Here is a 56,409-nt window from a genome sequence, read left to right on the forward strand (position 1 = left end):
CGCGCCGCCAGTCTCCGCAAGAATCTTCGTGATCGCAGCCGTCAGCGACGTCTTGCCATGGTCAACGTGACCAATCGTCCCGATGTTGCAATGCGGTTTGTTACGCTCAAACTTTGCCTTGGCCATCTGCCTTCTCCGCTATCTCTATCTGTCTCTGCCGCTCGTGTCTCAGCCGGCCATCTTGGCGACGACTTCGTCGGACACGTTCTGCGGCACCTGGGCGTAGTGGTCGAACGTCATGGTGTACTGGGCGCGGCCCTGCGTCATCGAGCGCAGGTTGTTGACGTAACCGAACATGTTGGCCAGCGGCACCATCGCATTGATGACCTGGGCATTGCCGCGGGGTTCAGTACCGGTCAGCTGGCCGCGGCGGGACGACAGGTCACCCATCACGTCGCCGACGAAGTCTTCCGGAGTCACCACCTCGACCTTCATGATCGGCTCGAGCAGCTTGGCGCCGGCTTTCGGAGCCACCTCGCGGAAGGCCGCACGGGCGGCGATTTCGAAGGCAAGCGCCGACGAGTCGACGTCATGGTAGGCGCCGTCATACAGGGTCGCCTTGAAGTCGATGACCGGGAAGCCGGCGAGCACGCCGCTCTCGGCAACCGACTTGATGCCCTTTTCGACCGCCGGGATGTATTCCTTCGGCACGTTGCCGCCGACGACCTCGTTGGAGAACGTGAAGCCGGCACCCGGCTCCTGCGGCTCGAACTTGATCTTCACGCGGGCAAACTGGCCCGAGCCACCCGACTGCTTCTTGTGGGTGTAGTCGATATCGGCCGGCTTGGTCAGCGTCTCGCGATAGGCAACCTGGGGAGCGCCGACGTTGGCTTCGACCTTGAATTCACGCTTCATGCGGTCGACGAGGATTTCGAGATGCAGCTCGCCCATGCCCTTGATCACGGTCTGGCCGCTTTCATGGTCGACCGAAACGCGGAAGGACGGATCCTCGGCCGCCAGGCGATTGAGCGCGAGGCCCATCTTCTCCTGGTCATTCTTGGTCTTCGGCTCGACCGCAACCTCGATAACCGGCTCGGGGAATTCCATGCGCTCCAGAACGATCGGGTTGTTCGGATCGCACAGGGTATCGCCCGTGGTGGTATTCTTCAGGCCCGCCAGCGCAACGATGTCACCGGCGCGGGCTTCCTTGATTTCCTCGCGGCTGTTCGCATGCATCTGCAGCATGCGGCCGATACGCTCGCGGCCTTCCTTCACCGTGTTCATCACGCCGGCGCCGGTTTCCAGCACGCCGGAATAGATGCGCACGAAGGTCAGCGAGCCGACGAAGGGATCGTTCATGATCTTGAACGCCAGGCCCGAGAAGGGCTCGTCGTCCGAAGTCTTGCGGATCATCTCCTCATCGGTACCGGGCTTCACACCACGAACGGCATCGACATCCACCGGCGACGGCAGGTAATCGATCACGGCATCCAGCAGCGGCTGCACGCCCTTGTTCTTGAAGGCCGAACCACACAGCACCGGCACGAACTTGCCGGCAATGGTGCCCTTGCGGATGCAGGCAGTCAGGGTCTTGTCGTCCGGCTCGTTGCCTTCCAGATAGGCTTCCAGCGCGGCATCATCCATTTCGAGCGCGGCATCGATCATCTTCTGACGCCACTCGGCGGCCTGTTCCTTCAGGTCGGCCGGAATCTCGTCGAAGAAGAACTCAGCGCCGAGGCTCTCGTCCTTCCAGATGATGGCGCGGTTGCGCACCAGGTCGACCACGCCCTTGAAGTCGGCTTCCGAGCCGATCGGCAGAGTGGTGACCAGCGGAGTGGCGCCCAGTCGGTCGACGATCATGTCGACGCAGCGATAGAAATTGGCACCCATGCGATCAAGCTTGTTGACGAAGCACATGCGCGGCACGCCGTACTTGTCAGCCTGGCGCCACACTGTCTCCGACTGCGGCTCGACACCAGCAACGCCGTCAAACAGGCAGACCGCACCGTCAAGCACGCGCAGCGAACGCTCGACTTCAATGGTGAAGTCGACGTGACCGGGGGTGTCGATGATGTTGATGCGATGGTTGTTCCAGAAGCACGTGGTCGCGGCAGACGTGATCGTGATGCCGCGCTCCTGCTCCTGCTCCATCCAGTCCATGGTGGCAGCGCCGTCGTGCACTTCGCCGATCTTGTGCGACCGGCCGGTGTAATACAGCACGCGCTCCGTGGTCGTGGTCTTGCCGGCATCGATATGGGCCATGATGCCGATATTGCGGTAGCGCTCGTAGGGGGTCGTGCGAGGCATGACGATCTCCTGGGGACTCTCTAATGGCCGCCGGTTACCAGCGGTAATGCGAGAAGGCCTTATTGGCCTCTGCCATACGATGGGTGTCTTCGCGCTTCTTGACCGAACCGCCACGGCCGCTCGCGGCATCCAGCAGTTCGCCGGAGAGGCGGTCGATCATGGTGTTCTCGCCGCGGCCGCGGGCGGCGGAGATCAGCCAGCGGATCGCCAGCGCCTGGCCGCGGTCATGGCGCACTTCGACCGGCACCTGATAGGTGGCACCGCCAACGCGACGCGAACGCACTTCGATCTGCGGGCGCACGTTATTGAGGGCATCATGGAACATCTTGACCGGGTCATTGCCGGTCTTCGCCTTGATGCGGTCGAGGGCGCCGTAGATGATCGCCTCGGCGACCGACTTCTTGCCTTCGTACATCAGCATGTTCATGAACTTGGTCAGCACGATATCACCGAACTTCGGGTCCGGCAGGATTTCGCGCTTCTCGGCAGCATGGCGACGCGACATCGCTTTTTCTCCTGAGCCTTACTTCGGACGCTTGGCGCCGTACTTCGAACGGCGCTGCTTGCGGTCCTTGACGCCCTGCGTGTCGAGCACGCCACGGACGATGTGATAACGCACACCCGGCAGATCCTTGACGCGGCCACCGCGGATCAGCACCACCGAGTGCTCCTGCAGGTTATGGCCTTCGCCCGGGATGTAGCTGGTCACTTCGAAACCGTTGGTCAGGCGCACGCGGGCGACCTTGCGGAGCGCCGAGTTCGGCTTCTTCGGGGTCGTCGTGTAGACGCGCGTGCAAACGCCGCGACGCTGCGGGCATTCCTGCAGCGCAGGCACCTTGTCACGGACCGGCTTCGGGTGACGCGGCTTGCGGATCAGCTGATTGATCGTCGGCATACGAGTGGAAACTCCGCCAGTTGGTCCAACACAAAAAAATCCGAGGCGAACCACCGACAGCCTCCCGGCCCGGCAATCCGCCCTACTCTCGCTCCGACCCATCCTTGCGGCCCATCGGCCGCGGAGAGGGGTCATTATGTCTCTTGCGTAAGCCCGGTCTCGACGTGAGCGCTACGGAGACCCTGACCGTTCATCGGGCTGTGTCTAGGTTGAACCCCTACCACCAGCTCGAATCGCGGGGCGGACAATACTGTCGGCCCCCACCCCGGTCAAGCGCGATTTGGGGCCCTGTCGCGAAGTTTTTTGAGGCCGCGAAAAGCCTCGGATTCGCGGCTGCAGCAGGCCGCGGATCGTCTCATGTCCACCTGCCGCGAAGCCTGTATATTGGGAACATTCAAAGAACTTTGCAGGCTTCGGCGAAATCCAGACGGGGACTCCGGGGATGCAGTCGTGCCGGGTCGCCGAATCCAAGATTGCAGAGGAAATTTGATTTCACACTTGAATTATGGAAAAATTCGTTGTCGACCTTGGCATTGTCAAAACCGGACATCGGTCCGCAATCCAGGCCCACCGCCCTCGCTGCCAGGATGAAATAGGCCCCCTGCAGGCTGCCATTCCTGAAAGCCGCCACTTCGGCCGCCTGCGGATCATCGGCAAACCAGCCCCGCGCATCCGGATTATGCGGCAGCAATTTCGGCATGAGGTCATAGAACTTGAGATCATAGGCAAGGATTGCCGTCACCGGCGCGGTCATGGTCTGCTCGACATTGCCCTCCGACAGGGCCGGTTTCAGCCGGGCCTTGGCTTCCGGCGAGCGCACGAAGGCAATCCTGGCCGGAGAACAATTGCCGCTGGTGGGGGCCATCTTCATCAGGTCGAAAACCTGCTGCAGATGCGCATCGGTCACCGCCCGGTCCTGCCATCGCCTGTGCGTCCGCGCCTTGCGAAACAAAATATCCAGGGCGGTGTCATCGAGCATGGCTGCATCCTTGCTGTGTGTCCGGCCGGGCCGGCCCAGGGTCTCCCCTCCTAGCATGTCCGCCCGGTCGGAAAAACCGGGGTTACCCCTGTGAAACGCGGCATGGCGGCCGTCCAATGAGAAATATGCAGCCTTGGTCGAATATATTTTGCGGACACGGCACTTTCCTCGGCGCCGCGGCGCGCCCTATAATTGTTTGCACTACAACCAGATACACAGTCACCAACCCTGGGGGTACTCCTTATGACCGCCGGCAAAAAGCCTGTTACGCTCAACGATCCGAATACCGGCAAGACCGTCACCCTTCCCGTTCTCGACGGCAGTGTCGGCCCGTCGGTGATCGACATCCGCAAGCTCTATGCCGAATCCGGCTATTTCACTTACGACCCGGGCTTCACCTCCACGGCCAGCACCGAAAGCAAGATCACCTACATCGATGGCGATGAAGGCGTGCTGCTGTATCGCGGCTATGACATTGCCGACCTGGCCGAGAAATCGACTTTCCTGGAAACCTGCTATCTGCTGCTGAACGGCGACCTGCCGAATGCCAAGCAGCGCAGTGCTTTCGAGCACTCGATCACCAACCACACCATGCTGCATGAACAGATCCACTTCCTGTTCCGCGGTTTCCGTCGCGACGCCCATCCGATGGCCGTGATGTGCGGTGTGGTTGGCGCATTGTCGGCCTTCTATCACGACCAGACCGACTATGATGACCCCCATCAGCGCATGATCGCCCAGCACCGGCTGATCGCGAAGATGCCGACCATCGCAGCGATGGCCTACAAGTATTCCGTCGGCCAGCCCTTTATGTATCCGCGCAACGACCTGGGTTATGCCGAGAATTTCCTGCAGATGACCTTCGGCGTGCCGGCCGAGCCCTACAAGGTCAGCCCGGTTCTGGCCCGCGCGATGGATCGCATCTTCATCCTGCATGCCGATCACGAGCAGAATGCCTCGACCTCGACCGTGCGCCTTGCCGGTTCGTCGGGTGCCAATCCGTTTGCCTGCATCGCGGCCGGCATTGCCTGCCTCTGGGGCCCCGCCCATGGTGGTGCCAACGAAGCGGTGCTGAAGATGCTGGAAGAAATCGGCTCGATCGACAAGGTCGGCGAAGCCGTGAAGAAGGCGAAGGACAAGAATTCGGGCTTCCGCCTGATGGGCTTCGGCCACCGCGTCTATAAGAACTACGACCCGCGCGCCAAGGTGATGCGCGAGACCTGCTACGAGGTTCTCGAGGAACTGGGCGTCAAGGACGAGCCGCTGCTGAAGATGGCGATGGAACTGGAGCGCATCGCGCTGGAGGACGATTACTTCGTCAGCAAGAAGCTGTATCCGAATGTCGACTTCTATTCGGGCATCATCCTTCGGGCCATGGGCTTCCCGACCGCGATGTTCACCGCCCTGTTCGCCCTCGCGCGCACGGTCGGCTGGATCGCCCAGTGGAACGAAATGATCGAGGATCCGGCCCAGAAGATCGGCAGGCCCCGGCAGCTGTTCACCGGCTCGCCGAAGCGCACGTTTATTCCGCTCGACAAGCGGAAGTAACCGCGCTTCAATCGGACAGAGGCGGCACCGATGGGAGGCGGGCCGATGCGCAAGGGAGCAGAAAAACAGGGCGGGCAACCGCCCTCCGGTCCCCGGGCCACCGGTTTCGGCTGGCTGCGGCCTGGTTTTCTGACCATGCCGCTGCCGGCCAACGACAACCGTCTGGCGCCGCGTTCCCTGCTGCGCCGGCCACAGTTCTGGATCTGGTTCATGCTGATGGTTCTGGGCCTTGCCTGGATCATCTCCCGCTTCTGAACCTGCCCTCAACGGACCCAAACAGAAAAAGGCCCGGCGATGCCGGGCCTTTTTTGTATGTCCGTTTGTTTGTATGTCCGGACGTCCTGCGCCGTCAGGTTGCCTTGCGCTCGATGAGCTCGACCTTGTAGCCATCGGGATCCTCGACAAAGGCGATGACGCTGCCACCATGCTTCATCGGCCCCGGCGGGCGTGGAATCTTGACTCCTGCTGTCCCCAGGCGCTCGCACAGTCCATAGATATCCGGCACGCCAATGGCGATATGGCCGTAGCCGCTGCCGATTGAATACGGCTCTTTCTGACCCCAGTTATGGGTCAGTTCGATCACCGCCTGGTCCCGTTCATCGCCATAGCCGACAAAAGCCAGCGTGAATTCGCCAGTCGGATAATCCTGCCGCCGCAGCAGCGTCATACCCATCTGGTTGACATAGAAATCGAGGGACTTCTCGAGATCGAGTACACGCAGCATCGTATGCAGCATGCGGAAATTGGCCGGGGCTTCACTCATCAAGGTCTCCTATCGGTACGCAGATCGCATCAGACGACATTTAGGGCGCGGCAGCCGCAGATGCCAGCCGTTTCGCTGCCACCGCCAGCACAGCCCGCGCTGCACGGATGGACGGGCCCGGCTCGCCGTCGCCTCCCAGCTGGGCCGAGACCGCCGCACAGGCATCGATCTGTACCTGCCGCGCGGCCGGATCTGTCAGTAACCGCAGCAGGGCTGGCGCAATAGTCTCCGGACGGCAGTTCTCCTGCAGGAATTCCGGCATCACTTCGCGGTCGCAGAGAATGTTGACCAGACCGGCAAACCGGGTGTGCAGCAGGCGCCGCACGATCGCCGCCGTCAGCGGGTTCACCCGATAGGCCAGCACCGTGGGCGTCCCGGCCAGCCCCAGTTCAAGGGTCGCCGTACCCGATGCCGCCAGGGCCGCATCTGCAGCCAGCATTGCCGCATAACGCTCTTCCGCAACATCGACCACGGTAGCCGGAAACGGCAGGCTGCGGACCGCCTGCCGGACCATGTCAGCCACCGTCTCAACGGTGGGGATCACCAGATGTACGTCCAGGCCATTCTGCCGCAGCCGGTCCAGGACACCGGCGAAGACCGGCAGCAGCCGGCGGACCTCGCCCTGCCGGCTGCCCGGCAGCAGGGCCAGCAGAGGCCGTCCATCCGGAATGGCGTGGCGGGTACGGAACGGGGGGCGGCCGGCTTCGCTGGCTTCCGCCTCGCTGCGGCGGGCTGCGGCAAGAGTCTCGACGGCCGGGTGACCGACAAAGGTTGTCGGCAGCCCGACGGCCTCGAAATACGGAGGCTCGAAAGGCAGTACGACCATCAGATGGTCATACAGTCCCGCAAGCCGGCGCGCCCGTCCCGGCCGCCATGCCCAGACGGTCGGGGCCACGTAATGCATCAGCGGAAAGCTGCGCCCGGTCAGCAGTCGGGCCACCCGCCGCGTAAAGCCCGGACTGTCGATGGTCACGACTATGTCCGGCTGGTCTGTCAGCAGGGCCCGTGCCGTCTCGCGGATGCGCCGGCGCAGCAGCCGGATCCGCGGCAACACCTCCACCAGCCCCATGACGGCCAGATCGCCGATCGGAAACAGGCTTTTCAGCCCCTGCCTGGCCATCTCTGCCCCGCCGACGCCACTGAAGACGACGGCATCGCCGGTTTCCTGCCGCAGGGCACGCATGAGGCCGGCGCCGAGCGCATCGCCGGAGGGCTCACCGGCAATCAGCGCCACCCGCAATGGTCGGTTTTCACCCGTCATCACGGAACCCGACAACGAAAAGGCCATGCCGGTCTGCCGCGGCACCGGTCGCCGCAGCATCCACCAGCAGGGCGGCGCCCGCCTCGACGGCAATACCGGCAAGTCCGGCTGCAGCGGCTTTCCCGACCGTGACGGCCCCGATGGTCGGCAGGTCCACCCGGCGGTCCTGTTGCGGCTTGGCACATTTCACCAGCACTCCGCCACGGGCAGCCGGAGTCTGCGCCATCCGGGTCAATAACGCATCGGTGCCCGCATCGTCTTCCAGCCCCACCACGGCTCCGCCCGCCGCAACCGCTGCCTGCCCCCTGTCCGCCGCGCCGAGTGCGCGCGCTGCGGCAAGGGCGATCCGGATATCCGCCTGCATGGCCGCGTCCGGCGGACGCCCGGCATATTGCCGTTCGGCCACCAGCAGGTCCTGTATCAGACTGTCGACCCCGATCACCGAGAAGCCATCCTGCTCAATGGTTTCAACCACCACACGCAGGATCGCATCGTCACCGCTGAGTGCCGCACGCACCAGCCGTGGCAGCAGCAGAGCGCCCTTCCAGTCGGGGCGAAGCCTGGAGAAATCCGGTTTCGCAACGCTGCCACACAAGCAGACATCCACCACACCGGCGCCATGCAGGGCTTTCAGCAGCCCACCCACCTGCGGCAAATCGAACCAGCCATGCTCGCTGCCTGTCACCGTGTGCGCGGCACAGAATCCATTCAGGGCGGCGATATAGAGCGGGCGCCCACGGGCAAGGCAGGCATCGCGGACGAGCGCCGGAATCTCGCCGCCGCCGGCAATCAAACCGAGCTTAGGCAGCGCTGCCGGCATCCGCTTGCGGCTGGCAGATACCGCGTTTCGAGGCATTGCGGATGAAATCCGTCACCTCGCGTACCAGTGCGCTGCCAGCATAACTCTGACTGACATCGTCAAGACGCTGGGTGAACGTGCCTTTGCCGCTGAACAGCTGGTCATAGGCCGCCCGCAATCTGGCAATGTCTTCACGGTCGAAGCCACGACGCTTGAGGCCAACCAGATTGAGGCCTGAGAGATGCGCCCGGTTGCCGATCACCATGCCGTATGGGATCACATCCTGCTCGACGCCGGACATGCCACCGATCATTGCATGGGGACCGATTTTGCAGAACTGGTGCACAGCGGCCAGACCGCCGACGAAAGCGAAATCCCCAACCTCGATATGGCCGGCCAGGGTTGCATTGTTGGCCATGATCACGTTGTTGCCGAGCAGGCAGTCATGGGCGACATGGGCGCCGGCCATGAACAGGCCGCCATCGCCGACCCGGGTCAGCATGCCGCCACCCTCGGTGCCGGGATTCATGGTGACGCCTTCGCGGATCTGGTTGTTGCGCCCGATTTCCAGCCGCGACGGCTCACCATGGAATTTCAGATCCTGCGGCTGGTGACCGATCGAAGCAAACGGGAAAATGCGGGTTCCGTCACCGACAGATGTTATTCCGGCAACGGTAACATGGCTGACCAGTTCGACATGATCGCCCAGCACGACCTGGCTGCCCACATGGCAGTACGGGCCGATATGGACGCCCTCGCCCAGGCGTGCACCGGACTCGATAATCGCGGTGGGGTGAATCTGCGGCATTGCCTTACTTCTTGTCGAGGATCATGGCCGAGAAGATCGCTTCGGCCGCCAGCTTGTCATCGACCTTGACCTCGCCCTTGAATTTCCAGATCGAGCCACGCTGCTTGATGGCAGTAACGTGGATATACATGCGGTCGCCCGGGGTCACCGGCCGGCGGAAGCGCGCCTCGTCGATGGTCATGAAATAGACCAGCTTGCCCTCGGCTTCCGGTCCCAGTGTATGCACCACCAGAACGGCCGCCGTCTGCGCCATACTTTCCACAATCATCACGCCGGGCATCACCGGCTGGGTCGGGAAATGACCGGTGAACTGCGGCTCGTTCATCGTCACATTCTTGATGCCGATGGCGCTTTCGCCAGCCTTCATCTCGATGACACGGTCGATCAGCAGCATCGGATAGCGATGCGGGATCATCTCCATGATCCGGAGGATATCAACAGACTCCACGCTGCCCACGGCCTGGGTTTCAGTCATGCGGCCCACCCTTCTTCTGCGCCAGTCGCCGCAAGGTCGCGATCTGGCGGAAATAATCCTTCACCCTGGTCGCCGGAATGCCAAAATGGCTCTCGCCGGCCGGAATGTCGGTCATGATCCCCGACTTCGCCCCGACCCGCGCACCGGCACCGATCTTGAGATGCCCGGCAACTCCGCTCTGCGCAGCCAGCACCACGAAGTCCCCGAGCTGCGTCGAGCCGGCGACGCCTGCCTGGGCGACAATGATGCACCCCCGACCAAGGGTGACGTTGTGCCCGATCTGGACCAGATTATCAATCCAACAGCCCGGCCCGATCACCGTGTCGGGGCCGGCGCCCCGGTCGATGGTGGTATTGGCGCCGATCTCGCAGTCATCCCCGACCAGGACGCGCCCCAGCTGGGGGACTTTCACATGGCCGGCCGCATCCGGGGCGAAGCCGAAGCCGTCCTGCCCGATCCGCACGCCGGTATGCAGGGTCACCCGGGCACCGATGAGACAATGGCTGAGGGTGACCGAGGGCCCGATGCGGCTGTCTGCGCCGACGACCACACCCATCCCGATCACAGAACCGGCACCGACTGAAACACGGTCGCCAATCTCGGCGCCGGCCCCGATCACGACATGCGGACCGATTGCCACATCGGCACCAATTCTGGCCGCAGGGTCGACCACGGCAGATGCATGCCGCCCAGGCACTGCTGGCGGAGCGGGATAGAAGAGCTGTGCCGCCCGCGCATAGCTCAGATACGGATTGGGCGACAACAGCAGCGCCAGACCGGCCGGGGCCGCTGCCGCATGCTTTTCATGCAGGATGCAGGCGCCGGCCCGGGTGGAGGGCAGAGCGGCAACATATTTCGGGTTGTCCAGGAAAGACAGCTGCTCCGGCCCGGCCTGATCCAGGGATGCAACATCGGAAACCATGCGGGCGGCCAGACCGGCATCTGCCAGGCTGGCGCCACAGCGCATGGCCAGTTCTCCCAGGCTGAAGGGGCCGGCCCGGCTGAAAAAGCGCGGATCAGCCATTATGCTATTTCCTTGCTGGCAATGCGGCTTTCACGGTCGGCAGGCGCTGGTCCAGTGCTTTCAGCACATCCTGAGTGATCTCCACCGGCTCGATCATGACCTGCACATGCGCCCTGTCGAGCACCATGTTGAAGCCGCGCGCCTTGGACATGTCCTTCAGGATTTCGACCACCTCGCGCGACACCTGCTCGCGCGCCGCGTTAAAGGCCTTCTCGATATTGGTCTGGTGATCCTGAATCTGCTTCTGCAGTGTGACAACCTTGCCCTGGAAGGCCTGGCGCTTCTGCTCGAAAGCCTCCGGGGTCAGGATGCTGCGCTGCTTGGCCAGCTCCTGATCCTCTTTGCGCAGGCTGTCCTCCTGCTTCTCGATCTCCGGCTTCAGGCTGGCGCGGTATTGGTCGATCTGCTGACGCACGCTCTTGAGCGCAGCGGCTTCGCGGAAGATGCGCTGGCTGTCGACCACGACGATGATGGCAGGAGGTGTTTTTCCGGCCTGCTGCGCCTGGGCAGCCGCCGGAACCGCCATAGCAAACAGGGCGAAAAGGGCGAGACCGCCCCGGAGAAAAGCATGCATTGGCTCTGAACCTTACTAGCTAGAAGCGTGAACCGAAATTGATCCGGACGATCTCCCGCTTGTCCAGATCCTCCTTGATGACCGGGATGCCGAAATCTACCCGGATCAGGCCCAGCGGCGACTTCCACTGCAGGCCCGTGCCGACGGAGACACGCAGGCTGGCTTCGTCGAAAACCTCAGGCCCCGTATCGCTGAGGCCCCAGAGACTGCCGGCCTCGGTGAACAGGATGCCCTTGATGCCGAATTCGCTCGGCAGGCCGATCGGGAAAGAGACATCCGCCGAGCCCTTATAATACTGCTCACCGCCCAGCGCGTCGCCCGTTGTGGTATCGCGCGGACCGATACCGCCGGTCCGGAAGCCGCGGAAGCTGTCGCCGCCAATAAAGTAGCGGTTCGGCAGCCGCACATCCTCACCGACTCCGATGATCGAGCCTGCTTCCGCCCCCAGGGTCAGCACCACATCGTCAGACAGCGAATAATATTTGTAGGCGTTGCCGATATTCTTGATGAACCGCTCTGAACCGCCAAGGCCGGCGACCTCCTGCGACAGGCGAAGCAGATAGCCGGTCGTCGGTTCGATCCTGTCGTCACGCCTGTCATAGGTCAGCACATGGCCAACCGATGATGTGACATAGCCGCCCTCCTGCGCCCGGATAAAGCGGGAGGCATTGCCGCTGACGCTGTTAATCTCGTCGTGCCGGAACCGGTAGTAAACCTGCTCCGACAGGTTTTCCGTAATCGGGAACGAAACACGCGGCGAGGCAATCGATGAGGTCTGGTCCAGACTGCTGCGCCGCTGATAGTCGGTCCGGCGCCGCGAAAGGTCAAAACCGGCAGCCAATTCCCGATCGAGGAAATAGGGCTCGGTAAAGGACAGATCCGCCTGCTGGCGCCGGGTGGAGAGGCTGAAGCCGAGCTTCAGGTCCTGCCCGCGCCCAAGCAGGTTGCGTTCGCGGATCGAAACGTCACCCAGCACGCTTTCGGTCGTCGAGTAACCGACACCAAAGGAAAGTTCGCCGGTCGACTTTTCCGTCACCTCGGCCGTCAGCACCACCTTGTCTGGCGCACTGCCCTTGCTTTCATTGATCTCGACCTTGTCGAAAAAGTTCAGGCCGCGCAGCCGGGTACGGGTCCGGCGCAGCTTTGCCGCATTGAAGGCATCGCCTTCGGCCAGACGGAATTCGCGGCGGATGACCTTGTCTAGGGTGCGGACATTGCCAACGATATCGATACGCTCGACAAAGACCCGCGGGCTTTCGCCGATCATGTAATTGATGTCGATGATCCGCCGCTGCAGGTCCTTCTTCACTTCCGGACGGACATCCACAAAGGCATAGCCCAGCCGCCCAAGATCATTGGTGATAGCCTGGACCGTATCTTCAACCTGGTCGGCATTGTAGATATCGCCACTCTTGGTGGTTACCAGCGGCTTGAGCTGGGCGCCGTCCACGCCCTTGATCTCGCTGATCACGTCCATGACGCCGAACTTGTATTGCGGGCCCTCGTCCACCGTGAAGGTGATGATGAAATTCTCGCGATTGGGCAGCAACTCGGCAACGGCATTGACGACGCGGAAGTCGGCATAGCCCTTGCTGAGATAGAATTTGCGCAGCTTCTCCCGGTCGAATGTCAGGCGGTCCGGATCATAGCTGTCATCGGAACTGAGAAACCGGTACCAGGCAGATTCCTTGGTCTGGATTTCCTCGCGCAGGCGGGAATCGCTGAAGCGCTTGTTGCCGATGAAGCGGATGCTGCTGACCCCGGTCAGCGGACCCTCATTGATTTCGAACACCAGATCGACCCGGTTCTGCTCAAGCTGGATCACCTTCGGCTCGATGGTCGCAGCGAAACGGCCGGAACGCCGGTATATCTGCTGGATACGCTGGGTATCCGCCTGCACCTTGGCACGGGTGTATATCTGGCGCGGCTTGAGCTGCAATTCACTGCGCAGCTGGTCCGCCTGGATGCGGCGGTTCCCTTCGAATACCAGGCGATTGATCACCGGATTCTCGGTAACCCGCACCAGCAGGGTGCTGCCCTGCAGGCGCAGATTGACATCCGAGAACAGGCCCGTGGCGAACAGCGCCTTCAGCGACTTGTCGGCTTCAGCGGGACTGTAGGCCGCTCCGGGCTGCAGGGTCAGGTAATTCTGGATGGTCGAGATTTCGATGCGCTGGTTACCCTCAACCACGATGTCGCGGATCGCCGGGCCACTCTGCGCGGCAGCCGGCATGGCTGACAGCGTCAGCAGCAGCATGACCGCAATCACGCCAAGACGGTGAATACGGGCCATCATTCCCCCGACCATGACAGACACGCTCTCTCCCGTCGCCCCTCGCCCCGTGCGCACAATACCCACCTCACGAAAACAGGTTGGTGAGGAAGCCGAATACCGGCAGGCGGTTCAGGTCGTTCCAGGTTGCAAACAGAAACAGCGACATCACCAATGCGAAGCCAATGCGGAAACCATACTCCTGCGCCCGCTCGCCCAGCGGACGACCGCGCAGTCCCTCGATACCGTAGAAAAGCAGATGGCCGCCATCGAGCATCGGCACCGGGAACAGATTGATCAGGCCGATCGCCACCGACAGTGTGGCCATCAGCTGCACCAGGCCGAGCCAGCTGGCCTTCGCCACATCGCCGGATATCTTGGCAATACCGAGCGGTCCGCTCAACTGGTCGCCGGATTCCCGTCCCTGCACGATGCGGCCCAGATACGTGAAGGTGTTGGCAACCACCAGCCAGGTCTCGCGGCCGGCCTGCACCACGGCCGTAGCCGGATCATGCCGGACGAATTCGATACCGGTGGTCCGAATACCAATCTGGCCAACCCGCTGAGTGCCCCCCACCCCGTCAGAAACATCGACCCGCTGCGGCACCACGGTCAGATGCAGTTCCGCACCATCGCGGCGGACGGTCAGGTCGATCGGAGTCTCCGCCCGCAGTGCCACATATGTCTTGAGTTCCTCGAACCGCTCGATACTGGTGCCGTCTGCACCGGTAATGCGATCACCGGCCTGCAGGCCGGCAGCGGCAGCGGCACTGTTTGGCACCACATCCCCGACCACCGGCGGCGTGAAAGGCTGCCCGACCAGGCTGAAGAGCATGGCATAGATGAAGATCGCGAAAATGAAGTTCGCCATCGGGCCGGCGGCAACAATGGCTGAGCGCGCGGCTAGTCCCTGATGGTGGAACGACACCTTGCGGTCGGCGTCGGTCATCGCTGCAGCCGCTGCAGTGTCGGCCCCGGAAGCCGCATCCGCGTCGCCGAAAAACTTGACGAACCCGCCGAGGGGTATGGCGCTGATTTTCCAGCGGGTGCCATTGCGGTCGTTCCAGCCGAACAGTTCCGGGCCGAATCCGATCGAAAAGACCTCGACCCGCACGCCACAACGGCGGGCCACCCAGTAATGCCCCAGCTCGTGCACAAAGACGATGATGGTCAGAACGACAACGAAGGGGACGATGTAGCTGGCAAGATTGGTTACGAATTCCATGATACCTCGACGGCCAGCCTAGTGCCGGCCCTGTCCCCTTGTTGGCACCCGAACAACCCGCCCGTCCTCCGTCGGCTCGACCAGATACCGGGCATAGCGCCGGGCGGCCTGGTCGGCGTCGTGCACCGCATCGAGATCCGTCAATGCCACATGCTCGACCCTGGCCAGTGTCTGTTCGACGATCCGCGTGATATCGAGAAAGCCGATCCGGCCCTTCAGAAAAGCGTCGACAGCCACCTCATTGGCAGCGTTCAGGATAGTAGGTGCCGCGCCCCCGCTTTGCAAGGCCTGCCGGGCCAGATTGAGGGCAGGAAATCTAGCGGAATCAGGGACTTCAAAGGTCAGACGGGCGATTGCGGCAAGGTCAAGCCGGGCCGCCGGCGTCGCCATCCGGCCCGGCCAGGCCAGGGTCACGGCAATGGGGGTCCGCATGTCGGGAGTTCCCAGCTGGGCAAGGACTGACCCGTCCACATATGAAACCATGCTGTGGATCACCGACTGCGGGTGTATCAGGATCTCGATCCGCTCTTCCGGTACCGGGAACAGGAAGCTCGCCTCGATCAGTTCCAGACCCTTGTTCATCAAGGTCGCGGAATCGACGGATATTTTGGCACCCATGCTCCAGACCGGATGCGCGATGGCCTGGGCCGGCGTGACCTCGCGCATCTCGCCCAGGCTGAGCGTCCGGAACGGCCCGCCCGAGGCCGTAAGGATCACCCGGTCGATACTGTCCGGGGCATCAAAGTCAAAAACCTGAAAAATCGCGTTATGCTCGGAATCCACCGGCAGGATGGTGGCGCCATGCAGAGCAGCCTCCCGCATCACCAGGGCGCCGGCACAGACCAGGCTTTCCTTGTTGGCCAGCGCCACGATCCGCCCCTGACGCACGGCGGCAAGGGTCGGTTCCAGCCCGGCCGCGCCGACAATCGCGGCCATCACCCAGTCCGCCGGCCGGGATGCCGCCTCGGTAATCGCCGCAGCGCCACCAGCCGCCTCGATACCGCTGCCCGCCAGCCGCTGGCGCAGTTCCGGCAGCAGGCTTCCGTCGCCGATCACGGCGCATTCCGCCCGCAGCCTGCGGGCCTGGTCCGCCAGCAGCGCGACATTGGTCTGTGCCGTCAGCGCAACCACCTGGCAGCGGTCGCCCTCCCGCTGCAGCAGATCAATGGTCGAACCGCCGATCGAACCGGTGGAACCAAGGATGGTCACCCGGCGCGGCTTTCCCTCCTTCGGCCCGTTCACAGCCATATCAGATCACCCCACAGGATGTAGATCAGGGTGACGAAGGGTACCGCGAACAACAGCCCGTCAAGGCGATCCAGCGCGCCGCCGTGACCGGGGATCAGGGTGCCGGTGTCCTTGACGCCGAAATGCCGCTTCACGCCGGATTCAAAGAAATCGCCGGCCTGCGAAACCACGGCAACTAAAGCCGCCAGCAGCGCCAGGGCCGGCGCCGGCCATCCCGGATCGATACGCGCCACCAGCCAGCCGACCAGCGCAGCACAGGCCATGCCGCCACCCAGCCCCGCCCAGGTCTTGTTCGGACTGATACTGGGGATCAGCTTCGGACCGCCGATTGCCCGGCCGGCGAAATAGGCACCGGTATCGGTCGCCCAGATCACGCAGAGCAACCAGAAGACCAGGTGCTGCCCCTGCTCGGAATCCTCGCGCAGCCACAGCAGCAGCAGGCATGGCAGACCGATATAGAGCAGACCGACGGTATGCCACAGGAAGCGGTGGCGCATGTACAGCCCGAGCGCGACCGCAACCAGCAGCAGGAAACCCATGGCGAAGTTGTGATGCTTGAACATCACCAGCAGCAGACTGCCCGCAAGCCCGAGCAGACTGCCAGCCAGCAGGCTGCGGGCATAAGGCCCCGGCATGCGCAGCCATTCATGCAGCATCATCGACCCGGCCAGGAATGCCAGCGCCGCAAACGGCCATTCTCCCAGCCATGTTGCCAGTATGGCCAGCGGCAGCATGATCGCCGCCGAGATCACGCGCAGAAGCAGGCTGCTGGCCCCGGTCTTCGGCATGGCCGCGGGTGTTTCAGGCGCACTGCGCTCAGTCACCGCTTCCGCCATAGCGGCGGTCACGCCGCTGGAATTCGCCGACTGCGGCGGCGAGATCCGACTGGCCGAAATCCGGCCAGAGCTTGTCGACAAAGATCAGTTCACTGTAAGCCGACTGCCAGAGCAGGAAGTTCGACAGCCTCTGCTCGCCGCTGGTGCGGATCACGAGGTCCGGGTCGGGAATCCCCGTGGTGTGCAGATTGGCCGCCACGATATCCGCATCAATCCGGTCGGGATCGAGCGTGCCGGCGGCAACCCTCTCGGCAATCCGGCGGCAGGCAGAAACGATCTCGTCCTGGCCGCCATAACTGAGCGCGATAACCAGCGTCAGGATGCGGTTCTCGGCCGTGCGGTTTTCAGCTTCGGCGATCAGCTCGATGATATCCGCAGCAAGCCGGCTGCGGTCCCCGATCACCCGGATACGCACCCCGGCCGACGCCAGTTCGTTCAGTTCGCGGCGGATATACAGCCGCAGCAGGTCCATCAGGCCGGCAACCTCGGTCTGCGGCCGCTTCCAGTTTTCCGACGAGAAGGCATAGAGGGTCAGGTACTGGATGCCGAGGCCACGGCAGGCGCGCACCACCTCGCGCACGGCGTCGACCCCCTGCCGGTGGCCGAGGTTACGCGGCAAGCCGCGGGCCTTGGCCCAGCGCCCGTTGCCATCCATGATGATGGCGACGTGGCGCGGCGGAGCCGGCTCAAGCGCGGGCGATGCAACCGGCTGCGACATGGTCAGACCTGCAGGATCTCCTTGGTCTTCTGCGCCAGCAACTCGTCGATCTTCTTGGTCGACGCATCGGTCAGGGCCTGGATTTCGTCATGCCACATCTTGGCATCGTCCTCACCCAGGTCGCCGTCCTTTTCCATTTTCTTCAGGCTGTCCATACCGTCGCGCCGCACCCCGCGCACCGCCACCCGGGCCTGCTCGGCATACTGGCCGGCAACCTTGGTCAGTTCTTTGCGACGCTGCTCGTTCAGTTCCGGAATCGGGATCCGGATCAGCTGTCCATCCGCCTGCGGATTAAGCCCGAGGCCACTGGCCGTGATCGCCTTCTCAACCGCTTTGACATTCGACTTGTCCCAGACCTGGACGCTGATCATGCGCGGTTCCGGCACGCTGACCGTCCCAACCTGGTTGATCGGCATCATGCTGCCGTAGACCTCGACGCGAACCGGGTCGAGCATGCTGGTGGATGCGCGGCCGGTGCGCAGACCGGAGAATTCGTGCTTCAGCACATCCACCGCCTTGTTCATCCGGCGCTCGATATCGTCGATATCCGGTTCTGCCACTGCCGTCTCCTCACGCGATTCAGAAATCAAACAAAAACAATATGTTACGGAAAACTACCCGCGTCAGCCACCCGCGATGACCGTACAGCGCCCGGCGCCGGTCAGCACTTTGGCGAAGCCGCCCGGCTCGTGCAAGGAAAACACCAGAATCGGGATCTTGTTCTCGCGCGCCAGACTGATGGCCGAAGCATCCATCACCTTCAGATCGCGCTGCAGCACGTCCATGTAGGTCAGGTGGTCATACCGGGTGGCGGCCGGATCGAGCTTGGGGTCGGCGCTGTACACACCGTCGACCTGGGTCCCCTTGAGCAGGGCATCGCAGCCCATCTCGGCAGCCCGCAGGGCTGCCGCCGTGTCCGTGGTGAAGAAGGGGTTGCCGGTGCCCGCGGCAAAGATCACCACCCGGCCCTTCTCCATATGCCGCATGGCCCGGCGCCGGATATACGGTTCGCAGACGGTGTCCATGCGGATCGCCGACATCACCCGGGTCGGCACCCCATGGGATTCCAGCGCATGCTGCACTGCCAGTGCATTGATCACGGTGGCCAGCATGCCCATATAGTCGGCCGAAGCCCGCTGCATGCCACGGGTAGCACCCGCCACCCCGCGGAAGATGTTGCCCCCGCCGATCACCAGGCAGACTTCGGCGCCAAGGGTATGAACTGCCTTCACCTCGGCGGTGATCCGGTCGACAGTCTCGAAATCAATGCCGTAGGGGGTCGGCCCCATCAGGGCCTCGCCAGAGCATTTCAGCAGCACACGGCGGTATTTGACGATCATGAACATCCTCGGCGGCGACGGCGCCCAGGGTGGCCCAGGGGCGCGGCGATTCTGTGGCGTACCTTATAGCACGCCTCGACCCGGTAAAAATCCCCGCGGATCGGAGCGCGCAACCCCGCGCCGATACAGAAAGGGGGGCCGAAGCCCCCCTGTCCAGATCGCCGTCAGCCGGCCATCTTCGCCACTTCCGCGGCGAAGTCGTCGGCTTTCTTTTCGACACCCTCGCCCAGCTGGAAACGGACAAAGGCGGTCAGCTCGATCGGTGCGCCGGCATCCTTGGCGGCCTTCTCGATGGCCTTGCCAACCTGGGTTTCGCCATCGATCACGAAGGTCTGCTCCAGCAGCACGACCTCCTGGTAGAACTTGCGGATGCGGCCTTCCACCATCTTGGCGATAATGTCGGCCGGCTTGCCCGAACCGGCAGCCTGCTCGGTCAGGACGGTCCGCTCGCGCTCGACCAGGGTCTGGTCCAGGTCCTTGGTGCTGACCGACTGCGGGTTGGTCGCCGCAATATGCATGGCCAGCTGCTTGCCGATCTGCTCCAGCACCTCGCGCTTGCCGGCCGACTTCAGGGCAACCAGCACGCCGAGCTTGCCGACGCCTTCCGCCAGCGCACTGTGCACATAGGCAACCACAGCGCCCTGGTCGACGCTGAGGGTGCGGGCACGACGCAGGGTCATGTTCTCGCCGATAGTGGCGATCGCCTGGGTCACTTCATCCTTGACGTTGCGGCCGGTGCCCGGAAAGGCCGCAGCCTCCAGCTTGGCGAGATCCTCGCCGGCTTCCAGCGCCACGGTGGCAATGCCGCTGGCCAGTGCCTGGAACTGCGGATTACGGGCGACAAAGTCTGTCTCGGCATTCACCTCGACAATGGCGCCCTTGCCGTCCTTGATCGCCACGGCGACCAGGCCTTCGGCAGCAACACGGCCCGCCTTCTTGGCGGCAGCCGACAGGCCCTTCTTGCGCAGCCAGTCGATGGCCGCATCAAGGTCGCCGGCGGTCTCGCCCAGCGCCTTCTTGCAATCCATCATTCCGGCGCCGGTCTTCTCGCGCAGGTCCTTCACCAGGGCCGCAGTGATCTCAGCCATGTCAGTCCTCTCAATGCTTCTCGGTTGCCCGGACATTGCCCGGTAATCGTATGGTCATCAAAACGGCTGCGGCGCCCCGTCGGAATCCGACCGGGGCGCCGCGACCGTGCATCAGGCTCAGGCCTGGGCCGCGGCTTCGCCGCCTGCGGCCGGTTCGGCAATGGCCTCGACCGGCAGCTCCTCGGCGGCGCCGATATCGGCACCGCTGGCCGACAGCTGCTCTTCGATGCCGCTCAGGACGGCCAGCGAGAACAGGTCGCAGTACAGGTTGATGGCGCGCAGTGCGTCATCATTGCCCGGCACCGGGTAGGTGATGCCCTGCGGATCCGAGTTCGAATCGAGCACCGCGACAACCGGGATGCCCAGCGTGCGGGCTTCGGCGATGGCGATGTCTTCCTTGACCGTGTCGATCACGATCATGATATCCGGAAGTCCGCCCATGTCCTTGATGCCGCCCAGCGCCCGGTCGAGCTTTTCGCGCTCGCGGGTGAGATTCAGCACTTCCTTCTTGGTAAGGCCGGCAGTGTTCTGCTCGGAACCGAGCAGCTCTTCCAGCTCCTTCAGGCGCTTGATCGACTGGGAGATGGTCTTCCAGTTGGTCAGCATGCCGCCAAGCCAGCGATGGTTCACGAAGAACTGACCGCACTTGGCCGCCGCCTCGGCGATCGCCTCGGAAGCCTGCCGCTTGGTGCCGACGAACAGCACACGGCCACCGCCGGCAGTGACATCGCGCACGGCCTGCAGGGCCCGATGCAGCATCGGCACCGACTGCTGCAGGTCGATGATGTGAACGTTGTTGCGCTCCCCGAACAGGAACGGCTTCATTTTCGGATTCCAGCGGTGGGTCTGGTGTCCGAAATGCACGCCAGCTTCGATCAGCTGACGCATGGTAAAGGTCGGCAGGGTCATCCTCTATCCTTCTCCGGTTGGGCCGCCGCAGGCACGTCCTGCCCCTGGAACCGAAATTCCGCCGGGACCGGACACCGGAACGCTGCCATGGGATGTCTCCCCAGGGCCGCGCAAGCCTGCGTGTGGGTTTGAACGCCGCGGCTTTTACCCCCTTGCCCGGCTTCTGGCAAGCCCCCGTTTCATCCCAGGCAAGTTTTCCCGCCTCGCTACAACCACAGGCTTCCTGCCACTGGCGTCTGGCAGGCGGCCATGGTGTTATGATCGCATGTCGTCGGCGGTCCTCACTCAGAAAGAGCTGGATGCCCTGCTGGTTTCCCAGGAACGCTTCGCGCGGGGTGCCAGGGGGGGTAACCGCTTGAATTTACAGTTCCAGGATGCCTCCGGTCTGAATTTCGCCAATCGCGACCTGCGGGAATGCGCCATGGTCGGCGGCAATTTCCGGAACGGGGTTTTCAAGTTTGCCCGCCTTGCCGGCGCCAATTTCTACGGTGCCGTGCTTGAGGGTGCCGACCTGACTTCCGCCGACCTCACCCGGGCCGACCTGCGCGGGGCCCTGATGCGGGCGGCCAACCTGGAATTTGCCGATCTGTCCGGCGCCGATCTGCGCGATGGCCGGCTGCTGAAGCCCGATGAGACCGGAAACCTGGTGCCCATCGCGGTCGGCGGCGCCGTGACCGAGCGGGCGCAGATGACCCATTCCCGGCTGGTCGGCGCCAAGCTGGGCCGGATCATGAGCCAGCAGGCCGACCTCAGCCATGCCAACCTGGCGAACGCCCGGCTGGTCGATGCCGATCTGTCCAATTCCGACCTGCGCGGGGCCATATTCGTCGGGGCCGATCTGACCAACACCAACATGAGCGGATGCAGCCTGTCCGGCGCAGTCCTTGCCGGTGCCCTGCTGCATGGCACGAAGTTCGAAGGCGCCGACCTCGCCGGCGCCTTCTTCCGGTCCTCCGAAATGCGCGACGCCCGCCTCAATGGCGCCCTGATGGCGAAAAACCTCGCCGAACTCGACAAGCCGCTGCAGATCGTGCTGCGTGAGCATCTGCTGTGGGCGGAATCGCTGGGCATCAAGGGGCGCCGCGCCGATTTCAGCCGCATCGACATGTCCGGCGTCAAGCTGCAGCAGATCGACCTCTCGGCCGCCTTGTTCGTACAGGCCACCCTGGTTGAAGCCGATTTCGGCGGTTCGGTCCTGTCCATGGCCGATTTTTCCGATGGCATGCTGCTGAATGCCAACTTCGTCGGCGCTGATCTGCGTGGAGCGAAATTCGCCGCTGCCAACCTGATCGGCTGTAATTTCAGCGGCGCCCGCCTCGGGCCAATGCCGATTTCCTCCCTCGAAGGCCGCCGCTGGCATACCAGTTTCGAGGATGCCAATCTGGGCCAGGCCAATCTGGCCGGCTGCCAGCTGGATGGCGCCCGCTTCGACCGGGCGATCCTGATGCAGGCCGACCTGCGTGGCGCCAATTTGCGCGGGGCCAGTTTCCGCCATGCCGACCTCAAGGGCACCGATCTGCGGGAAGCCGACGTGACCGGAGCGGATTTCACCGATGCCAGCGGCGTTAACCTGTCTTAACGCCTGTCCGGTATGCTACCGTGCCCGGACGGAGCGCCTGAATGAATAACCCGGTCAAAGTCATCGCCCAGTACGAGATCGACGAATTCTTCGAAGATCACGCCAATTATGTCCGTGGTGTCCGCGGCGGCAAACGCATGGTGCTGCATTTCCGCGATGCCTCGCGGCTCGATTTCAGCGGCAAGGAACTGAGCTCCGCGGATTTTGTCGGCAGCAAGATGAATTATGCCGATTTCAGCCACGCCTTGCTGGCCGGCTCATCGTTTTTCGCCACCGACCTGCAGGGTGCCGACTTCCGCCGCGCCGACCTCACCAAAGCCGACCTGCGTGGAGTCAACCTGCGCAATGCCAATCTGGAATCGGCCAATCTCACCAATGCCGATATCCGCGACGGCGTGCTGCTGCGACCGGACGAGGATGGCAACCTGATCGCCGTGCTCAAGCGCGCCACCTCGATCGACAACGCAAAAATGGCCGGCGCCAACCTGACCTCGGCCAAGCTGGGCAAGGTCGTCGGCCGCAACACCGATCTCAGCAACTGCAACTTCTCCAATGCCAAGCTGAACGGCGCCGACCTGTCCGGCTCCAACCTGTCCGGCTGCCTGTTCACCGGCGCCGACCTTACCGGCTCGAACATGTCGCATTGCGTGCTGCATGGCTCGGTTCTGGCCGGCGCCGTGATCAACGAGACAAATTTCGACGGCGCCGATCTGACCGCCGCGTATTTCCGGCCGATGGATCTGCGCGATACGGATATGACCAAGGCGATACTGCCGCGCAGTCTGGATAATCTGGACCGCTCGCTGCAGTTCATCGTGCGCGAGCACCTGACCTGGATCGAGACGCTGGGCAAACAGGGGATGAGGGTGGATTTCAGCCGCTATGATCTCTCCGACCTGAAGCTGAACAACATCAACTTCTCGGCCGGTGACTTCTCATACGCGATCCTGCGCAACACCGACTTCTCCGGCGCCCGCTTCGTGCTGGCAGACCTGCGTGGCGCAATGATGCTGAATGCCAATTTTGCCACCAGCAACCTGCAGGGTGCGAAATTCGATCGCGCCATCATGACAAACGCCGATTTCCGTGGCGCCCGGCTGTCACCGGTCAGCATCTCGGGGGCCCGCAACCGTCACCAGCCGGCCTCGCTGCAGGAATGCAACCTGACCCAGGCGAAATTCCAGGGCGCCGACCTTGAGGGGGCAATCTTCAACCGCTCGATCCTGACGATGACCGACCTGCGCAGTGCTAACCTGCGCGGCTGCTCGTTCCTTGATGCCGATCTGACCAATGCCGACCTGCGCGGCGCCGACCTCGAAGGAGCCGATCTGCGCGGGGTTATTGGCTACAAGTCCGACTAGTCTGCCAGTGATTTCGAGGCAATCTCGTAGACATCCGTGGACAGCTTCGGCGCCGTCAGGATGCGCTGCAATTCGGCTTTCATCCTAGCCTGTCGCCCTGCATCGAAACGTTTCCAGCGGCCGAGCGGGGCCAGCAGCCGCGCCGCCACCTGCGGGTTGACTGGATCAAGCTGCAGAATCCGGTCGGCATGGAAGGCATAGCCGGAACCGTCCGCCGCATGGTAGCGCAGCGCGTTGGCCGTGAAGCTGCCGATCAGGGCACGCACCTTGTTCGGCTTCTGCATTGAAAACCCCGGATGCGCCAGCAGGGCCTGCACCCGCTGCAGCGTGTCGGGGCGAGACGAGACCGCCTGCAGCGCAAACCACTTGTCCATCACCAGGGCATCGTCGCGGAAGCGTGCCTCGAAATCATCGAATGCGGCCTGCCTTTCCGGTCCGTCGAGATCAGCCAGCAAACGCAGGGCGGCCATACGGTCGGTCATATTGTCGGCCGCCTTGTACTGCCCGGCGATCCGCTCCAGCAGGGCGACGTCGCTTTCGGCCAGTGCCGAGAGGTAAGACAAGGCCGCATTCTTCAGGGCGCGGCGCCCTGCCGGCGCCGCATCCGGCGAGTATGGGCCGCTTTCACGGCTGGCTTCATACAACGTCTCGAATGTGACGCGATGCGCGGCAGCAACCTGCCGGCGCAGCGCCCTGCGGGCGGCATGGATCGCGTCCACATCCACCACTGCCATACGGTCGGCAATATAATCCTCATCGGGCAGAGCGACAGCCTCCGCTGCGAAGGCCGGCTCCAGGCCGTCATCATGCAGTATCTGCCCGATCGCATCGATGAAGGCCGGGTCGTAGGCCGCATCGGCGGGTTTACCGGCCTGAATCTCGGTGACCCGCTGCAGCAGCAGGTCGGTGGCGAATTGCTGGCCGGCTTCCCAGCGTGCGAAGGGGTCGCTGTCATGAGCCATCAGGAAGGCCCTCTCGGCGCCATCCTGCCGCACATGCACCAGCACCGGCGCCGAGAAGCCGCGGTTCAGCGACAATGCCTTCGGCTGCGGCAGGTTGACAAAACGGAAGGTCTGATTGGGGGTCGTCAATTGCAGCAGACGACCTGGCTTTGCTGTATCCGCCTCACCTTCCAGCCGCAGCGGAATGTCGCGGCCCTGCCCGTCCAGCAGGCCGATAGCAAACGGGATATGCATCGGCGCCTTGTCGGGTTGCCCCGGAGTCGGGGGGCAGCTCTGCCGCACTGTCAGATGATAACTGCCCTCGCCGGCATCATAACGGCCCTCGATCTCCAGCTCGGGCGTACCGGCCTGACTGTACCACAGCCTGAACTGTGACAGGTCCGCGCCATTGGCATCGGCCATGGCGGCGGCGAAATCATCGCAGGTGGCCGCGGTGCCGTCATGGCGCTCGACATAGAACCGCATGCCCTTCTGGAAGCCATCCTCTCCCAACAGGGTATGCATCATGCGGATCACCTCGGCGCCTTTCTCGTAGACCGTCGCCGTATAGAAATTGTCGATGGCGATATACGAATCCGGCCGCACCGGATGGGCCAGCGGGCCGGCATCCTCGCGGAACTGCCGTGCCCGCAGCGCCCGCACGTCACGGATGCGGGTGACCGGCCGCGAGCGCATGTCTGCCGAGAATTCCTGATCGCGGAAAACCGTCAGGCCCTCCTTCAGACTGAGCTGGAACCAGTCTCGGCAGGTGATCCGGTCGCCAGTCCAGTTATGGAAATACTCATGCGCGACCACGGATTCGATTCCGGCAAAATCCGCATCCGTTGCCGTCTCCTGATCCGCGAGGATGTACTTGTCATTGAAGATGTTCAGGCTCTTGTTTTCCATCGCGCCCATATTGAAATCACTGACGGCGACGATGTTGAAAAGATCGAGGTCGTATTCGAGACCGAAACGGGTCTCATCCCAGCGCATCGAGCGCTTGAGTGCGTCCATGGCATAGGTGGTACGGCCTTCCTTGCCATGCTCGACGAAAATACGCAGGCGCACGTTACGGCCGCTCCGTGTCACGAAGCTGTCTTCGTTGCAGCCGAGGTCGCCGGCGACCAGGGCGAAGAGATAGCTCGGCTTCGGGAACGGATCCTCCCAGACGGCATAATGCCGGCCATCGGGCAATGCGCCCTCTTCCGCCAGATTGCCATTCGACAGCAGTACCGGGCAGGCCTTGCGGTCGGCCCGGATGGTGACCCGGTAGACCGCCATCACATCCGGCCGGTCAGCAAAATAGGTGATGCGGCGGAAACCCTCTGCCTCGCATTGCGTGCAGTAGACTCCGCTCGACTGGTACAGCCCCGAAAGCTGCGTGTTGCCGGCCGGGTCGATGCGTACTTCGGTTTGCAGCACGAAGAAGCCCGCCGGTGGCTTTGTAATGGTCAGCCCCCTGTCCGTCAGGCTGTACTCGCCATCGGCAAGCGGCCGGCCATCGAGATGGACCGCCAGCAGGACCAGATTCTCGCCATCCAGATGCAGCGGCGCGTCCGCCGCGGTGCCGGCATTCGGCTCGATCTCCAGCCGTGCCTTCACCCGCGTGACATGAGGTTCCAGATCGAATTCCAGCGCGACCCTGCGGATCCAGTAATCCGGCTGGCGATAATCCCTGCGATGAATGGCCGGGGGCAGCGGCTGGGTCATGGTTTGCTCTAGATGTCGTAGACCTCGATCACGCCCGGCAGCACGCGGATCTGGTGACGGATGGTCGGATTGATGGCATAGCCTGATGGCAACCGGATATCGGCCTCCAGGCCACCGGGCACGCCCTGCTCTTCGATCTTGAGGCCGAGCAGAACCTGCCCGCGGCCCCTGCCGGCTTTGTCGAGCAGCCCCCTGATCTGACCAAAGGACCTGTCATCCTCCACCATGATCCTGATGCCGGCAGCGGCGCGGGCGGCCACGTCATCTAGCCGCTCCACCTTCTGGGCGCTGAGGCGCGGCTGCTCACCATCGGCACGGCCAGACAATGTCCAGACCACGTTGGTGCCGGCATCCAGCAGTTCGCGATACTGCGCCAGGACTTCCGAAAACAGCATCACTTCATACATGCCGGAAGCATCGGAACACTGGACGAAGGCAAAGCGGTTTCCGGTCTTCTGCGAGGTGCGCTCCTGTTTCGAGATCACCGTGCCGCCGATCTTGACAATCTGCTCGCTGGAATGAAGCTGCCTGAGCACATCGGCGTAACGCTTCACGCCAACCCGGTTCAGCGTCGCCTGATAGGCATCCAGCGGATGCGCCGACAGATAGAAGCCAATCGCCTCGAACTCTTTGGCCAGCTGGTCCATCGGCGTCCAGATATCGCCTTCCGGCAGCTTGGGCAGCGGGGCATCCGTGCCGCCACCGCCGAACAGCGATACCTGGTTGGAGCTGCGTTCCTCGGCCTTGCTCTGGGCATAACGGATCAGGGTCTCCAGCCCGGCAATCACTTTCGACCGGTTCTTTTCCAGTCCGTCAAAGGCGCCGGCCTTGGCGACGTTTTCCAGCATGCGTTTGTTCAACGCCGTCGGGTCGACCCGGCCGGCAAAATCGAACAGTGACCGGAAAGTCCCGCCCTTCTCACGCTCTGCCACGATCTGCCCCATAGGCGCCGCACCGACATTGCGCACCGCGGCCAAAGCGTAACGGATCGCACCCTTCTCCGCCTTGCCCTTGTCGTATTCCACCGAGAATTCGACCTCGGACCGGTTGATGTCCGGCGGCAGCAGGCTGATGCCCTGCCGGGCACATTCCTGCCGGAACACGTTCAGCTTGTCGGTATTGGAAATGTCGAGTGTCATCGACGCGGCGATGAACTCGACAGGGTAGTTCGCCTTCAGATAGGCCGTCTGCCAGGCCACCAGCGCATAGGCGGCGGCATGGCTCTTGTTGAAGCCGTATCCGGCGAATTTCTCGACCAGTTCGAAGATAAAGGCGGCCTGTTTGGGATCGACACCCTTTTCCTTGGCGCCGGTAACGAAACGCTCCTTCTGCGCATCCATCTCAGCCTTGATCTTCTTGCCCATGGCGCGGCGCAGCAGGTCGGCTTCGCCCAGCGAATACCCGGCCAGAACCTTGGCGATTTCCATCACCTGTTCCTGGTAGATGATGACGCCGTAGGTTTCCTCAAGTACCGGCTTCAGCCAGTCATGCAGATAGTCCGGGGTCTCCCGCCCCTGTTTGCGGGCGATATAGCTCGGGATATTTTCCATCGGGCCCGGGCGATACAGGGCCACCAGCGCAATCAGGTCCTCGAAGGCATCCGGCTTCATCTGCCGCAGCATGTCGCGCATGCCACTGCCTTCAAACTGGAACACGCCGACCGCATCGCCGCGCCCGAGCAGTTCGAAAGTGGGCTGGTCGCTGAGCGGAATGGATGCCAGGTCGATCTTCACGCCGCGCTTGCGGATCAGCTCGACCGCCTTCTCGAGTACATCCAGCGTTTTCAGGCCGAGAAAGTCGAATTTCACCAGGCCGGCAGCCTCGGCGTATTTCATCGAGAACTGGGTTGCCGGCATGCTGGCATGCGGGTCGCGGTAGAGCGGCACCAGTTCGACCAGCGGCCGATCGCCGATCACCACGCCGGCCGCATGGGTCGAGGCGTTGCGGTACAGTCCTTCCAGTTTCAGTGCCACGTCCATCATGCGGGCGACATTCTCGTCGCGGTCGCGTTCTTCGCGCAGGCGCACCTCTTCCTTGATCGCCTGCGCCAGGGTCACCGGATTGGCCGGATTGTTCGGTACCAGCTTGCAGATACGGTCCACCTGCCCCAATGGCAGCTGCAATACGCGGCCGACATCGCGGAGCGCGGCACGGGCCTGCAGCTTGCCGAAGGTGATGATCTGGGCAACGTTTGCGGCGCCGTACTTTTCCTGCACATAGTGGATCACCTCTTCGCGGCGTTCCTGGCAGAAGTCGATATCGAAGTCGGGCATCGACACGCGTTCCGGGTTGAGGAAGCGCTCGAACAGCAGGCCGAAACGCAGCGGATCGAGGTCGGTGATGGTCAGCGCCCAGGCGACCACCGAGCCGGCACCGGAGCCGCGGCCCGGTCCGACGGCAATGCCATTGCGCTTCGACCACTGGATGAAATCGGCCACGATCAGGAAGTAGCCGGGGAATTTCATGTTGATGATCGTCTCGCATTCGAAATCGAGACGATCCCGGTAGGGTTTGGCGTCATCGCCCGACACGCCGATCTGCTGCAACCGCCGCTCCAGTCCCTCGCGGGCCATACGGCGGAGCATGTCGGCCTCGCTCTCGCCGCTGCCATCACCGAAACCAGGCAGGATCGGCTTGCGTTCCTCGGCCTTGATGGCGCAGCGCCGGGCGATCACCAGCGTGTTCTCGATCGCCTCGGGCAGATCGGCGAACAGCACCCGCATCTCCTCGGCCGACTTGAAGCGGTGATCGGGAGTAACGCGCCGGCGATCCTGCTCGCCCACATAGGTCCCCTCGGCGATGCAGAGCAGGGCGTCATGGGCCTCGTACATGCTCTCGTCGGAGAAATAGCAGTCGTTGGTGGCCACCAGCGGCAGGTCCAGCGCGTAGGCCAGGTCGATCTGGGCTTCCTCGGTCTTGCTTTCGATGGCCCAGCCATGGCGCTGCAGCTCGACATAGAGGCGCCCGGGAAAGATGCCCTTCAGCCGCTCGATCTGTCTGCGGGCCTCGTCAGCCTGCCCCTCGGCCAGCAGACGGGCGACAGGTCCGCTTGGGCCGCCGGTCAGGCAGATCACCCCCTCGCTGGCCGCCGCGAGGGCGTCCCAGCCGATATGGGCCGCCTCGCCCGGCGGGGTGTCGAGGAAGGCCATGGTGCTCAGCCGCATCAGATTGGCATAACCGGCCTCGTTCTGCGCCAGCAGCACAAGGCGGTCCGGATCGGGCTTGCGCAGGGTCTTGCCGAAGGCGGTCTGCTGGTCCAGCCGCGCCAGGCTGATCTGGCAGCCGATGACCGGCTGGACCCCCTTGCCGGCCAGCGCCTTCGAGGCCTCCAGTGCACCGAACAGGTTGTTGGTGTCGGTGACGGCCACTGCCGGCATCCGGTGCTTCACGCAGAGCCCCGCCAGCTGGTCGACGCGGATTGCGCCCTCGGTCAGCGAATAGGCGGTGTGGACCCGGAGATGGACAAAATCGGCATGGCTCATCGAGGACTGACCGGCGGCTGGATTTTCGATTCCCGTTCTGGGGTTACGATACGCGACCTAGGGGCGCCAAACCAGAACGCAAGGAATCCGAATCGGCTATGCGGTATGACCGATTCGTGTTGATTCCCAATATCTTGTGGATAAGTGCGCAAGTCCCTGCAGTACCAGCGGAACGGCTGTGGACGAATCCCAGATGCTGGCGAACGAAGCGGAAATCCGGTCCAGATATTGCGCGATGCCACCCCGCTCCGGCCCTGTCACGCCCCGAATACCGACCAGCCCATCCGCCGCGACAGCCGTTCCAGCGCGATCTTGCCCAGCCGCGAATTGCCGTTGTCATCGAGGCCGGGGGACCAGACGCAGACGGATGCCCGTCCCGGCACGACCGCGAGGATTCCGCCGCCAACCCCGCTTTTGCCGGGAATGCCCACCCGGAAGGCGAAATCCCCCGATCCGTCGTAATGGCCGCAGGTCAGCATGATGGCATTGATGCGCCGTGCCCGTTCCGGCGAGATGACCGTGCGGCCATCAGGGCCGTGCCTGCCGGAAAAGGCCAGGTAGCGTGCCGCCATGGCCAGCTGCCGGCAGGACATGGCAATGGCGCAGTGGTGGAAGTAGACGCCGAGAACGAATTCGACCGGGTTGTCGAGCATGGCGTAGGAGCGCATGTAATTGGCCAGAGCGGCATTGCGGAACCCGGTTTCCTGTTCCGAGATTGCCACGCCCTGGTCGATCGAAATGCCATCGTCATCGGCGACATGCCGGATGAACCGCAGGATTTCGCCCAGTGCCTCGCGCGGCCGGTGCCCGGACAGGATGACATCGGCCAGTGCCAGGGCGCCCGCATTGATGAACGGGTTGCGCGGTTTGCCATGCTCGTATTCCAGCTGGACAATCGAGTTGAACGGATTCCCGGATGGCTCGCGCCCCACCCGCCGCCACAATGAATCGCCGATCTTCCCCAGGGCCAGCGTCAGGGTAAAAACCTTGGAAATGCTCTGGATCGAAAATGCCGTATCCGCATCGCCGCCGCAGATTGCGCGCCCGTCGGCCAGCACCACCGCCAGCCCGAACTGGTCGGGATTCACACCGCCAAGCTGCGGGATATAGTCGGCAACCTTGCCACGATCCGTCTGTCCGGACATTTCGGCGGAAATCTCGGCAACCGCCTGCTCAAGCCCATCCAAAGCCGCCATCTCCGGTGTCTGAACCCTGCTGTCATGGACTGTAGCGGATTATCCCGGAGGCAGCGACCGCCGCCGACCGTCACAGCTCCCCGATCGCCGCAAGATCGCCCCGCAGCCGCGCCGTCGCAAAGTCGATGAAGGCCCGTACCCGGGCGGAGACATGCCGGCCGCCCAGTTGCACCAGATGCACCGGCACCGGCGGTGGCTCATAATCGCGCAGCACCAGTTGCAGGCGTCCGGCCCGCACATCGTCGGCTGCCTGGTAAGCCAGAACCCGGGTCACGCCGCGCCCGGCCCTTGCCGCAGCCAGCGCGACATCGGCGGAGTTGACCGTCAGCCGCGCCCGGGGCGCCACCCACACGCCGCCACCGCCGCCGTCCAGCAGCCATTCCCGCCAGTTGCCCAGCGGCGAAGTCAGGATCGCCGGATGATCGGCCAGATCTTCGGGCCGGCCAGGGATGCCATGTCTGGCCAGATAATCGGGAGAGGCGCAAACCACCGAGCGCATGGTCCCCAGTCGCGTCGCCACCAGACCGGAATCCGGCAGTTCGGCAATGCGGACGGCGATATCAACGCCTTCATCCATCATGTCGACCACCCGGTCCAGCAGGACCAGCCGGGCACTCACCTGCGGATGGGCATCGAGAAAATCCATCAGCACCGGCGCGACATGAAGCCGCCCGAACATCACCGAAGCGGTGATGGTCAGGTGCCCGCGCGGTGCCGCCTGGTCGCTGGCCGCAGCCGCCTCCGCCTCCTCGACTTCGGCGAGAATGCGCCGGCAATCGCCGAGGTAGCGCTGCCCGGCATCGGTCAGGCGCACATGCCGTGTGGTCCGGTGCAGCAGACGGGTGCCGGTCCGCTCCTCCACCGCCGCCACCGCCCGGGTCACGGCCGGCGGCGACAGCCCCAGCCGGCGGGCGGCGCCGGCGAAGCTTTCAGCCTCGGCAACCGCAACGAATATCTGCATGGCATCCAGGCGGTCCATGGATTATTCCGGAAAATGAAACAGTCCCTTGCAGAATGACCCCATTCTGTTTTTCCTGGCAACAGGCATTCTCTCCGGCAGGTTCCACTCCAGCCGTAGGATAGCATATGCCGCCGACCCAGCCGATCCGCCTCTACCGCTTCAACCTTTCCGGTCATGCCCACCGGGCCCAGCTGATGCTGTCCCTGCTCGGTCTGCCCTTTGAGATGGTGGACGTCGATCTGCCGGGCGGCGCCCACAAGGCACCGGACTTTCTCGCCCGCAACCCGTTCGGCCAGGTGCCGGTGATCGAGGATGGCGACCTCACCGTCGCCGACAGCAATGCCATCCTCGTCTACCTCGCCGGCCGCTACGACGAGACCGCCCGCTGGCTGCCACGCGACCCCGTGGCGGCCGCCCGTATCCAACAATGGCTGTCGGCCGCGGCGGGTCCGCTTGCCTTCGGCCCGGCCCGTGCCCGCATCAGCCACCTGTTCCGGCGCCAGATGGACCTGGCCGAACCGCGGGCACTGGCCGGCCAGCTCTTCGCCGTCATGGAAAGCCAGCTGTCGCAGCAGGACTGGCTGGCCGGCACGGCGGCGCCGACCATCGCGGACGTCGCCCTCTACAGCTACACGGCCCATGCTCCCGAGGGCGGCCTGCCGCTCGACGCCTATCCGGCGATCCGGGCATGGCTTGCTCGGACCGAGGCCCTGCCCGGCTTTGTCGGCATGGCCCGCTCGCCGGTTCCCGCAGCGGCCTGATCATGGCTACCGGGCTGGTTCCCGATGCCTTCCACGCCGGCGAGCAGGCAATGCAGCTGCTGGCCGGCGTGCGCGGCCGCATGGCACAGGTTGGCCGGCAGGTGATCCGCGACCACATGCCGGACCAGCACCGGGAGCTGTTCACCAAGCTGCCGATGCTGCTGGCCGGCAGTCAAGATGACACCGGCCGGCCCTGGGCTTCCTTGCTGGTCGGCGCGCCGGGCTTTGTCGCCTCGCCCGACGACCGGACGCTGGTGATCGATGCCCGGCCGGCCGCGGCCGACCCGCTGGCCGGGCACCTGAAGCAGGGGGCACCGCTCGGCCTGCTGGGCATCGAACTGCCGACCCGGCGGCGCAACCGGATGAACGGCCAGGTCGCCGCCCTGCAGGATGGCCGGATCACCGTGACCGTCGACCAGAGTTTCGGGAACTGCCCGAAATACATCCAGGCCCGGCAGCCGCGCTTCACCGCTCCGCCGGCCAGCCTGTCGGCTCCCGGCCATCCGGTTCAGCAGGAAGGCCCCCGGCTGTCTGCGGCCGCCCGCGCCGTGATTGCGGCAGCGGACACCTTTTTTATTGCCACAGCCTCGCGCCAGGCCGGCAACGGCGAGGCGCGGGAAGGCGTCGACGTTTCCCATCGCGGCGGCCGGCCGGGCTTCGTGCGGATCACCGCGGAGACCGCCGGCGATGTGCTGACAGTTCCCGACTTTGCCGGCAACCTCTACTTCAACACGCTGGGAAATATTGCCGAGAACCCGCTGGCAGGACTTCTTTTTATCGACTTCGACAGTGGCGATCTGCTGACCCTCACCGGCTCGGCGGCGGTGGTGCTGGACGATCCCGCTATTGCCGCCTTCCCGGGTGCCCAGCGGCTGTTGCGGTTCGAGCCGCAGGATGGCCGGCTGATCCGGGCCGCCGTGCCGCTGCGCTGGTCGGCGCCGGATTATTCTCCGGCCCTGGCCCGGACCGGCACATGGAATGCAGGCGGGAGTCCCGAGATTGTACCGGCGCAATCCTGACCTTGCGCCGATGCGGCCAATCCCATAGGCAGGGCGGCACGACCCGACACGAGGCCATGCCATGTCCCCCTCCCTGCCGCAGCTGGAAACCGAGCGCCTGATCCTGCGCCCGCCGCAACGGGAGGATCTCGATGCCTGGACGGCATTCCTGCTGGACGCCGAGGTACAGCGCTTTCTCGGCGGGGTGCAGCAGCGGCCGATTGCCTGGCGCCAGCTCTGCATCATGGCCGGATCGTGGACCGTCGAAGGTTTCTCGATGTTTTCGGTGATCGAGAAGGACACCGGCCGCTGGATCGGCCGGCTGGGCCCCTGGCGGCCCGAAGGCTGGCCCGGTACCGAGGTCGGCTGGGGCCTGACCCGCGATGCCTGGGGCAAGGGCTATGCCACCGAGGGTGCCGCTGCCGCCATCGACTGGGCCTTCGATACGCTCGGCTGGACCGAGGTGATCCACACCATCGTGCCCGAGAATGTAAACTCGCAGGCCGTGGCCAAGCGGCTGGGCTCAACCCTGCTGCGCAAGGGGTGGCTGCCGGAGCCGATCAATCTCGAAACCGATGTCTGGGGCCAGACCCGCGAACAGTGGCTGGCACGGCGACGCTAGCCGGGCGAAGTGCTGGCGACCTGCCGCCGCCACTCCGCCGGGCTGGCGCCGAGGATGCGGCGGAATTCGCGTGTGAAATGCGCCTGGTCGGCAAAACCGGCCGCATAGCCGATCTCGGCCAGGCTGGCGGGCGCATCGAGCATGGCACGCGCCGCACGCCGCACGCGGGCATCGCGCAGGATGCCGGAATAGGAAACACCGAGAATGTTCAGCCGCCTCTGCAGGCCGCGGGTCGACATACCCACCTTGCAGGCGGCCATGGCAATCGGCCAATGCCGCACCGGATCGTCATCGAACAGTTGATAGAGCCGTTCGATCAGGTCGGCCGCGACCGGCAGCGGCTGAATTCGGTTTTCCGCCCGCAGGGCGGCCCATCGGATCACCCATTCATCGGCCTCGCCGGGCAATGCCGGCAACTGCGCCCTGCCATCGCGCATGGCGGGAATATCAGGGCCGCCGCCGGCCAGGTCAACATCCACCCCCACGCAGCCAATCGCCTGCAGCAGGGCGACCAGCAGGCCCAGAACCGCCAGGCTCTCCAGCGGATGGGGCGGCGCTCCCCGCAGCGACCGGTGGCGCAGCCGGGCACAGCCTTTGCCGATCTGCACAAGCTGAACGCGATGGTGCGAATGGTGATACTTCTCCAGGCGGGACCAGCGGTCGAGCAGAGCCGCCGGGTCCGTGGCGCGGCGCAGAACGTCCAGGGTCGGGTCGCTGGGTACCGCATGAATACCCTGCCCGACCTGCAGCACGAAGCCGGGCCCGGCAATGCGGCAGGCATGGTCAAGCAGGCGCCGCTTGACATCGGGTGACACGGTTACAGGCCCGCCCGGCCCGATACGATCCCGGAGATCAGCGGGCGGCCCGATACCGGCCACAGCCATTTGCCGGGCGATCAGGGTAACAAATGCCGCGCTCGAATAATCGGTCACGGCATCACGTCGGAGACAGCGGACTGTAAGGCAGGGTCGATACACGGCGGCCGGTTGCCGCCGCGATGGCATTCGTCACGGCCGCCACCGCGACCATCCCGGTCTCGCCGGCACCGGCCGGCGCAGCACCGGGCGGCGCAATCAGTTCGATATCGATGGCCGGCATGGCATCTATGGTCGGGATCGGATAATCGGCAAAAGTATAGGCAGCGACCCGGCCATCCTCAATTGGCAGCCGCTCGGTCAGCACCATGCCGGCCCCCCACAGCAGGTTTCCCTCTATCTGGGCACGCACCTGATCCGGGTTGATCACCAGCCCGCTGTCCTGCACGCAGTACATGCGCCGCAGGTTCACGGCGCCGTCGGCAGCAATGCCGATATCGGCAATCACTGCGGCAAAGCTGCTCTCCTTGTAAATGCCGCAGGCAACACCCCGGCCGAAACCGCCCCCCATGCGCGGCTGCCGGATCCAGCCGGCCAGATCGGCTACACGCCGCAGACAGGCTTTCAGTCGTTCATGCTGCGGATCGAGATTGGCCAGCCGGTATTGCAGTGGGTCCTGACCTGCCAGGGCCGCAAGCTCGTCAATGGCGGATTCAATGGCAAAGCCGTTCGGGCCGGCCCCGAGGCCGCGCCACGGGCCGGTATCGACCGGCAGACGAATATCAGAGAATTCCACGCGCATGCGTGCGGCCGCATAGGGCGGCAGGGCGCCACGCGCCACCCCCGGATCTTTCACCAGGCTGGTCACCATCTGCATCCACGGCGGCATGGCCGCCGAGGTGAAGATCACATGGCCGGAACAGAAGCCGTGCCACCAGTCAGTGATCCGCCCATCCCCGTCCAGGCGGGCACGGATGCGGTGGGACGAGGGCGGGCGGTGAAAGCCATTGACGAATTCGGCGGCACGGCTCCATTGCACCTTGACCGGCCTGCCGGCCACTTCAGCCAGCAGCGCGGCTTCCAGTTCCTGCCGCACGATGGTGCGTGCCCCGAAACCGCCGCCGATGCGGCAGGGATGCACCAGCACACGGTCCGCCGACAGGCCAAATTGCCGCGCCAGCGTTTCGCGCACGAAAAAGGCATCCTGCGTGCCGGTCCAGACTTCCAGTTGCACATCCGCCCCACGTTGATGCCATTGCGCCACCGCGCTGCGCGGCTCGATCTGGGCATGGGCCGCGAAAGGCGTGTCGTACCGCCGGTCGAGCGTCCAGCCGGCCTCCGTATCGACGGCATCGCCACGCAGCCGGTGTTCCAACCTGCCCCGGCGCATCGCCGCATCGATATCGAGGTCGGGCATGGCCCGTGCCGCCTCCGGCCGTTCCAGCGAGATGGCATGCAGCGGTCCGGGATGATCGGACAGCAGGCCGCGCCGCCCATCCGACAGTTCGACCCGCCGCAGGCCGGGCACCGGTTCGGGCGGCTCTGCGCCGGCCGGCAGCACCAGACCGAACAGCATGCCGGGCAGTTGTGTATCTCCGGCATAAAGCGGTTTGCCGGTTACGATATCTGCAATCCTTTCGGTCGGCCGGCTCTTGCCGACATGGCGGCACGCCTCTCCGCCATGCAGGCTGCGCAGGATCACCGGCTGGCCCTGGTCGTGGATTTCCGTATCCGCGCCGCCGCGTTTCAGATGTTCGCGAAGCAGGGCCGCGGCGCGCGCCACCGGCTCGGCGAAATCCTTCATGCTGTCGCTGCCGACCGTCGACTTGACCGGCACAATGCTGGCCGTATCGGGCAGTACGACCTCGATCCGCTCCAGTTCGCAATCGAGCTCTTCGGCCACGATCTGGCGCAGGCCGATGCTGATGCCCTGCCCCATCTCCTGACGCGGCAGCAGAAGCTGCAACCGCCCGTCCGGCAGCAGCCGCAGCCAGGCGATCCGCGCCTCGGCCGGGGGCATGCCACGGGTGGGCAGGGCCGGCAACGGATTGAAGGCGCAGGCCGGGGCCGCAGCAAAAACGGTGATGCCTGCGGCGATGCGGGCGGCATGCGCCAGCAGGCGGCGGCGCGACATGGCCGAGGCAGTCATGGCTGCTGTCCCGCTGCGCGATGAATGGCTTTGCGGATCCGCTGATAGGTGCCGCAACGGCACAGGTTGCCCGCCATGGCCGCATCGATGGCGGCATCGTCCGGTTGGGGGGTGTGCCGCAGCAGCGCCGCGGCGGCCATGATCTGCCCGGCCTGGCAGTAACCGCATTGCGGTACGCTTTCGGCAATCCAGGCCTGCTGCAGCGGGTGCAGGGCATCTCCGGCAGCGAGACCTTCGATTGTGGCAATCTCGTGCCCGGCCGCATCGGCCGTACGGACCTGACAGCTGCGAACCGCGACCCCGTCCATATGCACCGTGCAGGCACCGCACAAACCCTGGCCGCATCCGAATTTTGTGCCGGTCAGGCCCAGCGTTTCCCGCAGAATCCACAGCAGTGGGTCGTCGGCAAGCGGGTCGGGAATCTCAGCCGGACGGCCATTGACGGTGATCTGCATGGCAGGCTCCCTGTTTCTGAGCCTGCAGTATTGGGCGGAATGGGACTGCCGTATTGAACGATCGCGCCAGACTGCTGCCTAGGCTGCCTGCAGCAATCCCTCGTGCAGGGAAACGATCCGGTCCATCCGTCGGGCCAGATCGAGATTGTGGGTGGCGATCAGGGCACCGATCCGCGCCCCGCGCACCAGCCCGGTCAGCTCGCCGAACACGATATCGGCGGTCTTCTCATCGAGATTGCCGGTCGGCTCGTCGGCCAGCAGCAGGTCGGGCCGGCCGACCACGGCGCGGGCGATGGCGACGCGCTGCTGCTCGCCACCCGACAGACGGGCCGGCCGGTGCTTCAGCCGGTGCGACAGGCCGAGCTGGTCGAGCAGTTTGCCGGCCGTGGCGACCGCCTCGGTCCGGCCCTGCCCGCGTACCCGCAGCGGCATGGCGGCATTCTCCAGGGCCGAGAATTCCGGCAGGAGATGGTGATACTGGTAGACGAAGCCGATGCGGTTGCGGCGGACCAGGGTCCGCTGGTGATCGCCCATGCGGCTGCAATCCTCGCCGCCGATGACGATGCGGCCGTCGCTGGGCCGTTCCAGCAGGCCGGCGATATGCAGCAGGGTCGACTTGCCCGAACCCGACGGTCCCAGCAGGGCAACGATCTCGCCCGGCCGCACCGTGAGGTCGACACCGCGCAGCACGGCAATCTCTTCCCCACCCTGGCGGAAGGTGCGACGGATGCCCGCTAGGGTGAGGACGGCCTTCCTCATGGCATCGTTACTCATACCGGAGGGCCTCCACCGGATCGAGACGGGCGGCGCGCCAGCTGGGATACAGCGTCGCCAGCAGCGACAGGGCCAGCCCCATGCCCACCACGGCCATGACCTGGGTATTGTCGACCTGGGCCGGCAGCTTGGACAGGAAATAGATCTCGGCCGAAAACAGCTCGGTGCCGGTCAGGCCCTGCAGCCACTGGCGGATGCTTTCGATATTCAGCGCGAAGCTGATCCCGAGCACGAAGCCGGCCGCCGTACCCAGCACGCCGATGCTGGCACCGGCGATCACGAAAACCCGGAGGATGCTGGCGCGCGAGGTGCCCATGGTGCGCAGGATGGCGATATCCCGTCCCTTGTCCTTCACCAGCATGATCATGCTGGAAATGATGTTGAAGGCGGCCACCACGATGATCAGGGTCAGGATCAGGAACATCACGTTGCGCTCGACCTCCAGCGCATTCACGAAATGGGCATTGGCCTGCTGCCAGTCATACAGGCGGTAGCCGGGTCCGAGAGCCTGGCCGATCTCGCGGGCGGCACGGCGTGCGGCCTGGGGATCGACCAGCCGCACTTCCACGGCGGAAGCCTGCCCGGGCATGCGGAAATAGGTCTGGGCCACTGCAAAGGGCATGTAGACGAAGTTCGAATCATACTCGAACATGCCGACATCGAAGATCGCCGCAACCGGATAGCGGGCCAGCCGCGGTACCGTGCCGAAGGGGGTCGCCGTGCTCTGCGGCGAAATCAGGGTGATCTGGTCGCCGAGCCGCAGCCCCAGCTTGCGGGCCAGCCGGTGGCCGATGGCAACCCCGTCCGCCCCGTCGAAATCTGCCAGGCTGCCCGCCCGGATGCCGTTGGCAATGGCGCTTTCCCGGCTCAGGTCGCTGCCGCGCACACCACGCACCACCACGCCGGCGGCAACGTTGTTGGCGGTTGCCATCACCTGCCCCTCGATCATCGGGTTGGCCAGCGTCACGCCCGGCAGCCGGCCGACCGTGCCGGCGATCTGGTCGTAATCCCGGATCGTCAGGGCATTCTCGGCATTGATGGTCAGATGCCCGTTCAGGCCAAGGATGCGCCCGACCAGTTCGGCCCGGAAACCGTTCATCACGCTCATGACGATGATCAGGGTTGCCACCCCCAGCATGATGCCGAGGAAGCTGAACACCGCGATCACCGAGATGAAGCCCTCCTGCCGTCGCGCCCGCAGATAGCGCAGGGCCAGCATCCATTCGAAACGCGAGAAGAAAGGCATGCGGGATCCGGTCCGGTTACGTCCTGGCGGCCGCCAGCTTGTTCAGCACGGCATCGAAAGAAAGCTCTTCCTTCGCGCCGGTGGCACGGTTCTTCACTTCCGCCACGCCGGCCTTCAGGCCGCGCGGACCGACCGTCACCTGCCAGGGCAGGCCGATCAGGTCCATGGTGGCGAATTTGGCGCCGGCGCGCTCGTCACGATCGTCATACAGAACATCAAGGCCGGCCGCTTTCAGCTTGCCGTACAGGTCCTCGCAGGTGGCGTCGCAATCGGCATCGCCGACCTTCAGGTTGATCAGGCCGACATGGAAAGGCGCTACGCTCATCGGCCAGATGATGCCGGCCTCGTCATGACTGGCCTCGATGATGCCGCCGACCAGGCGCGATACGCCGACGCCGTAGGAACCCATCTCCAGTGTGATCTGCTCGCCATTCGGACCGGGAACCACCGCCCCCATGGGTTTGGAGTATTTGGTGCCGAAATAGAAGATATGGCCGACCTCGATGCCGCGGGCGGCCACCTGGCGGTCTTTCGGCAGCGCCTCGAACCGGGCGGCATCATGCTTCTCTTCCGTGGCCGCATAGGGCGCGGTCCATGAATCGACCAGCGGCTGCAGGTCGGCACTGTAATCGACACCCTCGCCCAGCACGTCGCGCTCGATCAGGGCCCTGTCGCAGAACACGCCGCTTTCGCCGGTTTCGGCCAGCACGATGAATTCGTGGCTGAGGTCGCCGCCGATCGGCCCGGTATCGGCCTGCATCGGGATCGCCTTCAGGCCCAGCCGCGCGAAGGTACGCAGGTAGGCGACGAACATGCGGTTGTACGAACGCCGGGCGCCGGCCTGGTCGAGATCGAAGGAATAGGCATCCTTCATCAGGAATTCGCGGCCGCGCATGACGCCGAAGCGCGGGCGCACCTCGTCGCGGAATTTCCACTGGATGTGGTAGAGGATTTTCGGCAGATCGCGGTAGCTCTTGAACTCCGCGGCGACGATGTCGGTCAGCATTTCCTCGTTGGTGGGGCCGTACAGCATCGGCCGCTCGTGGCGGTCGGTGATGCGCAGCATCTCCTTGCCGTAATCCTCGTAGCGGCCGCTCTTCTGCCACAGCTCGGCCGACTGGATGGTCGGCATCAGCAGTTCCTGCGCACCGGCATTGTCCTGCTCCTCGCGCACGATCTGCTCGATCTTCTTCAGCACCCGGTGGCCGAGCGGCAGCCAGGCATAGATGCCGGCAGCGGTCTGCCGGACCATGCCGGCCCGCAACATCAGCCGGTGGCTGACGATCTGGGCTTCACTGGGATTTTCCTTGAGAACGGGCAGGAAGTAGCTGCTGAGCCGCATGATTTGTCGCTGTCCTGTCGGGCTACGGATGTGGCAGGGGTATTGGGGCGTTTTTAAGGCGCCCCCTGCCCGGCAGCAACGGTCGGGCCCCGCCGGGCCGGCTGTTTATCGCGGCTTTGCCGGCTGTTTCAGCTGTTCGGCACAGGCGGCGGCGATTGCCGTCTCGGCGGATCCGTCCACCGGCCGGCCATCGAAGGCGAGCCTGCCGGTGGCGGGGTCGATGGTCACCCTGCTGACCGACAGCTCCGAATCCCCCACCCTGGCCGGCGCCCTGCTGCCCATCAGGGTGCTGAGCGGGATGGTCACATCGAGGGTCAGCAGGCCATCCAGCGGCAGCGGATTGCTGCCAGGCAGCTCTGCCGGGGCCACCGGGCGGCCATGGACGTCCTGCCCGGGCTGGTAGCTGACGCCGGCATCGGGCCGGTGCGCCACGGCGCCGCCGCGCCGGGCCAGCAGGCGCCGGCAATCCTCCGCCGACATCTGCAGCGCCCCCGGCAAATCTCCGCCGCCCCCCCGAATCCGGGGTGATTCGGCAGCCCGGGGCATTTCCGGCCCGGTCAGCATCAGCGTGAAAATTGCAAAAACGGTAAAGACCCTCATTTTTCCACCGTAGCGGGTCGCGATTAAGATTCTGTGAGGGGACTGTAACTTTTCGGATGACACCGCTTTCATCAATCGGTATATAAAATACGCAACCGCTTGGTAACAGGCGGCCCAAGTCTGGGGAGGCTTAAACTTACCCGTGCGAGACGGGGTCCGGAGCGAGGCATGTCCTTGCTCCTTTCTTTTTTCTGGCTCCCCGATTGGTCGGCATCTGCCTATGGTGCCATCGAAAATCCTGAAGAAACCGCCCGCCGGATCGGCATGATCCTGCCGATATCCGGATTGCACCACCACAGGTGGTGAGTTCTGCTGCCTGCTCCAGGTTTCACGACCTGGCTGCCCGCCTGCGAGTCGCCGGCCCGGCCCGGCATCGCCTCAGCCGCGGCCGAACAGCTCGTTCAACTCCAGCAGGTCATAATATCCGGCCGCGAAATACATCCCGAACAGCACAAGGCTGATCAGCAGGGTCACCCCGGCCTTGAACCAGAGCCGGGGATTCACCGGTGCCGAATCCGCCTGACCCGGCAGCTTTTCCTCGCCGGCCTCATCTGCCGTCTTCACCCCCACCGGCAGCATGCAGAAGAACACCACCATGTAGATGATGATGAAGGCGATGCTGTTGTTGAACCAGGTCATCGGTGAACAACCGGATCAGATCTGCTCGATCTCGACCAGGGTGCCACAGAAATCCTTCGGATGCAGGAACAGCACCGGCTTGCCGTGGGCGCCGATCTTCGGCTCGCCATCGCCCAGCACCCGGGCCCCCTCGGCCTTCAGCCTGTCGCGGGCTGCGATGATATCGTCGACCTCATAGCAGACATGGTGCATGCCGCCCGACGGGTTGTTGGCGAGGAACTTGGCGATGGGGGAATTGTCGCCCAGCGGATGCAGCAGCTCGATCTTGGTGTTCGGCAGCTCGACAAACACCACCGTCACGCCGTGATCCGGCTCGTCCACCGGCTGCGACACCTTTGCCCCCAGGGTGTTGGCATAGGTGGCCGCGGCGGCGGCAAGGTTGGGAACGGCAATGGCGACATGGTTGAGGCGGCCGATCATGATGGTCGTTTCCTGCTGGTCTCTGGAGTTTCTTACCGCATTGCAATATGAGGCCGGCAGGCCGGTCCGGCAAGATGCGGAATGTCGCAGAGCCCCGCCGCCTGCCCCTACGGCAGCCGGGTCACCAGAACCTGGGTGATCGGCTTGCGGCCGGTCTCGCCGCGCAGGCCGGCCCGCACCGCCCGGATCGCCGCCTGCTCCAGCGCCGCGTCGTCGCGCTGGGCGCCGGGCCGCAGCCTGTCGATTGCCGCGGCAACGGCCTCGCCAAGTTCCCCGGCCACCTCGTCAGGCTCGAAATTCACCACGCCGGACAGCCGCACCTGCGGCGGCGCCTGCAGCCGGCCGTTGCCATCCACCACCAGACTGACCGAGGCGGCACCGTTGAAGGCCAGTTTGCGGCGGACCTGCAGCGCGCCGCCCTGGGCGGGCACCAGGTCCTCGCCATCGACCGCCAGCCGGCCGGCCGGCACCTGCTCGATCACCTCCGGCGCGCCGGGGCCCAGCCGGATCAGGTCGCCGTTGCGCGGCACGATGCCATGGGGCACCTGCAGGCTGCGGGCAAATCGGGCATGCTCGACCAGATGGCGCGGCTCACCATGCACCGGAATGGCAATCTGCGGCCGCGCCAGCGCATACATCTCGGCCAGCTCGTCGCGCGACGGATGGCCGGAGACATGGATGAAGGCATCCTTCTCGGTGATCACTTCGATACCGCGGCGGACCAGTTCGTTATGCAGGCCATAGAGCGTCCGCTCGTTGCCGGGGATGATCTTCGAGGAAAAGGCCACGGTATCGCCCGGCGACAGCACCACATGAGGATGGCTGTCAAAGGCGATCCGGGCCATGGCGCCCCGCGGCTCGCCCTGACAGCCGGTGCAGACATACAGGATCTTCTCGCGCGGCAGGAAGCCGGCCTCGCGCTCATCCACCAGGTTCGGGATATGGTGCAGGTAACCATTCTCGCGTGCCGCCGCCATGAAACGGTGCAGCGACCGGCCGATCAGGCAGACATGGCGCCCCAGATGATCGGCCACCGAGAAAATCGCCTCCAGCCGCGCCAGGTTTGACGAGAAGGTCGTCACTGCGATGCGGCCGGGCTTGTCGGCCAGCACCTTCATCAGGCTGTCGCGCACATCGCCTTCCGACCCCGAGGTGCCGCGGTTGAACACATTGGTGCTGTCGCAGACCAGTGCCAGTACTCCGCGATCGCCATAGCCACGCAGGGTGTCGGTCTCGGTCTGCGGGCCCAGCACCGGGCGCGGATCGAGCTTCCAGTCGCCGGTATGCAGCACCACGCCACGCGGCGTCTCGATGGCCAGCGCCTGGCTCTCCGGCGTCGAATGGGTGATGTTCATCGAGCGGATCTTGAATGGCCCCAGTTCGATCAGGTCGCCCGGCTCGTAGATATGGACGGGAACCTCATCCTCCATACCCTTCTCGGCCAGCTTGCGCCGCAGCACGCTGGCGGCAAAGCCGGTGGCCCAGACGGGGCATTGCAGGTCGTCCCACAGATGGCTGATGGCGCCGAGATGATCCTCATGGGCGTGGGTCAGGACGATGCCGAGCAGCCTCTCGCGTCGCCCGGCAATCCAGCTGATATCCGGCACCACGAGGTCGACGCCCGGCATGCCCTCGTCGGCAAAGCTGGTGCCGAGGTCGACCATCAGCCACTGGCCGCCATAGCCATAGAGATTGAGATTCATCCCGATCTCGTTCACCCCGCCAAGCGGCAGGAAATACAGACTGTTCCTGTCGAGGCGTTCCGACATCGTGCCTACTTCACCGTGCTGCGGCGATAGATTTCGATCAGGCCGCGCACGGTGATGTCCGGCACGATCCGCTCGATCACCTGGGTCGAGCCCTCGAAGACCGGCGCCAGGCCACCGGTGGAAATCACCTTCATCGGCCGGCCGAATTCCTCGCGGATGCGGGCGACGATCCCCTCGATCAGGCCGACATAGCCCCAGAACACGCCGGAATGCATGCAGGCCACGGTGGTGGTGCCGATCACCTGCTTCGGCTTCTCGACCACGATACGCGGCAGCAGGGCCGTGGCATTGACCAGCGCCTCGATGGACAGGTTGATGCCCGGTGCGATCACGCCGCCGCAATAGGCCCCGGCCTCGTCGACCACGTCGAAGGTGGTGGCGGTGCCGAAATCGACGATGATCATCGGCGTTTCCGGAAACAGGATCGCGGCACCCACGGTGTTGCAGATGCGGTCGGCGCCGGCCCCCTGCCCCTTGACCTCGATGCCGTATCGGACATTCGGCTCGCCCAGCACCAGCGGCTCGACATCGAAATAGCGGGTGCAGAGCCGGCGCAGGTTGAAGGTGGCCTGCGGCACCACGCTGCCGATGATCGCCGCCGTGATGCTTTTCGGGTCGATCCCCTCGATCTGCATCAGTTGCAGCAGCCAGACGGCATGCTCATCGCCGGTGCGCATCGCCGAGGTATGCTGGCGCCACTCGCCGACGATGCGGTCGCCGTCGATCACCCCGAACTTGACGTTGGTGTTGTTGGCGTTGATGGCGAGCAGCATTGGGTCTCTCCCTCAGGCGGCCGGAAACACGTCGCCGGCGGTGACGGCCTGCCGGCTGCCGTCCGGCAATTCCAGCAGCAATGCCCCGCTTTCGTCCAGTGCCGCGAAACGGCCGCGCAATTCGCTGTCCGGCAGGCGCACAACAACCTCGCGACCGATTCCCTGCGCACGGGCCAGCCAGGCCTCCCGCACCGGCGCGAATCCCTCGCTGCGCCAGCGGCCGAGCCAGTAACCCAGCCGGGCCAGCAGCCAGCCGGCAAAATCCTCGGGCAGCACGGCCACACCATGGGCCGACAGCGCCGTGGCCGCATAGGGCGTGTCGGGCGGGAAATGGGCCAGATTGACGCCGATCCCGACGATCACCCAGTCGAGACCGCCATCCGGCGCCGTACGCGATTCCAGCAGGATTCCCGCGATCTTGGCGCCAGCAACCAGCACATCATTCGGCCATTTGCAGGTCACCTGCCCGCGCAGCGCGGGCGCAGCGAGATCCAGAGCCTCGGTCACCGCCACCGCCACCAGGAAGGACAGCCGTGCAGCCTCTGCCGGCGTCACCCGCGGCCGCAGCAGCAGCGACAGGAACAGGTTGCCTTCGGGGGAGTCCCAGCTGCGCCCCCGGCGCCCGCGGCCGGCCGTCTGCCGCCGGGCCAGCACCGCCAGCCCTTCCGGCGCACCGGCTTCGGCCCGGCGCCGGACTTCCTCGCTGGTACTGTCGAGGCTGTCGAAAGCCTGCAGGCTCCAGGCTGTCATGCCGTGCCGGCGGCCGCCCCGGTCAGCCGCTTCCCCGTCAGGGGAACAGCGCCCTGGCGGCGGTTTCAGCGGCGGCCAGCAGCGGCCCCGGCAGCACGAAGAACAGAATGGTGAACAGGCCGGTCACCGTCATCACCGCCCCCAGCTCGCCGCGCACCGGCTTGGCCAGCGGTTCGGCCGCATCGTCGAAATACATGATCTTGATGATGCGCAGGTAGTAATAGGCACCGACCACCGAGCTGAGCACGCCGATCACCGCCAGCGTATAGAGATGGGCATTGATCGCGGCCATGAAGATGTAGAACTTGCCGAAGAAGCCGGCCAGCGGCGGCACGCCTGCCAGCGAAAACATGAAGGCCGCCAGCAGCAGCGCCATGCCCGGATGGGTCTTCGACAGGCCGGCCAGATCCTGGACGCCCTCGACCATCTGGTCCTTCTGGCGCATGGCGAGGATGCAGGCGAAGGTGCCGACATTCATGGCCAGATAGATCGCCAGATAAATCAGGATGCCGCGCACCCCTTCTTCCGTGCCCGCAGCCAGACCGACCAAGGCATAGCCGACATGGCCGATGGAGGAATACGCCATCAGGCGTTTGATGTTGGTCTGCGCGATGGCAGCAAAGGCGCCGAGGATCATGCTCAGTGCGCTGATCACGATGACGATCTGCTGCCACTCGCCAACGATCTCGCCGAACGGGCTGAGCAGCGCGCGGACAAACAGGGTCATCGCCGCCACTTTCGGCGCCACGGCGAAGAAGGCCGTTACCGGGGTTGGCGCACCCTCGTAGACATCCGGGGTCCACATGTGGAACGGCACCGCCGAGACCTTGAAGGCGAGGCCGGCACTGAGGAAGACGATACCGATGACCAGGCCGATCGAGGCCTGGCCGCCGCCGGTCAGGGCCGCGGACAGGCTCTGGGCGATCAGCGGGAAACTGGTGCTGCCGGTGAAACCGTAGATCATCGAGCAGCCGTAAAGCAGCATGCCGGACGACAGGGCACCAAGCACGAAATATTTCAGGCCGGCCTCGGTGGCACGGCTGGAATCGCGCTTGAAGGCCGCCATCACATAGAGGGACAGCGACTGCAGCTCGATACCGAGATACAGTGCGATCAGGTCGTTGGCCGAAACCATCATCAGCATGCCAATGCTGGCCAGCAGGATCAGCACCGGATATTCGAACCGTTCCATCCGCTCGTAACGGATGAATCCGAGCGACAGGATCACGGCAAAGGCCGAGCCCAGCAGGATCAGGATCTTGGCGAAGCGGGCAAAGCCGTCGACCACGAACAGGCCCTCGAAGGTCGTCTGCTGTGCCGTTGGCAGGCAGGTCACCAGCGCCATGGTCACAGCGAGGATGGCCACCGCCAGCCAGGAAACCAGCCGGGTGGAACCGTCGCCGCGGAAGACGCCGAACATCAGCAGCGCCATGGTCGCGATGGCGAGCCAGATCTCCGGATAGGCAGGCGCGAGGGCCGGGAGCGAAATTGCGGTCACGGGACTACTCCTGTCTTCCGCCTTAGCGGGCCGCGGTGGCAACCGCCTTCGCGGCCGCCAGTGCGGTCTGATGCTGATCGAGCAGGTTCTGGACCGAGACGGCCAGAACGTCGAGGAACGGTGCCGGATAGATACCCATCCACAGGGCAAGGATCACCAGGGGCGCAAAGGTGGCGATCTCGCGCGGATTCATGTCCAGCATCGCCTTGACATCATCCTTGTTCAGCTCGCCGAACACCACGCGGCGATACAGCCACAGGGCATAGGCGGCCGACAGGATCACGCCGGTGGTGGCGATCAGGGCGACCCAGGTATTGGCCTGGAAGGCGCCGACCAGGGTCAGCAGCTCGCCGACGAAGCCGCCGGTGCCCGGCAGGCCGACATTGGCCATGGTGAACAGCATGAACACCAGGGCGTATTTCGGCATGTTGCTGGCAAGGCCGCCATAGCGGGCGATCTCGCGGGTATGCAGGCGGTCGTAGACCACGCCGACGCAGAGGAACAATGCACCCGAGACGATGCCATGGCTGAGCATCTGGAAGATGGCGCCCTCGATGCCCTGGGTGTTGAGCGCAAAGATGCCCATGGTGACGAATCCCATATGCGCCACCGAGGAATAGGCAATCAGCTTTTTCATGTCTTCCTGCATCAGCGCCACCAGCGAGGTGTAGACGATGGCGATGACGCTGAGCGCGAAGACAAAAGGTGCGAAATACTCCGAGGCCAGCGGGAACATCGGCAGCGAGAAGCGCAGGAAGCCGTAGCCACCCATCTTCAGCAGCACGCCGGCAAGGATCACTGAGCCTGCGGTCGGCGCCTCGACATGGGCATCCGGCAGCCAGGTATGCACCGGCCACATCGGCATCTTCACTGCGAAGGATGCGAAGAAGGCCAGCCACAGCCAGATCTGCGCCGTGCCCGAAAACAGCCCGGTCTTCATCAGGCTCGGAATGTCGGTGGTGCCGGCGGTGAAGTACATATACAGGATCGCCAGCAGCATCAGCACCGAGCCGAGCAGCGTGTAGAGGAAGAACTTGAAGCTGGCATAGATGCGGCGCTTGCCGCCCCAGATGCCGATGATCAGGAACATCGGGATCAGGCCGGCCTCGAAGAACAGGTAGAACAGCACCAGGTCCAGCGCGCAAAAGACGCCGATCATCAGGGTTTCCATGACCAGGAAGGCGATCATGTATTCCTTGACGCGGGTGCCGATGGCGTCCCACGAGGCCAGGATGCACAGCGGCATCAGGAAGGTGGTCAGGATGACGAACAGCATCGAGATGCCGTCGACACCCATATGGTAATTGATGCCGGCGCCGATCCAGTCGGTCTTCTCGACGAACTGGAAGGATGCCGTGGTGTTGTCGAAATTCAGCCAGATCAGCAGCGATACCAGGAAGGTGATCGTGGTGGTCCACAGGGCGACCGAGCGGGCATTGCGGGCCGTGATCTCGTCCGGCCCGCGCGCCAGCAGGATGAAGGCGGCGCCAACCAGTGGCAGGAAGGTGACGATCGACAGCAGGGGCATACTCGACATGGTTCCTCGCTCCCCCGCTCAGTGGCCTGACACGGTGAAGAAATAGGTCACCAGCACCGCCACGCCGATCAGCATGGCAAAGGCATAGTGATAGACGTAGCCGGACTGCAGCACCGAGGCGCGGCGGGCCAGCCGGATCACCGCGGCGGCAAAGCCGTCCGGGCCGAAGCCGTCGATGATCCTGCCATCGCCACCCTTCCACAGCACACGGCCGAGCCACATGGACGGGCGGACGAAGACCAGATTGTACAGCTCGTCGAAATACCACTTGTTCAGCAGGAACTGGTACAGCAGCGTATGCTGGCTGGCGACCCGGCCCGGCAGGGCGGTGTCGCGGATATAGGCCCACCAGGCCACCGCGATGCCGACGATGCCGACGATGATCGGGCCGATCTTGACCAGCAGCGGCACGTGATGGGCTTCCTCCATCGCCTTGTGGCTGTCGAGGATCAGGATCGAGCTGCCCCAGAATTCCTTCCAATGATGGCCGATGAAGCCGTCGGCGAAGAGAATACCGGCGAACACCGCGCCCACGGCCAACACGCCCAGCGGCAGCAGCATCACCAGCGGGCTTTCATGCACGTGTTCCATCACGTGATGATCGGCCCGCGGCGCACCGTGGAAGGTCATGAACAGCAGCCGCCAGGAATAGAAGGCGGTCAGGATTGCCGCCGCCATGCCCATCACATAGGCGAACTGCCCGACCCCGCTGCCGGATGCAAAAGCGACCTCGAGGATCATGTCCTTGGAATAGTAGCCGGCGAAGATCGGGAAACCGGCCAGTGCCAGGCTGCCGATCCACATCATCACATAGGTGACCTTGATATGCTTCCACAGGCCGCCCATCCGGCGCATGTCCTGCTCGCCGTCGACGGCATGGATCACCGAGCCGGCACCGAGGAACAGCAACGCCTTGAAGAAGGCATGGGTGAACAGGTGGAAGATGGCGGCCGGATAGGCCGAGACGCCCAGCGCGAAGAACATGTAGCCGAGCTGCGAACAGGTCGAATAGGCGATCACCCGCTTGATGTCGTTCTGCGCGAGGCCGATGGTGGCGGCGAAGAAGGCGGTCGAAGCGCCGATGACGGTGACGAAGGCCAGCGTGTCGGGCGCATATTCGAACAACGGCGAGCAGCGCGCCACCATGAAGACGCCGGCCGTGACCATGGTCGCGGCATGGATCAGGGCCGAAACCGGGGTTGGGCCTTCCATCGCATCCGGCAGCCAGGTGTGCAGGCCGAGCTGGGCCGATTTGCCCATGGCGCCAAGGAACAGCAGGAAGGTAGCGACCGTCAGGATGTCCCAGTCCTTCCACAGGAAATGGAAGGTCTTGCCGGCGAGATCCGGGGCGGCGCCGAACACCGTCTCGAAGCTGACCGAGCCGGTGGCGAAAAACAGCGTCATGATGCCGAGTGCGAATCCGAAATCGCCGACACGGTTGACCACGAAGGCCTTGATCGCCGCCGCATTGGCCGAGGGCTTCTTAAACCAGAAACCGATCAGCAGATAGGAGGCGAGGCCGACGCCCTCCCAGCCCATGTAGAGCTGGACGAAATTGTCCGCCGTGATCAGCATCAGCATGGCGAAGGTGAACAGCGACAGATAGGCGAAGAAGCGCGGGCGGTGCGGATCGTGGCTCATGTAGCCGATCGAATAGACATGCACCACGGCCGACACGGTATTAACCACCACCAGCATCACGGCGGTCAGCTGGTCGATCTTCAGCGCCCAGTCGACGCGGAAATCGCCCGAGTAAATCCAGTCGAGCACCTTCACGGTGACGACCTGCTCCTGGCCGATCACCAGGTAGAAAGCGACCCAGGACAGCACGGCCGCCAGACAGACCGAGCCGGTGGTCAGCGCCATCGCCGCGGCATCGCCGATGCGACGGCCGCCAAGGCCGGCCAGGATCGCGGCCAGCAGCGGCAGGAAAACGATCAGATGGTACATCGTCATCGTGCCGCCTCAGCCCTTCATCATGTTGATGTCTTCAACCGCGATGCTGCCACGGTTGCGGAAATAGACCACCAGGATGGCCAGACCGATCGCCGCCTCGCCGGCCGCCACGGTCAGCACGAACAGCGCGAAAACCTGGCCGACCAGGTCATGCAGGTGGGTCGAAAACGCCACCAGGTTCAGGTTCACCGCCAGCAGCATCAGTTCAACCGACATCAGGATGACGATGACGTTCTTGCGGTTGAGGAAGATGCCGAACACGCCCAGTGTGAACAGGATCGCGGCGACGGTCAGGTAATGTCCGAGTCCGATGGTCATGATCTGCGTCCCGATCCGTTCATATGCCCTGGTGGGGTTCGACCTTGCGCACCGCCACGGCATCCTCGCGGCGGCGGCTGACCTGCTCGGCGATGCTCTGGCGCCGCACGCCCGGCCGCGACCGCAGGGTCAGCACGATGGCGCCGATCATGGCGACCAGCAGGATCAGCCCGGCACCCTGGAACAGGTAGATATACTTCGTGTACAGCACCGCACCCAGGGCATGGGTATTGGTCACCTCGGCCGGCACCGGCGTGGTGGCCACCTGCTGCGCTGCCGGGCTGATCACCCAGCCGCCCAGCACCAGCAGCAGCTCGATCAGCAGGATGAAACCGATCAGGCCGCCGATCGGCAGATACTGCAGGAAGCCCTGGCGCAGTTCGACGAAGTTGATGTCCAGCATCATGACGACGAACAGGAACAGCACGGCGACGGCGCCGACATAGACGATCACCAGGATCATCGCCAGGAATTCCGCGCCCATCAGGACGAACAGTCCGGCCGCGTTGAAGAAGGCCAGGATCAGGAACAGCACGCTGTGCACCGGGTTGCGCGAGGCGGTCACCATGAAAGCCGAAGCCACGGTGATCGCCGCGAACAGGTAGAAGGCCAAGGCCTGGATAATCATCGTTAACCCCCTCGCCTGCGTGCGCTCAGCGATACGGCGCGTCGGCGGCGATGTTGCGCGAAATCTCGTATTCCCAGCGCTCGCCATTCGCCAGCAGCTTGTCCTTGTCGTAGAACAGCTCCTCGCGGGTTTCGGTGGCGAACTCGAAATTCGGCCCCTCGACGATGGCGTCCACCGGGCAGGCTTCCTGGCAGAAGCCGCAGTAGATGCACTTGGTCATGTCGATGTCGTAACGCGTGGTGCGGCGCGAGCCATCGTCGCGCGGTTCGGCCTCGATGGTGATCGCCTGGGCCGGGCAGATCGCCTCGCACAGCTTGCAGGCAATGCAGCGTTCCTCGCCGTTGGCGTAGCGGCGCAGCGCATGCTCGCCGCGGAAGCGCGGGCCGAGCGGACCCTTCTCGTACGGGTAATTCACCGTCGCCCGCTTCTTGAACATGTAGCTGAAGGTCAGGCCCAGTCCCTTCACCACTTCCCAGAGGAAGATCGTGCGGGCACCGCGATCGAGCAGAGCCATGGCTTACACCCCTTTCGGCAGCAGGTCGAAGGCGATGAGAACGCCCGCGGTGGCCACCACCCAGAACAGTGAAAACGGCAGGAACACCTTCCAGCCCAGGCGCATCAGCTGGTCGTAGCGGTAGCGCGGCACGGTGGCGCGCACCCAGATGAAGACGAACAGCAGCACGAAAATCTTCAGGCAGAACCAGATGACGCCCGGGATCCAGTTGAACGGCGCGACGTCGAAGGGCGGCAGCCAGCCCCCGAGGAACAGGATCGTGGTCATGCCCGACATCAGGATCATGTTCGCGTATTCGCCGAGGAAGAACAGGGCGAAGGTCATCGACGAATATTCGACCTGGTAACCGGCAACCAGTTCGGCTTCGGCTTCCGGCAGGTCGAAGGGATGCCGGTTGGTCTCGGCCAGCGCCGAGATGAAAAAGACGACGAACATCGGGAACAGCGGCAGGGCGAACCACACCGTCTTCTGTGCCTCGACGATGGCACTCAGATTGAGCGAGCCGACGCAGAGCAGCACGGTGATGATCACGAAGCCCATCGAGACTTCATAGGACACCATCTGCGCCGAGGAGCGCAGCGCGCCGAGGAAGGCGTAGCGCGAATTCGACGACCAGCCGGCGATGATGATGCCGTAAACGCCCAGCGACGAGATGGCGAAGAGATACAGGATGCCGACATTGATGTTGGCGATCACCCAGCCCTCGCTGACCGGAATCACCGCCCAGGCGATCAGCGCGAGAATGAAGGTGATGCAGGGAGCCGCCACGAACAGGAACTTGTTGGCGCCCGAAGGGATGATCGGCTCCTTGAAGATCAGCTTGACCGCATCCGCGAAGGGCTGCAGCAGGCCGAAGGGCCCGACCACATTGGGGCCCATGCGCAGCGACATCGCCGCCAGCACCTTGCGTTCCATCAGGGTGAGATACGCCACCGCGATCAGCAGCGGCACCACCAGCAGCAGGATATGGACGAGGATCACCCCGCCCGGGAAGACGTAGCCCGTCCAGAGAATGTTCCAGAAACCGTCAGTCATGGGTCCCCGTCTTCGGCAAGGCCGCACCCTTCGCGATGGCGGAGCACTCGGCCATCGTGGCCGAGGCGCGGGCGACCGGATTGGTCAGGTAGAAATCGGCCACCGGCGAGACGAACGGCGCATCGCCCGCCGTCCCTGCACTGCCGAAAGCCGCCCAGGCAGCCGGCGTGATCTGGTCGACGGCACCGAAATGCGGGGCGATCTCCAGCATGCGCCGGCGCAGCATGCCCAGGTTGTCATAGGGCAGCTTGTGGCCGACCGCTTCCGACAAGGCACGGATGATCGCCCAGTCGTCACGCGCCTCGCCCGGCGGCGCCGCGGCGCGGCGTCCCAGCTGGACCCGCCCCTCGGTATTCAGCCAGGTGGCATCCTTCTCGGTATAGGCGGCACCCGGCAGGATGACGTCGGCACGTTTCGCGCCGGCATCGCCATGGCTGCCCTGGTAGATCACGAAAGCAGAGCCGAGTTTCGCGGTGTCGATCTCGTCGGCCCCCAGCAGGTACACCGCCTTGATGTCGCCGGCCTGCGCGCCGGCGAGGATACCGGCCACATCCTTTCCACCCTGACCCGGCACGAAGCCAAGATCCAGTCCGCCGACGCGGGCGGCAGCCGTGTGCAGCATGTTGAAGCCGTTCCAGCCATCCTTCACCAGGCCGCAGCCATCCGCGATCTGCCTGGCCAGCGCCAGCACGGCGGCGCCATCGGCACGGGCAATCGCGCCCTGACCGAGAATCAGCATCGGCTTCTGCGCTGCCTTCAGCACACCGGCAAAGGCGTTACGGCCCTCGGCGATCTCCTTCAGCGTCGCGGCGCCGGCGCCGAGATAATCGTATTTGTAGGTCAGCGCCGGCTGGTCGGCGCCGATCAGGGCGATCTTCACCTTGCCGGTCAGGAAGCGCCGGCGGATACGGGCGTTGATCAGCGCGGCCTCGCGCCGCGGATTGCTGCCGACGATCAGGATGGCATCGGCCTCGTCGATTCCGGCAATGGTGCTGTTGAACAGCCAGCCGGCACGGGCGGCCGGGTCGATCTGCGCGCCATCCTGGCGGCAGTCGAGGCTGGCCGAGCCCAGCTTGCCCATCAGGTCCTTCAGCGCGGTCATGCTCTCGGCGCAGACCATGTCGCCGGCAATTGCCGCGATCTGGCTGCCCTGCAGGCCCTTCAGTCCGGCCGCAACCGCGGCAAAGGCCTCGCCCCAGCTGGCTTCCTGCAGCCTGCCGTCCCGGCGCACATAGGGCCGGTCGAGGCGGCGTGCCTTCAGGCCGTCATAGGCAAAGCGGCTCTTGTCGGAGAGCCATTCCTCGTTCACGTCCTCGTTGACGCGCGGCAGGATGCGCATCACCTCGCGGCCGCGCACATCGACACGGATATTCGCGCCGACCGCATCCATCGCATCGATGCTCTCGGTCTTGCGCAGCTCCCACGAGCGCGCGGTGAAGGCGTATGGCTTCGAGGTCAGCGCCCCGACCGGGCAGAGATCGATGACATTGCCCGACAGTTCGGAGGTCATCGCCTGCTCGAGATAGGTGGTGATCTGCATGTCCTCGCCGCGGCCGATGGCGCCGAGTTCCGGCACGCCGGCCACTTCCTGGGCGAAGCGGACGCAGCGCGTGCAGTGGATGCAGCGGGTCATCACCGTCTCGACCAGCGGCCCCATATACTTGTCCTTGACCGCGCGCTTGTTCTCGTCATAGCGCGACGAGCCGCGGCCATAGCCCATGGCCTGATCCTGCAGGTCGCATTCGCCGCCCTGGTCGCAGATCGGGCAGTCGAGCGGATGGTTGATCAGCAGGAATTCCATCACGCCTTCGCGGGCTTTCTTCACCAGCGGGGTGTCGGTCTTGATCACCATGTTGTCGGCGGCCGGCATCGCGCAGGAGGCGATCGGCTTCGGCGCCTTCTCCTGCTCGACCAGGCACATGCGGCAATTGCCGGCAATGCTGAGGCGCTCGTGATAGCAGAAGCGCGGGATTTCCTTGCCGGCGGCCTCGCAGGCCTGCAGCACGGTGGTGCCCGGCTCGACCGTCACCTGGATCCCGTCAATGGTCAACGTCGGCATGCGCTACCCTTCCCGCCTACACTCAGTCCGCCGTCACTCAGCCGCCGCCGGCAGAACCGGCTGCCCGCCATGATAGGCGTCGATGCGGCGTTCGATCTCGCCGCGGAAATGCCGGATCAGCCCCTGGATTGGCCACGCCGCGGCATCGCCCAGCGCGCAGATCGTATGGCCTTCCACCTGCGTGGTGACCTCGAGCAGCATGTCGATCTCGCGCTTCTCGGCGCGGCCCTGCACCAGGCGCTCCATCACCCGCCACATCCAGCCGGTGCCCTCGCGGCACGGCGTGCACTGGCCACAGGATTCATGCTTGTAGAATTTCGACAGCCGGGCGATGGCGCGGACGATATCCGTCGACTTGTCCATCACGATGACGGCGGCGGTGCCGAGACCGGATTTCTGCGCGCGCAGGCTGTCGAAATCCATCAGCACGTCGTCGCAGATGGCCTTGGGCAGCAGCGGCACGGAAGATCCGCCCGGGATCACGGCCAGCAGGTTGTCCCAGCCGCCGC

54 protein-coding genes (1 of these 54 only partly in view) are annotated in these 56,409 nt (G+C 64.4%); 8 read left to right on the forward strand and 46 right to left on the reverse strand.

Annotated elements, in window-relative coordinates; translation table 11 throughout:
* The 5 genes from ACEQZY_RS07880 to ACEQZY_RS07900 all read right to left on the reverse strand — a co-directional run.
* On the reverse strand, positions 1–126 hold a 126-nt coding region (locus tag ACEQZY_RS07880), incomplete at its 3' end, for a GTP-binding protein (protein WP_370153578.1).
* A 42-nt stretch (positions 127–168) separates the two neighbouring features.
* Complete coding sequence (fusA, locus tag ACEQZY_RS07885) at positions 169–2,247, reverse strand: elongation factor G (RefSeq protein WP_341704710.1); 2,079 nt, start codon at positions 2,245–2,247, stop codon at positions 169–171.
* Between the two features lie 34 nt (positions 2,248–2,281).
* Positions 2,282–2,752, reverse strand: a complete 471-nt coding sequence (rpsG, locus tag ACEQZY_RS07890; protein ID WP_341704709.1) for a 30S ribosomal protein S7 — start codon at positions 2,750–2,752, stop codon at positions 2,282–2,284.
* A gap of 18 nt (positions 2,753–2,770) precedes the next feature.
* On the reverse strand, positions 2,771–3,142 hold the full coding sequence (gene rpsL, locus ACEQZY_RS07895) for a 30S ribosomal protein S12 (RefSeq protein ID WP_341704708.1): 372 nt from the start codon (positions 3,140–3,142) through the stop codon (positions 2,771–2,773).
* Positions 3,143–3,536: 394 nt separating this feature from the next.
* Positions 3,537–4,121, reverse strand: a complete 585-nt coding sequence (locus ACEQZY_RS07900) for a malonic semialdehyde reductase (RefSeq protein WP_341704707.1) — start codon at positions 4,119–4,121, stop codon at positions 3,537–3,539.
* 243 nt (positions 4,122–4,364) lie between these two features.
* On the opposite strand from ACEQZY_RS07900, the gene gltA reads away from it, so the two are divergent.
* Both gltA and ACEQZY_RS07910 read left to right on the forward strand, forming a co-directional pair.
* Complete coding sequence (gltA, locus tag ACEQZY_RS07905) at positions 4,365–5,669, forward strand: citrate synthase (RefSeq protein WP_341704706.1); 1,305 nt, start codon at positions 4,365–4,367, stop codon at positions 5,667–5,669.
* Positions 5,670–5,714: 45 nt separating this feature from the next.
* Positions 5,715–5,924, forward strand: coding sequence for a hypothetical protein (locus tag ACEQZY_RS07910; RefSeq protein ID WP_341704705.1), 210 nt, complete (start codon positions 5,715–5,717; stop codon positions 5,922–5,924).
* Between the two features lie 94 nt (positions 5,925–6,018).
* Here the strand turns inward: ACEQZY_RS07910 and gloA are convergent, their stop codons facing one another.
* The 16 genes from gloA to rpsB all read right to left on the reverse strand — a co-directional run bounded on the left by gloA (position 6,019) and on the right by rpsB (position 21,009).
* Positions 6,019–6,432 (reverse strand): lactoylglutathione lyase, encoded by a 414-nt coding sequence (gene gloA, locus ACEQZY_RS07915; RefSeq protein ID WP_370153461.1) that lies wholly within the window; start codon positions 6,430–6,432, stop codon positions 6,019–6,021.
* 40 nt (positions 6,433–6,472) lie between these two features.
* On the reverse strand, positions 6,473–7,693 hold the full coding sequence (lpxB, locus tag ACEQZY_RS07920; protein WP_370153463.1) for a lipid-A-disaccharide synthase: 1,221 nt from the start codon (positions 7,691–7,693) through the stop codon (positions 6,473–6,475).
* Positions 7,683–8,513 (reverse strand): LpxI family protein, encoded by an 831-nt coding sequence (locus tag ACEQZY_RS07925; protein ID WP_370153465.1) that lies wholly within the window; start codon positions 8,511–8,513, stop codon positions 7,683–7,685. The genes lpxB and ACEQZY_RS07925 overlap by 11 nt, the downstream gene beginning before the upstream one ends.
* Positions 8,494–9,300, reverse strand: coding sequence for an acyl-ACP--UDP-N-acetylglucosamine O-acyltransferase (gene lpxA / locus ACEQZY_RS07930; protein ID WP_341704701.1), 807 nt, complete (start codon positions 9,298–9,300; stop codon positions 8,494–8,496). The genes ACEQZY_RS07925 and lpxA overlap by 20 nt, the downstream gene beginning before the upstream one ends.
* A gap of 4 nt (positions 9,301–9,304) precedes the next feature.
* Entirely contained in the window at positions 9,305–9,775 is a 471-nt protein-coding gene (gene fabZ, locus ACEQZY_RS07935; RefSeq protein ID WP_341704700.1) for a 3-hydroxyacyl-ACP dehydratase FabZ, read from the reverse strand.
* Complete coding sequence (lpxD, locus tag ACEQZY_RS07940) at positions 9,768–10,799, reverse strand: UDP-3-O-(3-hydroxymyristoyl)glucosamine N-acyltransferase (protein ID WP_370153468.1); 1,032 nt, start codon at positions 10,797–10,799, stop codon at positions 9,768–9,770. The genes fabZ and lpxD overlap by 8 nt, the downstream gene beginning before the upstream one ends.
* A 4-nt stretch (positions 10,800–10,803) precedes the next feature.
* Complete coding sequence (locus ACEQZY_RS07945; protein ID WP_370153470.1) at positions 10,804–11,373, reverse strand: OmpH family outer membrane protein; 570 nt, start codon at positions 11,371–11,373, stop codon at positions 10,804–10,806.
* A gap of 19 nt (positions 11,374–11,392) precedes the next feature.
* Positions 11,393–13,669: an outer membrane protein assembly factor BamA gene (gene bamA / locus ACEQZY_RS07950; RefSeq protein WP_341702487.1), complete on the reverse strand. Its 2,277-nt coding sequence runs from the start codon at positions 13,667–13,669 to the stop codon at positions 11,393–11,395.
* A gap of 64 nt (positions 13,670–13,733) precedes the next feature.
* The gene (rseP, locus tag ACEQZY_RS07955; protein WP_341702488.1) at positions 13,734–14,870 is read right to left on the reverse strand and encodes an RIP metalloprotease RseP; all 1,137 of its coding nucleotides are present in this window, start codon (positions 14,868–14,870) and stop codon (positions 13,734–13,736) included.
* A gap of 18 nt (positions 14,871–14,888) precedes the next feature.
* Entirely contained in the window at positions 14,889–16,118 is a 1,230-nt protein-coding gene (locus ACEQZY_RS07960; protein ID WP_341702489.1) for a 1-deoxy-D-xylulose-5-phosphate reductoisomerase, read from the reverse strand.
* On the reverse strand, positions 16,109–16,906 hold the full coding sequence (locus ACEQZY_RS07965) for a phosphatidate cytidylyltransferase (protein WP_341702490.1): 798 nt from the start codon (positions 16,904–16,906) through the stop codon (positions 16,109–16,111). The genes ACEQZY_RS07960 and ACEQZY_RS07965 overlap by 10 nt, the downstream gene beginning before the upstream one ends.
* A 28-nt stretch (positions 16,907–16,934) precedes the next feature.
* Entirely contained in the window at positions 16,935–17,672 is a 738-nt protein-coding gene (locus ACEQZY_RS07970; protein ID WP_341702491.1) for an isoprenyl transferase, read from the reverse strand.
* Between the two features lie 2 nt (positions 17,673–17,674).
* A complete protein-coding gene (frr, locus tag ACEQZY_RS07975; protein WP_370153474.1) occupies positions 17,675–18,232 on the reverse strand; it encodes a ribosome recycling factor in 558 nt (185 codons plus the stop codon).
* 63 nt (positions 18,233–18,295) lie between these two features.
* Positions 18,296–19,012 carry a UMP kinase gene (gene pyrH, locus ACEQZY_RS07980; RefSeq protein ID WP_370153476.1) on the reverse strand — a complete coding sequence of 239 codons (717 nt, stop codon included), beginning with the start codon at positions 19,010–19,012 and terminating at the stop codon, positions 18,296–18,298.
* Between the two features lie 164 nt (positions 19,013–19,176).
* A complete protein-coding gene (gene tsf, locus ACEQZY_RS07985; protein ID WP_370153478.1) occupies positions 19,177–20,100 on the reverse strand; it encodes a translation elongation factor Ts in 924 nt (307 codons plus the stop codon).
* A gap of 117 nt (positions 20,101–20,217) precedes the next feature.
* Positions 20,218–21,009, reverse strand: a complete 792-nt coding sequence (gene rpsB, locus ACEQZY_RS07990) for a 30S ribosomal protein S2 (RefSeq protein WP_341702494.1) — start codon at positions 21,007–21,009, stop codon at positions 20,218–20,220.
* A gap of 265 nt (positions 21,010–21,274) precedes the next feature.
* Between rpsB and ACEQZY_RS07995 the strand changes: the two genes are divergently transcribed.
* Both ACEQZY_RS07995 and ACEQZY_RS08000 read left to right on the forward strand, forming a co-directional pair.
* Positions 21,275–22,588, forward strand: a complete 1,314-nt coding sequence (locus tag ACEQZY_RS07995) for a pentapeptide repeat-containing protein (RefSeq protein ID WP_341702495.1) — start codon at positions 21,275–21,277, stop codon at positions 22,586–22,588.
* Positions 22,589–22,629: 41 nt separating this feature from the next.
* Positions 22,630–23,949, forward strand: a complete 1,320-nt coding sequence (locus ACEQZY_RS08000) for a pentapeptide repeat-containing protein (RefSeq protein WP_341702496.1) — start codon at positions 22,630–22,632, stop codon at positions 23,947–23,949.
* Here the strand turns inward: ACEQZY_RS08000 and pepN are convergent.
* The 4 genes from pepN to ACEQZY_RS08020 form a co-directional block, all read right to left on the reverse strand.
* Positions 23,946–26,603, reverse strand: a complete 2,658-nt coding sequence (pepN, locus tag ACEQZY_RS08005) for an aminopeptidase N (protein WP_370153481.1) — start codon at positions 26,601–26,603, stop codon at positions 23,946–23,948. The genes ACEQZY_RS08000 and pepN overlap by 4 nt on opposite strands.
* 8 nt (positions 26,604–26,611) lie before the next feature.
* Complete coding sequence (gene dnaE, locus ACEQZY_RS08010; RefSeq protein ID WP_341702498.1) at positions 26,612–30,085, reverse strand: DNA polymerase III subunit alpha; 3,474 nt, start codon at positions 30,083–30,085, stop codon at positions 26,612–26,614.
* 257 nt (positions 30,086–30,342) lie between these two features.
* Complete coding sequence (locus ACEQZY_RS08015; RefSeq protein WP_341702499.1) at positions 30,343–31,281, reverse strand: glutaminase; 939 nt, start codon at positions 31,279–31,281, stop codon at positions 30,343–30,345.
* A gap of 70 nt (positions 31,282–31,351) precedes the next feature.
* Complete coding sequence (locus ACEQZY_RS08020; RefSeq protein ID WP_370153484.1) at positions 31,352–32,260, reverse strand: LysR family transcriptional regulator; 909 nt, start codon at positions 32,258–32,260, stop codon at positions 31,352–31,354.
* A gap of 107 nt (positions 32,261–32,367) precedes the next feature.
* Between ACEQZY_RS08020 and ACEQZY_RS08025 the strand changes: the two genes are divergently transcribed.
* The 3 genes from ACEQZY_RS08025 to ACEQZY_RS08035 all read left to right on the forward strand — a co-directional run bounded on the left by ACEQZY_RS08025 (position 32,368) and on the right by ACEQZY_RS08035 (position 34,623).
* The gene (locus tag ACEQZY_RS08025) at positions 32,368–33,003 is read left to right on the forward strand and encodes a glutathione S-transferase family protein (RefSeq protein WP_370153486.1); all 636 of its coding nucleotides are present in this window, start codon (positions 32,368–32,370) and stop codon (positions 33,001–33,003) included.
* Between the two features lie 2 nt (positions 33,004–33,005).
* Positions 33,006–34,022, forward strand: coding sequence for a pyridoxamine 5'-phosphate oxidase family protein (locus ACEQZY_RS08030; protein WP_370153488.1), 1,017 nt, complete (start codon positions 33,006–33,008; stop codon positions 34,020–34,022).
* A 61-nt stretch (positions 34,023–34,083) separates the two neighbouring features.
* Positions 34,084–34,623, forward strand: coding sequence for a GNAT family N-acetyltransferase (locus ACEQZY_RS08035; protein ID WP_341702503.1), 540 nt, complete (start codon positions 34,084–34,086; stop codon positions 34,621–34,623).
* On the opposite strand, the gene ACEQZY_RS08040 is transcribed toward ACEQZY_RS08035, so the two are convergent.
* The 7 genes from ACEQZY_RS08040 to ACEQZY_RS08070 all read right to left on the reverse strand — a co-directional run bounded on the left by ACEQZY_RS08040 (position 34,620) and on the right by ACEQZY_RS08070 (position 41,884).
* Positions 34,620–35,438 carry a helix-turn-helix domain-containing protein gene (locus ACEQZY_RS08040; RefSeq protein ID WP_370153490.1) on the reverse strand — a complete coding sequence of 273 codons (819 nt, stop codon included), beginning with the start codon at positions 35,436–35,438 and terminating at the stop codon, positions 34,620–34,622. The two genes, ACEQZY_RS08035 and ACEQZY_RS08040, sit on opposite strands and share 4 nt — an antisense overlap.
* Before the next feature lie 121 nt (positions 35,439–35,559).
* Positions 35,560–37,587: a molybdopterin cofactor-binding domain-containing protein gene (locus tag ACEQZY_RS08045; protein WP_370153492.1), complete on the reverse strand. Its 2,028-nt coding sequence runs from the start codon at positions 37,585–37,587 to the stop codon at positions 35,560–35,562.
* Complete coding sequence (locus ACEQZY_RS08050) at positions 37,584–38,042, reverse strand: (2Fe-2S)-binding protein (RefSeq protein ID WP_370153494.1); 459 nt, start codon at positions 38,040–38,042, stop codon at positions 37,584–37,586. The genes ACEQZY_RS08045 and ACEQZY_RS08050 overlap by 4 nt, the downstream gene beginning before the upstream one ends.
* A 78-nt stretch (positions 38,043–38,120) precedes the next feature.
* The gene (locus ACEQZY_RS08055) at positions 38,121–38,801 is read right to left on the reverse strand and encodes an ABC transporter ATP-binding protein (protein WP_370153496.1); all 681 of its coding nucleotides are present in this window, start codon (positions 38,799–38,801) and stop codon (positions 38,121–38,123) included.
* Positions 38,802–38,808: 7 nt separating this feature from the next.
* Positions 38,809–40,062: a lipoprotein-releasing ABC transporter permease subunit gene (locus ACEQZY_RS08060; protein WP_341702508.1), complete on the reverse strand. Its 1,254-nt coding sequence runs from the start codon at positions 40,060–40,062 to the stop codon at positions 38,809–38,811.
* A gap of 16 nt (positions 40,063–40,078) precedes the next feature.
* Positions 40,079–41,404, reverse strand: a complete 1,326-nt coding sequence (gene proS / locus ACEQZY_RS08065; RefSeq protein ID WP_341702509.1) for a proline--tRNA ligase — start codon at positions 41,402–41,404, stop codon at positions 40,079–40,081.
* 105 nt (positions 41,405–41,509) lie between these two features.
* Positions 41,510–41,884, reverse strand: coding sequence for a hypothetical protein (locus ACEQZY_RS08070; protein ID WP_341702510.1), 375 nt, complete (start codon positions 41,882–41,884; stop codon positions 41,510–41,512).
* Between the two features lie 288 nt (positions 41,885–42,172).
* On the opposite strand from ACEQZY_RS08070, the gene ACEQZY_RS08075 reads away from it, so the two are divergent.
* The gene (locus ACEQZY_RS08075) at positions 42,173–42,310 is read left to right on the forward strand and encodes a hypothetical protein (RefSeq protein ID WP_370153499.1); all 138 of its coding nucleotides are present in this window, start codon (positions 42,173–42,175) and stop codon (positions 42,308–42,310) included.
* A gap of 72 nt (positions 42,311–42,382) precedes the next feature.
* Here ACEQZY_RS08075 and ACEQZY_RS08080 read toward each other — a convergent pair whose 3' ends face one another.
* From ACEQZY_RS08080 to nuoF, 14 genes are all read right to left on the reverse strand, one after another.
* Positions 42,383–42,643 (reverse strand): DUF1467 family protein, encoded by a 261-nt coding sequence (locus tag ACEQZY_RS08080; protein WP_341702512.1) that lies wholly within the window; start codon positions 42,641–42,643, stop codon positions 42,383–42,385.
* Between the two features lie 15 nt (positions 42,644–42,658).
* Complete coding sequence (gene mce, locus ACEQZY_RS08085) at positions 42,659–43,063, reverse strand: methylmalonyl-CoA epimerase (protein WP_341702513.1); 405 nt, start codon at positions 43,061–43,063, stop codon at positions 42,659–42,661.
* Positions 43,064–43,170: 107 nt separating this feature from the next.
* Positions 43,171–44,832, reverse strand: coding sequence for a ribonuclease J (locus ACEQZY_RS08090; RefSeq protein ID WP_341702514.1), 1,662 nt, complete (start codon positions 44,830–44,832; stop codon positions 43,171–43,173).
* A 5-nt stretch (positions 44,833–44,837) separates the two neighbouring features.
* On the reverse strand, positions 44,838–45,605 hold the full coding sequence (locus ACEQZY_RS08095; protein WP_370153502.1) for a type III pantothenate kinase: 768 nt from the start codon (positions 45,603–45,605) through the stop codon (positions 44,838–44,840).
* A 12-nt stretch (positions 45,606–45,617) separates the two neighbouring features.
* Entirely contained in the window at positions 45,618–46,355 is a 738-nt protein-coding gene (locus tag ACEQZY_RS08100; protein ID WP_341702516.1) for a biotin--[acetyl-CoA-carboxylase] ligase, read from the reverse strand.
* A 37-nt stretch (positions 46,356–46,392) separates the two neighbouring features.
* Positions 46,393–47,853, reverse strand: coding sequence for an NADH-quinone oxidoreductase subunit NuoN (gene nuoN, locus ACEQZY_RS08105; RefSeq protein WP_341702517.1), 1,461 nt, complete (start codon positions 47,851–47,853; stop codon positions 46,393–46,395).
* A gap of 22 nt (positions 47,854–47,875) precedes the next feature.
* Positions 47,876–49,390, reverse strand: a complete 1,515-nt coding sequence (locus ACEQZY_RS08110; RefSeq protein WP_341702518.1) for an NADH-quinone oxidoreductase subunit M — start codon at positions 49,388–49,390, stop codon at positions 47,876–47,878.
* 18 nt (positions 49,391–49,408) lie between these two features.
* Positions 49,409–51,340 carry an NADH-quinone oxidoreductase subunit L gene (gene nuoL, locus ACEQZY_RS08115; protein ID WP_341702546.1) on the reverse strand — a complete coding sequence of 644 codons (1,932 nt, stop codon included), beginning with the start codon at positions 51,338–51,340 and terminating at the stop codon, positions 49,409–49,411.
* Positions 51,341–51,355: 15 nt separating this feature from the next.
* Positions 51,356–51,664, reverse strand: a complete 309-nt coding sequence (gene nuoK / locus ACEQZY_RS08120; protein WP_341702519.1) for an NADH-quinone oxidoreductase subunit NuoK — start codon at positions 51,662–51,664, stop codon at positions 51,356–51,358.
* Positions 51,665–51,683: 19 nt separating this feature from the next.
* Positions 51,684–52,292: an NADH-quinone oxidoreductase subunit J gene (locus tag ACEQZY_RS08125; RefSeq protein ID WP_370153505.1), complete on the reverse strand. Its 609-nt coding sequence runs from the start codon at positions 52,290–52,292 to the stop codon at positions 51,684–51,686.
* A gap of 25 nt (positions 52,293–52,317) precedes the next feature.
* Complete coding sequence (nuoI, locus tag ACEQZY_RS08130; RefSeq protein WP_341702521.1) at positions 52,318–52,806, reverse strand: NADH-quinone oxidoreductase subunit NuoI; 489 nt, start codon at positions 52,804–52,806, stop codon at positions 52,318–52,320.
* Positions 52,807–52,809: 3 nt separating this feature from the next.
* Positions 52,810–53,841, reverse strand: a complete 1,032-nt coding sequence (nuoH, locus tag ACEQZY_RS08135) for an NADH-quinone oxidoreductase subunit NuoH (protein ID WP_341702522.1) — start codon at positions 53,839–53,841, stop codon at positions 52,810–52,812.
* On the reverse strand, positions 53,834–55,900 hold the full coding sequence (nuoG, locus tag ACEQZY_RS08140) for an NADH-quinone oxidoreductase subunit NuoG (RefSeq protein ID WP_370153508.1): 2,067 nt from the start codon (positions 55,898–55,900) through the stop codon (positions 53,834–53,836). The genes nuoH and nuoG overlap by 8 nt, the downstream gene beginning before the upstream one ends.
* 33 nt (positions 55,901–55,933) lie before the next feature.
* Positions 55,934–56,409, reverse strand: partial view of an NADH-quinone oxidoreductase subunit NuoF gene (gene nuoF, locus ACEQZY_RS08145; RefSeq protein WP_341702524.1) — the 3' portion only. Its footprint extends 823 nt past the window's final position; only the last 476 of its 1,299 coding nucleotides appear in the window; its start codon lies beyond the right edge, outside the window; it ends in the stop codon at positions 55,934–55,936.

Origin of the sequence: Ferrovibrio sp. (assembly GCF_964218355.1) — a bacterium.
Lineage (GTDB): Bacteria > Pseudomonadota > Alphaproteobacteria > Ferrovibrionales > Ferrovibrionaceae > Ferrovibrio.

What these genes read in the sequence shown, in the direction of transcription:
- ACEQZY_RS08035 (WP_341702503.1), top strand. Translation starts at nt 34,084, where the DNA reads ATGTCCCCCTCCCTGCCGCAGCTGGAAACCGAGCGCCTGATCCTGCGC.
- nuoK (WP_341702519.1), bottom strand. Translation starts at nt 51,664, where the DNA reads ATGACCATCGGACTCGGACATTACCTGACCGTCGCCGCGATCCTGTTC.
- lpxD (WP_370153468.1), bottom strand. Translation starts at nt 10,799, where the DNA reads ATGGCTGATCCGCGCTTTTTCAGCCGGGCCGGCCCCTTCAGCCTGGGA.
- ACEQZY_RS07910 (WP_341704705.1), top strand. Translation starts at nt 5,715, where the DNA reads ATGCGCAAGGGAGCAGAAAAACAGGGCGGGCAACCGCCCTCCGGTCCC.
- ACEQZY_RS08050 (WP_370153494.1), bottom strand. Translation starts at nt 38,042, where the DNA reads ATGCAGATCACCGTCAATGGCCGTCCGGCTGAGATTCCCGACCCGCTT.
- proS (WP_341702509.1), bottom strand. Translation starts at nt 41,404, where the DNA reads ATGCGGCTCAGCAGCTACTTCCTGCCCGTTCTCAAGGAAAATCCCAGT.
- pepN (WP_370153481.1), bottom strand. Translation starts at nt 26,603, where the DNA reads ATGACCCAGCCGCTGCCCCCGGCCATTCATCGCAGGGATTATCGCCAG.
- nuoH (WP_341702522.1), bottom strand. Translation starts at nt 53,841, where the DNA reads ATGACTGACGGTTTCTGGAACATTCTCTGGACGGGCTACGTCTTCCCG.
- ACEQZY_RS07995 (WP_341702495.1), top strand. Translation starts at nt 21,275, where the DNA reads ATGTCGTCGGCGGTCCTCACTCAGAAAGAGCTGGATGCCCTGCTGGTT.
- rpsB (WP_341702494.1), bottom strand. Translation starts at nt 21,009, where the DNA reads ATGACCCTGCCGACCTTTACCATGCGTCAGCTGATCGAAGCTGGCGTG.
- ACEQZY_RS08100 (WP_341702516.1), bottom strand. Translation starts at nt 46,355, where the DNA reads ATGACAGCCTGGAGCCTGCAGGCTTTCGACAGCCTCGACAGTACCAGC.
- ACEQZY_RS08060 (WP_341702508.1), bottom strand. Translation starts at nt 40,062, where the DNA reads ATGCCTTTCTTCTCGCGTTTCGAATGGATGCTGGCCCTGCGCTATCTG.
- tsf (WP_370153478.1), bottom strand. Translation starts at nt 20,100, where the DNA reads ATGGCTGAGATCACTGCGGCCCTGGTGAAGGACCTGCGCGAGAAGACC.
- ACEQZY_RS08000 (WP_341702496.1), top strand. Translation starts at nt 22,630, where the DNA reads ATGAATAACCCGGTCAAAGTCATCGCCCAGTACGAGATCGACGAATTC.
- rseP (WP_341702488.1), bottom strand. Translation starts at nt 14,870, where the DNA reads ATGGAATTCGTAACCAATCTTGCCAGCTACATCGTCCCCTTCGTTGTC.
- nuoG (WP_370153508.1), bottom strand. Translation starts at nt 55,900, where the DNA reads ATGCCGACGTTGACCATTGACGGGATCCAGGTGACGGTCGAGCCGGGC.
- ACEQZY_RS08110 (WP_341702518.1), bottom strand. Translation starts at nt 49,390, where the DNA reads ATGTCGAGTATGCCCCTGCTGTCGATCGTCACCTTCCTGCCACTGGTT.
- ACEQZY_RS08055 (WP_370153496.1), bottom strand. Translation starts at nt 38,801, where the DNA reads ATGAGGAAGGCCGTCCTCACCCTAGCGGGCATCCGTCGCACCTTCCGC.
- ACEQZY_RS07965 (WP_341702490.1), bottom strand. Translation starts at nt 16,906, where the DNA reads ATGCCGAAGACCGGGGCCAGCAGCCTGCTTCTGCGCGTGATCTCGGCG.
- ACEQZY_RS08015 (WP_341702499.1), bottom strand. Translation starts at nt 31,281, where the DNA reads ATGGCGGCTTTGGATGGGCTTGAGCAGGCGGTTGCCGAGATTTCCGCC.
- fabZ (WP_341704700.1), bottom strand. Translation starts at nt 9,775, where the DNA reads ATGACTGAAACCCAGGCCGTGGGCAGCGTGGAGTCTGTTGATATCCTC.
- ACEQZY_RS08070 (WP_341702510.1), bottom strand. Translation starts at nt 41,884, where the DNA reads ATGTCGGCGGAGGATTGCCGGCGCCTGCTGGCCCGGCGCGGCGGCGCC.
- dnaE (WP_341702498.1), bottom strand. Translation starts at nt 30,085, where the DNA reads ATGAGCCATGCCGATTTTGTCCATCTCCGGGTCCACACCGCCTATTCG.
- fusA (WP_341704710.1), bottom strand. Translation starts at nt 2,247, where the DNA reads ATGCCTCGCACGACCCCCTACGAGCGCTACCGCAATATCGGCATCATG.
- ACEQZY_RS08090 (WP_341702514.1), bottom strand. Translation starts at nt 44,832, where the DNA reads ATGTCGGAACGCCTCGACAGGAACAGTCTGTATTTCCTGCCGCTTGGC.
- ACEQZY_RS08075 (WP_370153499.1), top strand. Translation starts at nt 42,173, where the DNA reads ATGTCCTTGCTCCTTTCTTTTTTCTGGCTCCCCGATTGGTCGGCATCT.
- ACEQZY_RS07925 (WP_370153465.1), bottom strand. Translation starts at nt 8,513, where the DNA reads ATGCCGGCAGCGCTGCCTAAGCTCGGTTTGATTGCCGGCGGCGGCGAG.
- ACEQZY_RS08020 (WP_370153484.1), bottom strand. Translation starts at nt 32,260, where the DNA reads ATGGACCGCCTGGATGCCATGCAGATATTCGTTGCGGTTGCCGAGGCT.
- pyrH (WP_370153476.1), bottom strand. Translation starts at nt 19,012, where the DNA reads ATGATCGTCAAATACCGCCGTGTGCTGCTGAAATGCTCTGGCGAGGCC.
- ACEQZY_RS08045 (WP_370153492.1), bottom strand. Translation starts at nt 37,587, where the DNA reads ATGACTGCCTCGGCCATGTCGCGCCGCCGCCTGCTGGCGCATGCCGCC.
- bamA (WP_341702487.1), bottom strand. Translation starts at nt 13,669, where the DNA reads ATGATGGCCCGTATTCACCGTCTTGGCGTGATTGCGGTCATGCTGCTG.
- ACEQZY_RS07970 (WP_341702491.1), bottom strand. Translation starts at nt 17,672, where the DNA reads ATGTCGCAGCCGGTTGCATCGCCCGCGCTTGAGCCGGCTCCGCCGCGC.
- lpxB (WP_370153463.1), bottom strand. Translation starts at nt 7,693, where the DNA reads ATGACGGGTGAAAACCGACCATTGCGGGTGGCGCTGATTGCCGGTGAG.
- ACEQZY_RS08080 (WP_341702512.1), bottom strand. Translation starts at nt 42,643, where the DNA reads ATGACCTGGTTCAACAACAGCATCGCCTTCATCATCATCTACATGGTG.
- rpsG (WP_341704709.1), bottom strand. Translation starts at nt 2,752, where the DNA reads ATGTCGCGTCGCCATGCTGCCGAGAAGCGCGAAATCCTGCCGGACCCG.
- gloA (WP_370153461.1), bottom strand. Translation starts at nt 6,432, where the DNA reads ATGAGTGAAGCCCCGGCCAATTTCCGCATGCTGCATACGATGCTGCGT.
- ACEQZY_RS07945 (WP_370153470.1), bottom strand. Translation starts at nt 11,373, where the DNA reads ATGCATGCTTTTCTCCGGGGCGGTCTCGCCCTTTTCGCCCTGTTTGCT.
- ACEQZY_RS07900 (WP_341704707.1), bottom strand. Translation starts at nt 4,121, where the DNA reads ATGCTCGATGACACCGCCCTGGATATTTTGTTTCGCAAGGCGCGGACG.
- ACEQZY_RS07960 (WP_341702489.1), bottom strand. Translation starts at nt 16,118, where the DNA reads ATGGCTGTGAACGGGCCGAAGGAGGGAAAGCCGCGCCGGGTGACCATC.
- nuoL (WP_341702546.1), bottom strand. Translation starts at nt 51,340, where the DNA reads ATGTACCATCTGATCGTTTTCCTGCCGCTGCTGGCCGCGATCCTGGCC.
- lpxA (WP_341704701.1), bottom strand. Translation starts at nt 9,300, where the DNA reads ATGCCGCAGATTCACCCCACCGCGATTATCGAGTCCGGTGCACGCCTG.
- ACEQZY_RS08025 (WP_370153486.1), top strand. Translation starts at nt 32,368, where the DNA reads ATGCCGCCGACCCAGCCGATCCGCCTCTACCGCTTCAACCTTTCCGGT.
- mce (WP_341702513.1), bottom strand. Translation starts at nt 43,063, where the DNA reads ATGATCGGCCGCCTCAACCATGTCGCCATTGCCGTTCCCAACCTTGCC.
- ACEQZY_RS08030 (WP_370153488.1), top strand. Translation starts at nt 33,006, where the DNA reads ATGGCTACCGGGCTGGTTCCCGATGCCTTCCACGCCGGCGAGCAGGCA.
- ACEQZY_RS08095 (WP_370153502.1), bottom strand. Translation starts at nt 45,605, where the DNA reads ATGCTGCTCGCCATCAACGCCAACAACACCAACGTCAAGTTCGGGGTG.
- ACEQZY_RS08125 (WP_370153505.1), bottom strand. Translation starts at nt 52,292, where the DNA reads ATGATTATCCAGGCCTTGGCCTTCTACCTGTTCGCGGCGATCACCGTG.
- gltA (WP_341704706.1), top strand. Translation starts at nt 4,365, where the DNA reads ATGACCGCCGGCAAAAAGCCTGTTACGCTCAACGATCCGAATACCGGC.
- rpsL (WP_341704708.1), bottom strand. Translation starts at nt 3,142, where the DNA reads ATGCCGACGATCAATCAGCTGATCCGCAAGCCGCGTCACCCGAAGCCG.
- nuoI (WP_341702521.1), bottom strand. Translation starts at nt 52,806, where the DNA reads ATGGCTCTGCTCGATCGCGGTGCCCGCACGATCTTCCTCTGGGAAGTG.